Source organism: Phyllobacterium myrsinacearum (assembly GCF_002980555.1).
GTDB classification, from domain to species: domain Bacteria; phylum Pseudomonadota; class Alphaproteobacteria; order Rhizobiales; family Rhizobiaceae; genus Phyllobacterium; species Phyllobacterium myrsinacearum.
Window position 1 is genome coordinate 56898 of record NZ_PVBT01000008.1, and the last position, 56063, is coordinate 112960.

Here is a 56063-nt window from a genome sequence, read left to right on the forward strand (position 1 = left end):
GTTCCGGGCCTTCGCTGATGGTCGGCAGCGCGAACTGATAGAGCCCGGCCGCATGGACCGGCAGTGCCGGACCCTTGGAAACGCTGCTGGCGTCAAAGGCATACCCCAAGTCTTTCAATGCCGACAGCAGGGCGGGGCTGGCCGAGAGATATGGTGCACGGAAACCGCGCACCTCCGTATCGACAAAGGCTTTCCAGCCCTCCGGCTCCGGATCGCTGCCATATTTTGCCCAGGCCGTGCGCAGCACCTGCTTGTAGGTGGTGAATTCCCTGATCCAGTCCGCCTTGGTCCATGTGCGTCCGTCAAAATGGCCGCAGGCGTGGCTGGCAATTTCATTGCCTTCGTTGCGCGCCCGCCAGATATTATCGAGCCGTTTGGCAATATCGGCCTTCGATGCCGCATAACCAATGTTGGAGCGGCCATTGGATTCGCCCGGAGCCTGATAGGATTTGCGGTCGGCCCGGTCGATCAGAAAGACGCAGGAGAGAAAATAGGTGAATTTGGCATTGGAGCGCTCGGCGAGCGCCCGGCTGCGTTCCCACAGGGCATTGCTGCCCGAATTGTCGAAGGAAATCAGCACGTACTGCGGCTTGCTGCCAATGGAACCGCGCAGCTCCGGGCTTTCGCTGGCAAAGGCTGGCATGCATGCCGTGAAGGCAAGGGACGCGGCAAGGGCACAAGAAATCAGACGCATAATGCAGGTACGACGCTGTCAATGGGATGAACGATTCTCGCTACAGGGGAATTGTGGCGATGATCGGACGCGTCGATCCACCGCAAGCCCCTGTCTTGGAACTGTTCTAAAGCCGCTGTACTCTCCCGGCAAAACGGGGGAACCGGTCATGCTGGTACTGATTCTGGGTATTGTCGTCTTTCTGGGGATTCATTCGGTTCGCATCGTGGCACCGCAATGGCGCCTGGACAAGATCGCCGCTTGGGGGGAAACCAAGTGGAAGGGTTTTTACTCCCTCATTTCGTTCCTCGGTCTGGCGCTCATCATCTGGGGTTATGTGCTCGCACGGCCCTATTCGCTGTTCATTTATGAGCCGCCGGTCTGGCTCAAGCACATCACCCTGCTTCTGATGCTGTTTTCGTTCATCTCGTTGATGATCTCGAATTTCAGACCGGGAAAACTGAAGCCCATTCTCAAGCATCCCATGCTGATCGCCATCAAAATCTGGGCGCTGGCGCACCTCATGGCCAATGGCGATCTGGCATCGCTCGTCCTGTTTCTGTCATTTCTGGCCTGGGCTGTGGTTGACCGCATTTCCATCAAGCGGCAGGAGCGGGCCGGTCTGATGCGCACGGTGATTGTGCCCGGACCGGTCTCCAACGATATCATGGCCATTGTCGCCGGGGTGGTGCTCTATGCCCTGTTTGTCTGGAAACTGCATGCCTGGCTGATCGGGGTATCGCCACTTTAAACAGCCGGCTGAGGGCTATTTTTCACTTGGCCCTTACATCCCGAGGATTTTCCGACTAAAAGCGCTCTAACTGTGTGCGCGGAGCGGCGAGGGCTGCTTCGCGCATCTGCAATTCATTTCATCGCAGGCCCTCAAGGGCACCAATGAGGCACTATGACTGACGACGGCTTTTTCCGTGAGGTAAATGAGGAACTCCGCTCCGACAAGATGCGGGCGTTTTGGAAGCGCTTTGGCGGCCTGCTGATCGGCGCTGCCGTGGCCCTGGTCGTCGGCACGGGTGTTTTCGCCTTCTATGAATATTGGACGGAAAAGCAGGCGTCGAAATCCGGTGACCAGTTTCTGGCCGCGCTCAATCTTGTCCGTGACGGCAAGAACGATGAAGCGCTGAAGACGCTGGATGCGCTGGAAAAGACCGGTTATGGCGCCTATCCCGTGCTGGCACGCATGCGCGCTGCCGGTGTGCAGGCGCAAAAAGGCGACCCGGCAGCCGCTGTCGCTGCGTTTGACGAGGTTGCGGCGGATGCTTCCGTTCCCCAATCGCTCCGGGATCTGGCAAAACTGCGCGCTGCCCTGCTGCTTCTCGACACGGGCTCCTATGATGACGTTGCCAAACGTGTCGAATCTCTTTCGTCCGACGGCAATCCGATGCGTCATTCCGCCCGCGAGGCACTTGGCCTTGCCGCGTGGAAAGCTGGACGTGGCGGCGATGCGGAAAAACTGTTCAAGCAGATCTCCGACGATCAGGCCGCTCCCGCCAATATCCGCCAGTTTGCCGACACCATGCTCGACATGCTTCGCAGCACTGGCGCAGCACCCGCTGCTGCAGCCGGTTAACACAGGAATTTGAGTCTTTGAGTTTCACCCTCGCCATTATCGGCCGTCCGAACGTCGGTAAGTCCACCCTCTTCAACCGGCTTGTCGGCCGCAAGATCGCCCTGGTGGACGACTTGCCGGGCGTTACGCGCGACCGTCGTGTCCACGCCGCCAAACTGTACGACCTGAAGTTCGATGTCATCGATACCGCAGGTCTTGAGGAAGTCCCCAGCGATTCCCTGGAGGGCCGCATGCGCGCCCAGACGGAACTCGCGATTGGCGAGGCCGATCTCATCCTGTTTCTTGTCGACGCCAAGGCCGGAATTACGCCCGCCGACGTAACATTTGCCGATCTCGTGCGCCGTTCCGGCAAACCGGTCATTCTGGTTGCCAACAAGGCCGAGGCGCGTGGCGCTGAATCCGGCATGTATGATTCCTATCAGCTGGGACTTGGCGAGCCTTGCCCGATTTCCGCCGAGCACGGTCAGGGTTTTCCCGATCTGCGCGATGCGATCGTCGATATGCTGGGCGAAGAGCGCGTTTTCCCGGATGAGTACGAAACGAAAGCTCCCGAGAGCGACGCGGTTGCGGTGACCATTCCCGCCGTTGCCGGGCCGAAGGACGATCTGATCGGCGACGATATCGATGATCCGGATGCCGAAGACATTCCGGAATATGATTCGAACAAGCCGCTCCGCATCGCCATCGTCGGGCGCCCGAATGCGGGTAAATCGACACTGGTTAACACGATGCTCGGCGAGGACCGGCTGCTGACGGGGCCGGAAGCCGGCATCACGCGCGATTCCATTTCCGTCGACTGGGAGTGGAACGGCCGCAAGATCAAGCTGTTCGATACCGCCGGACTGCGCCGTAAATCCCGCGTCCAGGGTAAACTGGAAAAATTGTCGGTGGGCGATGCGCTGCGGGCCATTCGCTTTGCCGAAGTGGTCATCATCGTGCTTGATGCGACGATCCCCTTCGAAAAGCAGGATTTGCAGATCGCCGACCTGATCATCCGCGAGGGCCGCGCTCCGATCATCGCTTTCAACAAATGGGATCTGGTTGAAAACCGCCAGATGGTGCTGGCGGACCTGCGCGAAAAGACCGAACGCCTGCTGCCGCAGATTCGCGGTATCCGCGCCGTTCCGATCTCGGGCGAACGCAACCAGGGCATCGACAAGCTGATGGCTGCCGTTGCCACCACGGACGAGGTTTGGAACCGCCGTATTTCCACCGGCCGCCTGAACCGCTGGATGGAAGGTGTGACGACGCATCATCCGCCGCCCGCCGTTGCCGGCCGGCGCCTTAAAATCAAATACATCACGCAGGTCAAAACCCGCCCGCCGGGCTTTGTCATCTCCTGCTCGCGGCCGGAAGCGTTCCCGACCTCCTATGTGCGCTATCTGACAAACGGGCTGCGCGAGACGTTCGATATGCCGGGCGTTCCCCTGCGATTGGTTCTGCGCACCTCGGACAATCCGTTTGCCGGACGGGCAAAGAAGAAGCGTTAACCTGTTTTTCGATAACAAATCCTGCCGCCCCCGTGCCTTGCACGGGGGCGGCTTGCTTTTGCGCAGGTCCGTGAAACACAACCGGCTAGGTTCTTTTGCGAGGGCCGTTAACTCTCCATCAAGGTTAATGCTTCATTTTTGCAACCAGTATTGTGCGGTTGTGAGTGGGGTATCGGCGTGCGTTTCTTTGAGTTTTCTAGGGCATTGAAGCCCCGGCGAAAGAATCGGACAAACAGGAATTTTATCGGTCCGGTGATTATCGGCACGGCCATCTATCTGTTCTCGCCCACGATTGTCGCTTATCAGGACATGGCCAGCATGCTGTCGGGTGCCGAATCCGGCAAGGGCCGCTGGACTGCCTATCTTGAAAAGTCACCCGCCGGCTCCATCCAGAAAGCCAATATGTCCCTTGTCGATGACAAGGCCATCACATCGAGCATTCCCGCCAGCGGCATCGACGCTCCCGGTATCGGTCCGATCGTCGTCAACGGCACCCGGAAATCCCCCGATGCGACACCCGATGAAGACCGCATCAACCGGGCGGAGAAGCAGGGGCGCATCGTTACCATCAGCAAGAAGGCGCCGCCCAAGGCCTTCAGCGCCGGTTCGATCCTGCAGCGTTCGAGCATGCTGATCCGCCCGACCCATGGTGTTGAAGTCGAAATGGCCTTTGCCAAGCCGAAGATCGCCGGCAAGGAAATCCAGATCGCTCTGGCGTTTCATAACCGCGCACCGGCCAAGGCCGATCCGCAAGTCTCGCCCATGCTCGCCAGCCTGATCACCAACAACACGCCTGACGTCCTGGCATTGGGTTACGCACCGGCTGAACCGGACTACGCGAAAACCTCGCCTTTCGACAACATCCTCAATGAACCAAAGCAGCCCGGGCGATTCGTTCCGCAGCTGGGGGCTGGCGATCATGCCTGGCTGGCATCGCCGCTGCCGCCGGTTGTTTTCACCAAGGAAGAACAGAAATGCCTGGCGACGGGCATTTATTTTGAGGCGAGAAGCGAAAGCCTGAAGGGCCAAGCCGCCGTTGCACAGGTCATCCTCAACCGCGTCCGCAACCCGGCCTATCCGAAAACCATCTGCGGTGTCGTCTACCAGAACGACGACTGGATTAACCGCTGCCAGTTCTCCTTCGCCTGTGAAGGACGCAAGCTGGTTGTGACAGAGCCGAAATACTGGAAAATGGCACAGGAGATCGCCATGGCTGTCACATCGGGGCGCATCTTCCTGCCCGAGGTCGGCTCGGCCACCCACTATCACGCAGTCTATGTCCGGCCAAACTGGGCCCACACCATGAAACGCGTCGACAAGATCGGCCAGCACGTTTTCTACCGCACCTATGGCGGTGGTTGGATTTGATGCCACTTGGAAGATGAGCGAAAACTGCTATATTGTTCTTGGAGTGAGGGACAGGCTCTCGCCCATCCCTCCTTCCTGATTATGTGAATTGAACCCGGATTGTCAGCGACCAACTGGTCCGGGTTCTTTTCAATATCAGGGTGATGCTAAGCGGTAGACGCCACATAGCTCACCTCCAAGTTTGAGAGCAAGGCCATTGCCCATGGTCGGGAGGCCCATCGTCCCGATACACCGGTTGGCTCGGTGTTTTCTGCTTCGCTCCCAAAACTTCATGTTTGTTCGCAGCATTATTTATTGTTTGGTTCGTTCTGCGCCGCAAGAAACGCAGGGTTGCGTCGCGGCGTATTTGGCCATGGAAAGCTGTGTTGCGATGATGCTGGAATGCGTCCGAACCTCGGCCTCATCCACAGGATTCGCGGAAGATTCTTGCCCCCAGAGGTGAGACATAAAGTCATATTTACCTAAGGTATTGAAATTTCCCGCGAAAATTACCCTTGAGACTCCTGCTTCTGCGCCTTGACTAGCGCGGATCGTAACAATATGTTGCGCGCGACTTCGAAGCGGGGGTGAAGCCTCGCATTTAGCGTGTAAAGGACATGCCATTGGCCACGGGGAACGAGCCCGATCAGTCAGGTTCTGTCGGTAATACGCCGGATGCCGGAAAGCCGCTGACTTCGGTCGAACTGGAAAATCGCCGCCGCGATCTGGAAGCAAAACTTGCTTCAAAGGGTGTTGGCCGGAAGACCGGTTCGAAAGACGAGGGGACGGGGACCGCCTCCGGTGTCGCGCAGGCCATGAAACTGTCGAGCGAGTTTATCGCCGGCGTTCTGGTTGGTGCGGGGTTGGGCTGGTTAGCTGACCGATTTTTAGGTACTTCACCCTGGGGGCTGATCATTCTGCTCCTCCTGGGGTTTTGTGCCGGAACGCTGAATATCCTGCGCTCTGCAGGACATGTGGCGGAGAACCGCGGATTTGAGCTCGACAAGAGCGATGACCGCGAGAAACCGGAATAAGCCTGCGGGCATGGAACGATATAGACGAGGTTAGCGTGGCCAACGATCCGATCCATCAATTCCAGATTGCACGATGGATTCCCATTGATGTCGGTGGAATTGACCTGTCCTTCACCAATTCGTCCTTCTTCATGGTGGCGACGGTTGCGGTTGCTTCGGCGTTTCTCTACCTCACTTCTTCCAATCGCGGCCTGATCCCGACCCGTCTGCAATCGGTTTCCGAGATGGCTTATGAGTTCGTGGCTTCGACGCTGCGCGATTCGGCTGGAACGGCTGGGATGAGGTTCTTCCCGTTCGTTTTCTCGCTCTTCATGTTCGTGCTGACAGCCAATGTGCTCGGTCTGTTTCCCTATTTCTACACGGTCACCAGCCAGATCATCGTGACGTTCGCGCTCGCGATCCTCGTTATCGGCACGGTCCTCGTCTATGGTTTCGCCAAGCACGGCTTCAAGTTCCTTGGTGTTTTCGTGCCGTCAGGCGTGCCGGCCGCGTTGCTTCTGCTCGTGGTGCCGATCGAAATCATCTCCTTCCTTTCACGCCCGATCAGCCTTTCAGTTCGTCTTTTCGCCAACATGCTTGCTGGCCACATCACGCTGAAAGTGTTTGCGGGCTTCGTGGTGTCGCTGGGTAGCCTGGGTGCACTCGGCATTGGCGGCGCAATCCTGCCGCTGATCATGACTGTCGCGATTACCGGTCTCGAATTTCTGGTGGCTTTCCTGCAGGCCTACGTCTTCACCGTGCTGGCATGCATGTACCTGAATGACGCAGTGCATCCTGGCGGTCACTAAGAAAAAACTTCGCCGGCGGGCCTCCGCCAAACGCAATCTATCAATAACCTATTCTATCCAAAGGAGTTTAACATGGATCCCGTAGCAGCAAAGTACATCGGTGCAGGTCTCGCTTGTTTTGGTATGGCCGGAACGGCCCTCGGCCTCGGCAACATTTTCGGCAGCTACCTCTCCGGTGCATTGCGCAACCCATCCGCAGCTGATGGCCAGTTCGGCCGTCTGGTATTCGGCTTCGCCGTTACTGAAGCTCTGGGCATCTTCTCGCTGCTCGTTGCTCTTCTGCTTCTGTTCGCTGTTTAATCAGCAGACCATCGATACTGGCTGCGCAGCGCGTGGCCAGTATAAGATTTATAGTCAGTAGATCGGGAAATGCCCGAACCAAGGGGACAGCATATGTTTGTGTCTTCGGCTCAAGCCGCATCCACAACCGCTCAGACCGAGACACCTGCGCATGCCGAAACGGCTGCACCGGGTGCCGCGCCTGATGCTCACGGTACCGCGACCCACTCCGAAACGGGTGTGGCGCACAAAGGTGTTTTCCCGCCCTTTGACTCCAGCCATTTTGCTTCGCAGCTGCTCTGGCTGGCGCTGACATTTGCATTTTTCTACCTGTTCCTGTCGCGCGTGGTTCTGCCCCGCATCGGCGGCATCATCGAGACCCGCCGCGATCGCATCGCGACCGATCTTGATCAGGCTGCCCGCATGAAGCAGGAATCGGACGAGGCGCTTGCTGCCTATGAGCAGGAGCTTGCCGAAGCCAAGCAAAAGGCCGGCGGCATTGCCCAGAAGGCCCGTGACGAATCCAAAGCCAAGGCTGATGCGGAAACCGCCGAAATCTCGGCGGCTCTGGAGAAGAAGCTGGCTGATGCCGAGGCAAGCATTGCCTCCATCAAGGACAAGGCAATGGCTGGCGTCGGTGCGATCGCCGAGGAAACGGCGACTGAAATCGTCAAGAAGATCATCGGTGGAACTGTCGACAAGGCAAGCGTTACCGCCGCGGTCAAAGCTGTTCGCGGCTAAGGAGAACCATGATGGACGCAACATTTTGGGCCCTGGTTGGTCTGGTCATTTTCCTGGCACTGCTGGTTTATCTGAAGGTTCCGGGCGTTGTGGGCAAGTCGCTCGACGGCCGTGCTGACCGTATCCGCGATGAGCTGGAGGAAGCCCGTCGCCTGCGTGAAGAAGCGCAGTCGCTGCTGGCCGAATATCAGCGCAAGCGCAAGGAAGCCGAAAAGGAAGCTGGCGAGATCGTTGCCGCAGCACAGCGCGAAGCCCATGCTATCATTGAGGAAACCAAGCAGAAGACGGAAGAATATGTTGCGCGCCGCAACAAGCTTGCCGAGCAGAAGATCGCTCAGGCCGAGACAGAGGCGGTCAACGACGTTCGCGCTTCCGCAGTCGACATCGCTGTTGCGGCTGCTGGCCGTATCCTCAAGGACAAGGTCGACGCCAAGACATCGGCTGACCTGTTCAAGTCTTCCTTGAGCGAAGTGAAGACCCGTCTGAACTGATTGAAGGCAAAATGAAATTTGAAAAAGCCGCCGCAAGGCGGTTTTTTCTTTGGGGTGCGTGGCCTGCGCTAAATGTCCCGGTTCTTCAGCGGTGCGAAACTGAAGCGGTGCAGGCCAACCACCGGTCCGTGGGTTTGCATCGCGCTGCGATGAAACGCTGTTCCATAGCCTGCATGGGTCTCAAGCCCATAGACCGGGTAGTGACGGCCGGCCTGTGCCATCATCCGGTCGCGGCTGACCTTGGCGAGAATGGAGGCTGCGGCAATGGAGACCGAACGCTGGTCGCCCTTGATCACAGCCGTACCGGGGCAGGGAAGGCCGCGTGGCACATCCCGCCCGTCAATGAGCGCATGGCCGGGCAGAATGGACAGGCCGCACGTGGCACGGCGCATGGCCTCCAGCGCGGCTTTCAGAATGTCTGTGGCATCGATCGACGGTGCGGCGACACTGGCAATACCCGACGCCAGCGCGGTCTTCAAAATAATATCGAACAATTCCTCGCGCTTCCTGGCGGTCAGGCGTTTTGAATCGTCAAGACCATCGGGAATCCGCTCGGGATCAAGGATAACCGCCGCAGCGACAACAGGGCCTGCCAGAGGACCACGGCCCGCTTCGTCGATCCCCACGATATGGGGTATGCCATCGCGCATGAGGCGGCGCTCCGCCGCAAAATCAGGTTTGCCGGTATCGAGAGGAAGAAGCAGAGAATCAGAACGCGATCGAGTCATGTTGCGGCGAGACTCGCATTCGTTCTGATTCTCTGCAAGGCCCCGATGCGGATGGGGTAGGGCATCGGGGCGTCCGTCAGCGGGATGGGGGCGCCCGACGGATTTTCAGAAACGGGTTATGGCCCGTTAAAACAGCGACAACTGTTCGCTGCCCGCGGTTGGTACGAATAGGTCCGTGCGCAAGCGGCGCCTGGCGAGGTTGATACCGAGTCGCTTGGCGGCGATTTCAAACCGGCGTCCGATCTGCCAGGCATAGGGGCCTTCACCGCGCATGCGCTTGCCCCATTCCGCGTCGTAATCCTTGCCGCCGCGCATGGAGCGCACGAGAGAAAGAACATGGCGGTAGCGATCCGGGTAGTTGCGCAGCAGCCATTCCTTGAAGATGGGGCTGACCTCAAGCGGCAGGCGCAGGAGTACGTAGCCAGCCTCGCGCGCGCCCATGGCATAGACGCTGTCGAGTACGCGCTCGATCTCGTGATCATTGAGACCGGGAATGATGGGGGCCACCAGGGTTCCCGTCGGAATGCCCGCGTCGGAAAGTGCACGCAGTGCTTGCAGCCGCCGTGTCGGGGTTGAGGCCCTTGGTTCCATCGTCCGGGCGAGCTTGCCGTCCAGCGTCGTGACGGAAAGGCAGACCTTGGCAAGACCTTTCTCGGCCATGCGGGCGAGTATATCGATGTCACGCATGATCAGCGCCGACTTGGTGACGATGCCGACCGGATGCTGGTGCTCTTCAAGCACCTGCAGGATATCGCGCATGATGCGCCATTTCCTCTCGATTGGCTGATAGGGGTCCGTATTGGTGCCGATGGCGATGGTCTTGGCGGTATAACCCGGTTTGGACAGTTCGCGGTCGAGCATCCTGGCCGCATCGGGTTTGGCAAACAGTTTCGATTCAAAATCGAGACCGGCGGACAGCCCCATATAGCTGTGGGTGGGGCGGGCGAAGCAATAGATGCAGCCATGCTCGCAACCGCGATAGGGGTTGATGGAGCGGTCGAATCCGACATCCGGCGAGTCATTGCGTGTAATGATCGTGCGCGGCTTCTCGATCTGCACCTCGGTTTTGAAGGCAGGCAAGTCCTCGATTGTCTCCCAGCCATCGTCAAAGACATGACGCGTTTCCGGCTCGAAGCGCCCGGATGGGTTCATGCCCGCGCCGCGCCCGCGGCGGCGCTCATGATCGATCCGCAGCCCGGCTTCCTCAACGAGCGCATTGGCATGCTGCGCCCGGCCTTGCCCGAAGGCGGCCCTGTCCGCCTGCACCATGATGTTCATTGGCATTCTCCTTGAGACCGGAGCGAGACTGAGTCGCTCATCACCGTCGCAACATGAATGTATTCCTAACAAATTATGAGAACAAAGCAAGAACAATCTGATGAAAAAGGATGATGGAAATTTCAATAATAATACTATAACTGAAATGAATGATTTCCGTCCTGATCGAAACCCGCAATGCCGATGAACCCTTGGCCAGAACGCTCGGCGGACTGGTGGGCGGAGCTGTCGAAGGTGTGTTGAGTGATGTCATTGTCATCGATCAGGGCTCAACCGACCAGACTCACCGTGTGGCCGACGCCGCCGGGTGCATTTTTCTGCAGGACCAGACATTGATCGATGGCCTGCGCCGTGCGCGCAGCGACTGGATTTTGTTTATCGAACCCGGTGCGCGGCTGATTGACGGCTGGATCGAGGCCGTGTCCATCCATGTGGAACGCATGCAGGGGCCAGCCTGCTTCACCCGCTCACATGCCCACCGGCGGCCATTTTTCAGCCGGGTTTTCTCGCCGGGCAATCCGCTGGCCGACGGGCTGCTGATTTCAAAGCGTCAGGCGATGGCTTTGTCGGCTCCGGGCAAGAGCGCCGTGGACCTGGCGCGCGGTCTGGCGATGAAACGCCTGCGGGCAGAGATTATTCCCGGCGCGGTGAAGTAGCTGTCAGCCCCGTTTCAGATGTTCGTCCAGCCGCGGCATGATCTCGATGAAATTGCAGGGCATATGGCGGTAGTCGAGCTGAAACTGGAGAATATTATCCCAGGCATCCCTGCAGGCGCCCGGTGAGCCCGGCAGCACGAAAACAAACGTGGCATTGACTACACCGCCGGTTGCCCTGGACTGAATGGTCGACGTGCCGATCTTGTCGTAGGAAATGCGGTGGAACACCTCGGAAAAGCCGTCCATGCGCTTTTCAAAGATTGGCTCGAGGGCTTCCGGCGTTACGTCACGGCCGGTAAAGCCCGTACCGCCTGTGGTGATGACCACATCCACATCGGGGCTGCTTGACCAGGCAAGCACCTTGTCGCGTATCGCTTGGCGGTCATCGGTCACGATAGCGCGGTCCGCCAGCCGGTGCCCCGCTGCCACGATGCGGTCAGCCAGCGTCGTGCCGGATTTATCGTCATCGAGCGTGCGCGTATCGGAAACGGTCAGCACGGCGATCCCGACGGGTACAAAGGGGCGTGTCTCGTCAATGCGGGCCAAGATCAGTTTCCTTCCATAGTGCTGCTGGTGGCGACGACAAACCATGCAGGCTGGCGTTGGCGTAACCGTCTTGCAGCTGCGTCAGCCGCCGCGTCGTCGCTGTAGAGTGCAAAGCAGGTGCCGCCCGAGCCGGACATGCGCGCGAGCAGCGGATTGGTGTCGATCAACGCCTGCATGCTGCCATTGATCGACGGCGCAAGCTTTTGCGTGGCTGCGAAAAGATGGTTGTCCGTCTGCCGGAGATAGGCGCAGACCTCCGCAAGGCTTGTCAGGGGAGGCAGGGCAGGCAGCGGAGGATTATCGCAGCGGGTCAGCGCGGAAAAGACCTGGGGCGTCGACACCGTGACGCCATTGTTGACGAGAACCATGGGCAGGCGCGGAAAGGCTGCGATGCGCTCGATCTTTTCGCCGATGCCGCGCGCGATCAGCGCCTCGCCATGCAGGCACATCGGCACATCGGCGCCCAGTAGCAGGCCGAGCGCGGCCAATTCCGTCAGGCTGGCATCGATATCCCACAGCGCACCCAGCGCGCGCAGGGCCGCAGCGGCATCGCTGGAACCGCCGCCGATGCCGGACGCGATGGGGAGATGTTTTTCCAGATGGATGGCGACGGGCGTTGCCCGTCCGCCATGCTGGCGGCGCAGGGCGTCCCGTGCCCGGAGCACCAGGTTTGTATCGTCGGCGGGAAGACCGGCACCATAGGGGCCGGACAGGGTAAAGGAATCGGCCGCCGCTTTCGTCACGCTCAGCCGGTCGCCGAAACGGGCAAACACGACGAGACTGTCAAGCAGATGGTAGCCGTCGTCACGCCTGCCCGTCACGTGCAATGCAAGATTGATCTTGGCCGGGGCGGTCAGGCTGACTGTGTGGTCGGGACTGGCAAGCATGGACACTCAGTCTTTGCGCAGGCGGTATTCACCGGTTTCGGGGTCCTGAACCAGTGTTCCCTGCGCCCGATTCTGTGCCTCTTTTTCGGCTTCGCGGACGCGCTGCGAGACGCGCTGTGCTTCCTTCTTGAATGAACGATAGCCATAATAGGCGGCGGCGCCGACAAGAGCAAAAAAGATCAATTGTGGCATCGTCTGTAACCCTCAACTACCGATATCATTCCTGTCCACATTCATAGCACGGAGTTCCGGCCTTGCCAAAAAATCCTGCGCCGGTTTACAGACCGAACCGCGACCAGAGCGCCCGTTCCTCGGCGGCGTCCACGAGCCCATTGGCCAGACCGTTGCCAAGCCCTTCGATCCGCACGCTGGCGGACGGAATCCTGCGCCCGAACAGTCCGCGCGGCTGCGAGATCAGTTTTAGCTTGGTTTTGGGGCCATATTGCGACTGCAGATAGGAGCGCATGTCGCCAAGACCGTCGACCAGACCGAGTTCGACACCGCGCGTTCCCGTCCAGAACTGGCCGGTGAAAAGATCGGTGCTGGCGCTCAACTTGTCGCCGCGCCGTTCCTTGACCAGATCGATGAAAATCTCGTGGATTTCGAGTTGCAGGGTCTTCAGGTGTTCGACATCAGCCTTGTTTTCCGGCTTGAAGGGATCGAGCGTCGCCTTGTTCTTTCCCGCCGTATAGACACGCCGTTCCACGCCAATCTTCTTGATCAGTTCCGTAAAGCCGAAACTTGCGGAGACAACACCGATCGAGCCGACGATCGATGAAGGGTCGGCAATGATTTCGTCACCGGCGACGGCGATCATGTAGCCGCCGGACGCCGCGACGTCCTCGACGAAGACATAGACCTTCTTGTTCTTTTCCGCTGCCAGGTCGCGGATGCGCCGGTAGATCAGGCGTGACTGTACCGGCGAGCCGCCCGGCGAATTGACCGAGATTGCCACCGCGGGTGAATCCTTGTCATCAAAAGCCTTCTCCAGAACCGACGCAGTGGAGGCAAGCGAAAGATTTTGCCGGAATTGACCGCCGCCAGACATGATGGCGCCATGCAGGCGAACCACCGGTATCTCCACAAAATCAGGGCGCCAGCGGCGCGGCAGCAATTTTCGGATCAATCGGGCCAATGCTTTCTCCTTTGATGCTTTCAAGTCATGCGCTCAAGTCATGCGCATGTAGGCGGTACGCATGAAATCACAATGGCGCCGTGCGGAAAATGCTACAAAAGTGATGTAAGGCCATTGTTTATGGCTGTTGCGCGCTCGGTGAACCCGTTGCCGGTCTCGTGGTGCATGATCAGGGCAGGGGCAAGCGTAAGGCCCGCACGGCTGCCGCGAATTCCCCGGATGATGATGCGGATGGCGGCATCCTGCGGTCTTGGCTGCACGGGCACGATGACCAGCCCGCCGAAGCGGCGCTGCAAGGCATCGAGCAGTTCGGCAATCGAAGCCGGGCGGGCAATGATGGCAAGCGCTCCACCGGGCTTGACGATGGCAGCGGCAGTGCGGATCCATTGCTCCATCATGCCGTCGGTCATGACATGGGCTTCCGCCTTCACCGGATCGGGCGTCGCGCGGTCGGTGGACCGGTTGAAGGGCGGGTTCATGATCACGAAGTCAAAACTGTTGTCGGCAAGCCCCGCCGCACCCCGCGCCTTGCCGGTCAGGGTGACATCGGCCTGCAGGAGTTCGGTGCGGGCGGCGATGGCGGCATTTTCCGGCAGCGCAAGCGATCTGCGGGCGAAGTCGGCCATGAAATCAGAACGTTCGATCAAGACCGCCTTGGCCTTGCTGCAGCGCGCAAGCACGGCAAGGCCCGCCGCGCCGGCACCGGCGCCAAGGTCTGCGACACGGCCGGAGAAATCATCGGGTACGGCGCTGGCAAGCACCATCGCATCCACCCCGGAACGGTGTCCCTTCAGCGCGGGCTGGAGCAGGTGAAACCGGCCGCGATGGAATGCATCCAGCGTATAGGGCGTATCGGTCGATGGCATGGATCAGCCGCGCAGTTCGCGCTCGAGGCAGGCGTCTTTGAGCAGGCGCCGCACTTCATCCTCCCGGCTGGCATCGACCAGCACCCGGCGTGCGAGAATACCGACGGAACCTTCGAGCACACTCATGTTGGAATCGGCGATAAAGTGCCGAATGCCGGCATCCTTGAGCAGTGATTCGACAAAGGAGATGAGAACAGGATCGTTCGTGCGCATGATTTCGATCATTGCCATTACCCATATGACTGGCCCGGAAGTGCCATAAGTCCTGTAGCACATGTGTGGGCTTTATCACGAATTTGTAACCCCTGCCATTTTTGCGCGCCAATTCGCCGCTTGCGGGTTATAGCCTGTCAAAATAAGGTGTCGCCGCATTATGCGAGAAGTTTAGGAGTTTCGTTTTGGGCGTTGTTGTCAGTCTGGACGATAAGAAAAGCAGCACGGGATCGGTGCAGCCGCTGATTGATCTTACCAAGGCCGACATGGCCCGTGTCAACGAACTGATCCTGTCCAAGGCAGGTTCGGACGTCGAGATGATTCCCGAAGTGGCGAACCATTTGATCTCGTCCGGCGGCAAACGCCTGCGCCCGATGATCACGCTCGCGGCTGCCCGCATGTTCGGGTATCAGGGCGATGGCCACGTCAAGCTGGCCACCAGCGTCGAGTTCATGCACACGGCAACCCTTTTGCACGACGATGTGGTTGACGAGAGCGACCTGCGCCGGGGCAAGAGCACGGCGCGCATGATCTGGGGTAATCAGGCCAGCGTTCTCGTTGGCGATTTCCTGCTCGGTCAGGCGTTCAAGATGATGGTGGACGTCGGTTCGCTCGAAGCGCTCGATGTGCTGGCAACCTCCGCTTCGGTCATTGCCGAAGGCGAAGTCATGCAGCTTGCGGCGGCAAAAAACCTTGAGACAACCGAAGATGAATATCTGGCGGTGATCAAGGCCAAGACGGCCGCGCTGTTTTCCGCAGCGGCCGAAGTGGGGCCGATCATTGCATCGTCCTCGCGCACGGATCGCCAGGCATTGCGCTCCTATGGCCTCAATCTCGGCCTTGCATTCCAGCTGGTGGACGATGCGCTGGATTACGGCGGCAACGCCAAGGATCTCGGCAAGAACACCGGTGATGATTTCCGCGAAGGCAAAATTACCCTTCCGGTGGTTCTGACCTATCGACGCGGCACGGCGGAAGAGCGGCTGTTCTGGAAGGACGCGCTGGAGAATGGCGCCAACGACGACAAGGCGCTTGAGAAGGCCAAGGGCTTGATGACCCGCTACGGCGCCCTCAGCGATACGATCCAGCGCGCCCGGCATTTTGGCGGCATTGCCCGCGATGCATTGGCCCCGCTCGATCAGTCGCCGCAGAAGGACGCCCTTCTGGAAGTCATCGACTTTTGCATCAGCCGCGTGAACTGATCCGTTGTGGACCGAACGCCTGCCATGGCCTCTGGCAGGCCGTTGCCTTTATTCTTTCGATGAAACTTGAGAGTGGACCGTAAAAAGGCCATGCTTTTCCTGAGGATTCGGGCGATCATTTCACAATGACGACAATGAAGAGGGATTTTGTATATGCAGCGCAGTAAATTGCTTGGCTCCGTGATGGGCGCAACACTCGCTGCCTTGACCATCAGTGTCATTTCCGCACCGGCGGCGACCGGCAAGGATCTGGCAACTGCTGCCGGTTCACTGTCCGGTGCCTTTCTCTCTGCCCGCACCGCCGAACGCAGCAATGATTTCGACAGCGCCATTTCCTTCTACCGGCAGGCTCTTGCCTATGATCCGAAAAACAAGGAATTGCGCCAGAGTCTCCTGCTGGTTCTTCTGACCGATGGCCAGTTCAAGGAGGCATTGCCGATTGCGCAGGAACTGAAATCGGTTCCGGAGATCGAACGTTTTTCGCGTCTGGCGCTCGGCATCGATGCGATGAACAAGAAGCAGTACCAGAAGGTGGACAACCTGATGCTGCTGTCGCTCCAGTCAGACCTCGACAGAATGATCACCGGTCTGATTTCCGCCTGGGCCAGGGCGGGGGCAGGCAAGCCCAATGAAGCGCTGGCCATGATCAGCAAGCTGAAGGGCCCGGACGGTTTTGCCCTGTTCAAGATTTACAATTCGGCGCTCATCGCCGACATGGCGGGACAGAAGGACAAGGCGGCGGCGTTCTATCAAAGCGCTCTCGACGACCGCCCAAGCCTGGCTGCCGCCCCCGATACCTATGAGCGGCTGATCGAGGCCTACGCGTCATTCAAGATGCGCAACGGTGACAAGGACGGCGCGGAAGCGCTGATCAAAGATGCATCGGAAGTGCTGTCGGGTCGCATGGTGCTGGTCGAATTCGGCAAGCAGCTTTCGGCCGCCAAGACGGTCAAGCCGCTGGTGCAGACACCGCAGCAGGGCGCGGCGGAAGTGCTGTACACATTGGCGACCGCCATCAACCGCAGCGGTGCCGAGGCCTTTTCCAAACTCTATCTGCAGATGTCGCTGCCGCTGCGCCCCGACCACGATGCAACCCTTTTCCAGATCGGCGACATCAGCGCCAAGCTGGAGCAGCCGGAGAAGGCCGTCGAGTATTTTACCCGCATTCCCCCCGACTCCGCCTATAACCGCGATGCGGAAATGCAGATTGCCATCAACCTGGCCATCTTGAAGCGTCATGACGAGGCGATCACGCATTTGAACGGTCTTTTGGCGGCCGACCCGAAGGATATCCGCACCTACCTTGCCATTGGCAGCATCTATGCGCAGGACAAGAACTACGCCAAGGCAGCCGAAACCTATGACAAGGCTGTTGCCGCCATCGAAAAGCCCGAACGCAACGACTGGATGATTTTCTACCAGCGCGGCATCGCCTATGAGCGGCTGAAGCAGTGGGACAAGGCAGAACCGAATTTCACCAAGGCGCTGGAACTCTATCCGGATCAGCCGCAGGTGCAGAATTATCTTGGTTATTCCTGGATCGATATGAATATCAAGCTGGAGCAGGGGCTGGACCTGATCAAGAAGGCCGTCGCCTCCCGCCCGCAGGATGGCTATATCGTCGACTCGCTCGGCTGGGCCTATTACCGGATGGGCAATTATGCCGATGCGGTTATCCAGCTGGAGCAGGCGGTGAAGCTGCGTCCCGAAGACGCAACCATCAACGACCATCTTGGTGATGCCTATTGGCGCGCCGGGCGCAAGCTGGAGGCGACTTTCCAGTGGGCCCATGCCCGCGATTCCAAGCCCGAGCCCGAAGATCTGGTCAAGATCGAGGAAAAGCTGAAGAACGGTCTTCCCGATGCGAAGGAGCCGGGCGTCGCCAAGAATGGCGGCGATTCACCCAAAGCGCCGGAACCTCCGGCGCCGCAACCGGCGGCTCCCGTTCCGGCTCCGGACAACAAGGGCTGATCATCATGTGAAACGGGGGTGCTTTCCCGGCACCCTTGCCATGATTTCCGCTGCGAGTGCCTGGGAAAGCCATTGCCGTGGCTTCCTTTCTCTTGACCGGCCAGACGGCACGCCTTAGGACGGGCACTCCATTTCCCGTCAAAAAGGCCTGACCGGTGACCGTCCCATTGCCCGATCATATGCACCCGACCCGTTCGTTCCAGGGTCTCATCCTGACGCTTCATAATTACTGGGCCCAGCATGGCTGCGTCATCCTGCAGCCCTATGACATGGAAGTCGGCGCGGGTACGTTCCACCCGGCGACGACGCTGCGTTCGCTCGGTCCCAAGCCCTGGAAGGCAGCCTATGTCCAGCCATCCCGCCGCCCCAAGGATGGCCGGTACGGTGAGAACCCCAACCGCTTGCAGCATTATTACCAGTATCAGGTGATCATGAAGCCTTCGCCTGCCAACCTGCAGGAGCTTTACCTCGGCTCGCTGGCCGCCATCGGCCTTGATCCGCTGCTGCATGATGTGCGTTTCGTCGAGGATGACTGGGAAAGCCCGACGCTCGGCGCCTGGGGGCTGGGCTGGGAATGCTGGTGCGACGGCATGGAAGTGTCGCAGTTCACCTATTTCCAGCAAGTCTGCGGCATTGAATGTGCGCCCGTTTCCGGTGAGCTGACCTATGGTCTGGAGCGGCTCGCCATGTATATCCAGGGCGTCGACAGCATCTACGACCTGAATTTCAATGGCCTTGAGGGTGACGACAAGGTCACCTATGGCGACGTGTTCCTGCAGGCGGAACAGGAATATTCGCGGCACAATTTCGAACATGCCAACACGTCGGTCCTGCTGCGGCATTTCGAGGATGCGGAAGCCGAGTGCGCAGCCCTTTTGCGCGCGGGCGCACCCAAGGACGGCGACAACAGCCCGATGCATCGCATGGTCCTTCCGGCCTATGATCAGTGTATCAAGGCTTCGCATGCGTTCAACCTTCTCGATGCGCGCGGTGTGATCTCGGTGACGGAGCGGCAGAGCTATATCCTGCGGGTCCGTAATCTCGCCCGGCAGTGCGGCGAGGCGTTCCTTTTGACCGAAGCCGGCGGCGTCAATTTCAAGAGTGAGTCCGTATAATGCCCGATCTTCTGCTCGAACTTCGCTCTGAAGAAATTCCCGCCCGCATGCAGCGCAAGGCGGCGGGTGACCTGAAGAAGCTCGTCACCGATGGCCTGGTCGAGGCTGGCCTGACCTATGAAGCGGCTGGCGACTACTGGACGCCGCGCCGCCTCACGCTCGACATCCGTGGCTTGACTGCACGGTCCAAGGACGTGCACGAGGACCGCAAAGGCCCAAGTGTCAGCGCGCCGGAGGCAGCCATTGCGGGCTTTCTGCGTTCCGCCGGTCTGACGGATATTGCGCAGGCCCACGTGCACACCGACCCGAAGAAGGGTGACTTCTACGTCGCCCATCTGACGAAGCCGGGCCGTCCGGCTGAAGAAATCATCGCCGAACTCCTGCCAAAAATCATTCGCGAGTTTCCATGGCCGAAATCCATGCGCTGGGGCGCTGCCTCGGCAAAGGCGGGCAGCCTGCGCTGGGTGCGTCCGCTCCAGTCGATCGTCTGCATGTTCGGCGGTGAGACCGAAGAGCCGGTTGTCGTCGATTTCGAGGTGAGTGGCCTGCGTTCCGGCAACATCACCTATGGGCACCGGTTCCTCAGCGATGGCCAGCCGATCACCGTGCGCCGCTTCGACGATTATGTCGCCAAGCTGGAAAAGGCCAAGGTCGTGCTCGATGCCGATCGCCGCAAGGAGATCATTCTGGCGGATGCGCAGAATATAGCCTTTGCGTCGGGCCTTGAGCTGGTCGAGGACGAAGGCCTGCTGGAAGAGGTATCGGGGCTTGTCGAATGGCCGGTCGTGCTGATGGGCGAGTTCGAGGAGAGTTTCCTCGCCATCCCGCCGGAGGTCATTCGCCTGACCATCAAGACGAACCAGAAGTGCTTTGTCACCCGCAAATCAGGCGAGACCGACAAGCTCTCCAACAAGTTCATCCTGGTTTCCAACATCGTGGCCAGCGATGGCGGCAAGGAGATCGCCTACGGCAATGGCAAGGTTGTCCGCGCCCGTCTTTCCGATGCGCTTTATTTCTGGACGACCGACCAGCATGATCTGCCCGATATGGAAAAGCTCGCGGCTGCTGCCATCCGCTTCGATCTCGATCTGAAGAAGCCGCTTGATCAGCGCATGGCGCGGCTTGATGCCCTCAATGTTACCTTCCATGCCAAGCTCGGCACCCAAGGCGAGCGCGTCACGCGGATCAAGGCGCTTGCCCGCGAAATCGCGCCGCTGGTTGGCGCGGACCAGGTTCTGGCCGCCCGTGCTGCCGCACTGGCCAAGGCTGATCTGACGACGGAAATCGTTGGCGAGTTCCCGGAACTGCAGGGCGGGATGGGCCGCAAATATGCGTTGCTGCAGAACGAGCATCCGTCGGTCGCAGCCGCGATTGAAGAACATTACAAGCCGCAGGGTCCATCCGATACGGTGCCGGATGACGCGGTTTCCGTGGCTGTCGCGCTTGCCGACAAGCTCGACACGCTGGTCGGATTCTGGGCCATTGACGAAAAGCCGACGGGCTCGAAAGATCCCTATGCGCTGCGCCGTGCGGCGCTTGGCGTTATCCGGCTGCTGCTTTCAAGCGACTGGCAGATCGCGCTGCTGCCGCTCTTCCAGACAGCCTTTGCGCAGCTGCGCGAAGACGCCATCGAAAAGCATGTCGAGCGCTACGAGGCGCAGCAGGCCGCCCAGAATTCCGGCGATGTCGATGGTGAGGAAGATGTCACCAACGCCATTTCCGGCTTTGAAAAGCGTCTGCGCGAAGAAGTGGCCGAAAGCGCACATCCGGTTCTGCTTGATCTCCTGGCGTTCTTCCATGATCGCCTGAAAGTGCATCTGCGCGATCTCGGTGCACGCCATGACCTGATCGATGCGGTGCTGACGGATGGCGCCGACAATCTGCTGCTGATCGCCCGCCGCGTCGAAGCGCTGGTGGTCTATCTCAACTCGGAAGAGGGCAGGAATCTTCTGGCCGGCACCAAGCGCGCGGCCAATATTCTGAGCGCCGAGGAGAAGAAGGGGACGGTTGTCACCGATAGGGTTGACCCGGCGCTGCTCGCGCTCGATGCGGAGAAGACGCTGTTTGCGGCGGTGAATCAGGCTGAGAAGGATGCGGCGCAAGCGATTCAAAAACAGGATTTTTCCGGCGCCATGATTGCACTGAGTGCTTTGCGTGAACCGGTTGATTCATTTTTTGAAGATGTGCTGGTTAATGACGGGAATCCCGACATCAGGGCCAATCGCCTGGCGCTGCTTGCCCGCATTCGCACGGCCACCAACACGGTCGCCGATTTCTCGAAAATCACTGGATAATCAAGGGACAGGCGCGAAAACCTCGCGTTTGTCCGTTTGCCTTGGTCCGGCTTATTGCATGCTGGCGCGCAGCGGGGTTGCTTCGACCGCAAGCAGTCCGCTGGCGGGGGAGGGTGCCGCAGGTTCCGGTGCTGCCGGTGTTTGGGCGACAGCTGCGGCATCCGTTGACGGCAATGTTGCGGCGTTGGCGGTGGCGACGAAAGAGTCCGGTTTGGGGCCATTGCCCTGGAGGCGCGCCATGTACTGTCGCGACCTTTCGCGGCGCTCCAGATAGGCCTGAAGCTTGGCAGCTTCCGCCGCCCGCTGTTCGATGCAGGGCGTGCAGACCGGATTGCCATCGGCATCGAAACTGTCATAACCAACATAGGTCACGGAATTTGGCCGGGCCGAAGGCCCCTTGAGCTTGATGGATTCTCCGGCATGCGCGATGGCCGGTGCGATCAGGGCAGCAGCAATGATGGCAAGCAGATGGCGGAACATGTGGCTCTATCCTCGTTGACCGTTCAGCTTTATCAGGCAAACCTTGCTAATTTTTACCACGGGTGGATTCAATTTTACGCATCACCTCATACGGTGAGTTCATCAGTGCAGGCTTGCGACAGGGCCTGCCCATCGTGTAGGCAATGCGCACGATCGGAGATGCGCCTTTGGCCGAGACAATAGCACCAGACGAACAGGCAATTCTGAAGGCGGCCCAAACGCTGGCTGCGGGCCAGCTTGTCGCCATTCCGACCGAGACAGTCTATGGCCTGGCCGCCGATGCCACCAATGGCGATGCCGTTGCCGGAATTTTCGAGGCGAAGGGCAGACCGCATTTCAATCCGCTGATCTGCCATGTTTCGGATGTCGCCATGGCGGAACGCTATGCGGTGATCGATCCGCTGTCGCGCCGGCTGATGGATGCGTTCTGGCCCGGCCCTTTGACACTGGTCCTGCCGCTGCGGCCCGGCACGCACATCCATCCCCTGGTGGCCGCCGGTCTCGATACGGTGGCACTGCGCATGCCGCGCGGTATTGCCGGAAAGATCATTGCTGCCCTCGGTCATCCCCTGGCCGCCCCCAGTGCCAACACATCCGGCAGGATCAGCGGCACCAGCGCCGCGGCGGTTGCCGATGACCTTGGCAGCAAGATCGCCCTGATCCTCGATGCCGGCCCGTCCGAGGTCGGTCTGGAATCGACCATCGTCAAGGTGGACGGCAATGCGGTCCTGCTGTTGCGGCCGGGCGGGCTTGCCGCCGAGGAGATCGAAGCTTTCACAGGTCAATCGCTGCGGCGCATGGACCAGCGTGCCGCGATCGAGGCACCCGGCATGATGGCCTCCCACTACGCGCCTTCAGCAGGTGTCCGCCTCAATGTGCACGCGGTCCGCGCTGGCGAGGCGCTCCTGGCCTTTGGCCCGACCCGTGCTGCGGATGCGCACCGGGCAAGCGCGCACCTCAATCTCAGCGAAACCGGCAATCTGCGCGAAGCCGCCACCAATCTTTTCGATTACATGAAGCGTCTCGACCGTCTCGGCGGTGCCGTCATCGCTGTCGAGCCGATCCCCTTCACCGGGCTGGGCGAAGCCATCAATGACCGCCTTGTCCGCGCCGCCGCGCCGCGGGTGCCTCCCATAGAAGAGTTGGAACAGATCAAATGACCCTGACGCCAGAGCTTGTTGCCCGTTTCATTGCCATAGTCGGCGAGAAGAATGCCCTGCTTAACGCGCACGACATCGAACCCTACCTCATCGAGCCGCGGGAAAAATTCGGCGGCAAGACTGGACTGGTCCTGCGGCCGTCCACCGTAGACGAGGTTTCGGCCATTCTGAAACTGGCGACCGAAACCGGTACGGCCATCGTACCGCAGGGCGGCAATACCGGCCTTGTCGGCGGCCAGATGCCTGATGATACGGGCCAGCAGGTTATCCTGTCCCTGTCGCGCCTCAACAGGATCCGCTCCGTCGAACCGGCCGGCAATCTCATTATCGTCGAAGCCGGTGTCGTCCTGCAGAAATTGCAGGAAGCGGCTGAACAGGCGGGGCGGCTGTTTCCGCTTTCGCTGGGCTCGGAAGGTTCCTGCCAGATCGGCGGCAATCTCTCCTCCAATGCGGGCGGCACGGCGGTGCTTGCCTATGGCAATACGCGCGAACTGTGCCTTGGCGTCGAGGTGGTGTTGCCGACGGGCGAGATTCTCAATGATCTGCGCTACGTCAAGAAGGACAATACCGGCTACGACCTGAAGGATCTGTTTGTCGGCGCGGAAGGCACGCTCGGCGTCATTACCGCTGCGGTGATGAAGCTCTTCCCGCTGCCCAAGGGCAAGGGCGTTGCCTATGCCGGGCTGAACAGCCCCGAAGACGCCTTGAAACTTCTGGGGCTGGCGCAGAGCCATGCGGGCGCGGCGCTCACCGGCTTCGAACTGATGCCGCGTATCGGCGTCGAGTTTTCGGTGGCGCATACGGAAGGTGTGCGCGATCCGCTGCAGGGCGTGCACAACTGGTATGTGCTGATCGATATTTCCTCGTCGCGCTCTGCCGAGGATGCGCGCGAGACCATCGAGGCTATTCTGACGGAGGCTTTTGAAGCGGGACTGGTCGAAGATGCCACCATCGCCGACAGCACCGCGCAGGAAAAATCCTTCTGGCATATGCGCGAGGCCATGTCGATGGCGCAAAAGCCCGAGGGCGGCTCGATCAAACACGACATATCGGTGCCCGTGGCCCGCATCCCGGAATTCATCGCCGAAGCCGATGCGGCTGTGCTCGATATGATACCCGGCGCGCGCATCGTGTCGTTCGGCCATATGGGTGACGGCAATCTGCATTATAACATCACCCAGCCCGCCGGTGCCGACAAGGAGGCGTTCCTTGCGCGCTGGGGCGAAGTCAATGCCCGCGTGCACGGGATCGTCCGCGCCTACAAGGGATCGATCTCTGCCGAGCACGGTATCGGCCAGCTGAAGCGCAAGGAATTGTCGCAAACCAAATCGCCGGTGGCGCTGGATCTGATGCGCCGGATCAAGGCATCCTTCGATCCGGCCGGCATCATGAATCCCGGCAAGGTGATCTGAACGCGCCGTTTCATGGTTTTATGCGTGGCGGGGACGTGTTTCGATGCAAGTCGAGCTTGCCCGTCAGTCTTTTGTTTATCTCTCTTTTTGAAATCTTACCGATGGTCGAATTTCGATAACCATTCCCCGCGATGAGAAACGGTTAACCGCGTTCGTTAAGCGGAAGCGGGGGGATTGGCGCCTATTGTTTCCCCATACGAGACCAGAAAAAATTGGTCCGCTTCTACAGGGAAATACAAAAGAGAAGACCGGAAAACCGGCTCTCAGGATCGACAGAAGGCGTCACATGAAAAAAGCCGGAGCAAAGCCGGTTTGGGCAGGCCAGGAATTCCGGCTCGACCCATTCCACCTGCCACAGACCGTCACCTACGCCACCCGCGATGACCGGGGCGACATTACCTTCTCGCTGCATGAGCGCGGTGCGGTGGTCAAGCGTGTGCTGCCGAACAGCAACCTGCCGGTCTCGCTGGCCCTGCCGGTCTGCGCCTTTCAGGGCGTGACGGCCCGTGCCGCCGAGGACGAGCTTGGCGACATCACCGTAACGCTCGAACTGATGCACAGCGATCCGCACCTTTCGGTGCCGCTGCTGGTCGCCCATGATCTCAATGACATCGCGGCGGACTGGCGGGCCTGGTCCAATCTGTTCAAGCTGCCGATGATGCTGGTCGAGGAAGACGGCGAAGCCCGCCAGCTCGAACAGAGCATCGGACCGGTTGCCGTGGGCGATCCTATGGAACGCCGCCAGGGCCGTGAACCGCGCCGCCGCCGTCCGCGTTTTCTCGCCCGCCGCAAGATGGGCAATCTCGGGCTGCGTCTCGTCGTCGGCGGCGAGGAAATCATCGCGTCCGGCAGCCGTTGAACAATCGGTTTCACCGTCAAGTCCTTCATGCTGTTGTGACATTGGAGCCCTAATCAGGAACCAGATGGAACACATGCGTGAAGGATCGGCCCGATGCCAGGTATAGAACGTCGTCATTTTTTGATGGGCAGCGCTGCAACCGCGCTCGCCGCAACAATCGTCAAGGCATCAGCCATGGAAACAGCGGTGCTTCCTGCCGCCAACGACACGGCGATTGCCACGGACCGCGCCTATTGGGCCGCTGTAAGCGATCTCTACGATGTCGAGCGCTCCATCGCCAATCTTGAGAACGGCTATTGGGGCATCATGGCCCGCCCTGTGCTGCAGGCCTATCTGGAAAACACCCAGCGCGTAAACCGGCAGAATACCGTCTATGCGCGCAATACCTTTGGCAAGGATGCCGAGGACGTGCGCAACCGTGTTGCCGGTGCCGTTGGTGCAGCGCCGGAGGAAGTCGCCCTGACGCGCGGCGCTACCGAAGCCCTGCAAAAACTGATCACCGGTTACAACAAGCTGCAACCGGGCGATGCGGTGATCTATTCCGACCTCGATTATGACTCCATGCAGTATGCCATGAATGCGCTGGCGAGCCGCAGGGGTGTCGAGGTCAAGACCTTCGCCATTCCGGAGCCGGCAACGCGGGAAGCCGTGCTCGACGCCTATCGCGCCGTGCTGGAGGCGACCCCCAAGGCGAAGCTGCTGCTTCTGACCCATCTGTCCCATCGCACCGGACTTGTCATGCCCATTCGCGAGATTGCCGACATGGCCCGTGCCCGCGGCGTGGATGTGGTGGTCGATGCGGCCCATTCCTGGGGCCAGATGGATTTCAAGGTAACGGACCTTGGCGCCGATTTCGTCGGCTTCAATCTGCATAAATGGATCGGCGCACCCGTCGGCATGGGCTTCCTGTACATTCGCAAGGAAAGGCTGGCCGATGTGGACCGTGATCTGGCCGATGAGGACTGGCCGAAGGACGATATTCGCTCGCGTGTGCATACCGGCACGACGAATTTCGCTGCGACCCTGACCGTGCCAGCCGCGCTCGATCTCCATGAAATGATCACCTCGAAGCGTAAACAGGCGCGCCTGACCTATCTGCGCAACTACTGGGTGAAAAAGGTGCGGGCGATCGAAACTGTTGAAATCCTCACGCCCGATGACGACGCCCTGCATGCCGGCATCACATCGTTCCGCATCAAGGGCAAGACCAGCAAGGACGATAACAATGCCCTGATGACGGCTCTGCGCGACAAGCACCGGGTGCTGACCGTCCGGCGCACCGGCGTGGCCAAGGGGCAGTGTCTGCGGGTTTCGCCCGCGCTTTACACAACCGAAGCCGAACTGGACCGGCTGGTGGAAGGTTTGAGTGCGATCAGTTCAAGCTAAAAGAACGGCTTGACCACCGTCCACAGCGCACCCAGCACCAGCCCGGCGAAGATCAGCCAGCCGACCACGGTGTTCGACTTGAACAGGCGCAGGCATTGCGCCGGATCGTCGATGTCGAGCACCATGATCTGGCGGTACATATGGGCTCCTGCCGCCAGAAGGCCGGCGACGGCGGGCATGGGCACCTCGGCCATGGCAAAGGCCCAGAGAAACAGCACGAGCGCGCCGCCATAGAGCACCATCAGCGCTTCGCGGGTGCGGCTGCCGAACAGCCGTGCCGTCGAACGCACGCCGACGAGCGCGTCATCTTCCTTGTCCTGATGGGCATAGATCGTGTCATAGCCGATCACCCAGAGGATCGAGCCCGCGTAAAGCAGCAGGGCGGGGAGAAAGTCCTTCAGTGTCGCGGGTGCGCCGAAATGCGCCGACCAGCCGACCAGCGCGCCCCAGGAGAAGGCAAGCCCGAGCACAAGCTGCGGCCAGTTGGTGATGCGCTTCATGAACGGGTAGATCGCGACGATCACCAGCGAGGCGATGGCCAGAAGAATGGTGAAGCCATTGAACTGGATGAGCACCAGCAATCCGGCGAGTGCCTGCAGCACAAGAAAGATTTTGGCCTGTTTGCGCGTCACCTGACCCGAGGGCAGCGGACGTGAACGGGTGCGTGCCACCTGATTGTCGATGTCCTCGTCGGCCAGATCATTATAGGTGCAGCCCGCGCCGCGCATGGCGATTGCACCGATCAGGAACAGGATGAGGTGCCAGGGCGAGGGAACGATCGACCAGACGGAATCGCCGACTTTGGCACCGGCACTGGACGCCAGCGCGACGGACCACCAGCAGGGCCAAAGCAAGAGCCACCAGCCAATGGGACGGTCCCAGCGCGCCAGCTGCGCATAGGGCCAGAGCCAGGCTGGCAGTGCGCGGTAAACCCAATGGCCCGATGGCGCGTCGAAAACGCGGCCACGGCCTTCGCTCGACTGTATGATGTCTTTTTCCGGTGTCATGGCGTGACCTTGCAGCGGGCGCTTTGCCAGTCAAGTAAATTACGCCTGAATTCGGGGCAAATCTGTGATTGCGCGCTTGACCCTTCGCGCCCGAGGCCATACCGACACCATAACCCCTTCATGCACGGAGCAGAAAACGATGAACGTCTTGCTTATTGGTTCCGGTGGCCGCGAACACGCTCTCGCCTGGAAGATCGCGGCGTCCCCCGTGCTGACAAAGCTTTATTGCGCACCGGGCAATCCCGGCATCGCGGATGAGGCTGAATGTGTGGCGCTTGATCCGGCCGATCATGCCGCCATTGTTGCATTCTGCAAGGAAAAAGCGGTTGATTTCGTCGTTGTCGGTCCGGAAGCGCCGCTGGTGGCCGGTATCGCAGACGATCTGCGGATCGCTGGTATTTCGGTGTTCGGCCCGTCCAGGGCTGCGGCGCAGCTGGAGGGCTCAAAGGGTTTCACCAAGGATCTCTGCGCCCGCTTCAATATCCCGACTGGCGCCTATGGGCGCTTTGCCGATGCCGCCGCCGCCCGCGCCTATGTGGAGAAGCAGGGCGCGCCCATCGTGGTCAAGGCGGATGGCCTGGCGGCGGGCAAGGGCGTCGTGGTGGCCATGACCGTACAGGAGGCCCTCGACGCGGTGGATGCCTGTTTTGACGGCGCATTCGGCGGCGCCGGCGCCGAAGTGGTGGTGGAAGAGTTTCTCGATGGCGAGGAAGCCAGTTTCTTCTGCCTCTGCGACGGCAGGACGGCAGTGCCGTTCGGCACGGCACAGGATCACAAGCGCGTCGGCGACGGCGACACCGGCGCCAACACCGGCGGCATGGGCGCCTATTCGCCCGCGCCTGTGATGACGCAGGCGATCATTGACCGCACCATGCGCGAGCTGATCGAGCCGACCATGCGCGGCATGGCGGAAATCGGTGCGCCGTTCAGTGGCGTGCTGTTTGCCGGCCTGATGATCACCGGGGACGGTCCGAAGCTGATCGAATACAACACCCGTTTCGGCGACCCGGAGACACAGGTGCTGATGCTGCGGCTGAAGGATGACGTGCTTCTCCTGTTGAAGGCTGCCGCCGATGGCGCGCTGGACCAGATGTCGGTGCGCTGGAATGATGATCCGGCGCTGACGGTCGTCATGGCGGCGAAGGGCTATCCCGCATCTCCGCAGAAAGGCAGCGTCATCCGCGGCGTGGATGTGGCGCAGTCGGACACCGTGAGAATATTCCATGCCGGCACCGCGGAGAAGGACGGCGCGCTTGTCGCCAATGGCGGGCGTGTGCTTAATGTCACAGCGAGCGGCAAAACGGTGCAGCAGGCGCAGGATGCCGCCTATGCGGCGATTGCCCGGATCGACTGGCCGGAAGGCTTTTACCGGCGGGATATTGGCTGGCGCGCTATCGCCCGCGAGAAGGGTGAGCTATAGTAAAAAGCGCCGTTCATCCGGTTTTCAACATTGACATCGGCGGTTCGTAGCGCAATGTCTCTTTCAAATCGGAACGAGCGGTTCGCTGAGCCGAGTCTTCTGTTCAAACTGTCGGAGAAATTCACCGTGTCCATAACAGCCAAGCGAAGCCTCACTGCGATCCTGCTGATGACTTCGGTTCTGACGGCAACGCCTTCCATGGCCGAAACGATTTTCGGTGCGATGTCGAAGGCCTATCAGAACAATTCGACGCTGAATGCGAACCGCGCCGGCGTGCGGGTGACGGACGAGAACGTGGCGATTGCCAAGTCCGGTTACCGCCCGCGCGTGACCGGTCAGGTGTCGGTCAACACACAGCGCAGCAAACTTGACGGGCAAAGGGCCGGAACGAAAAGCTCATCCACCGAGGGGGTCGAGGTCGACCAGATGCTGTTCGACGGATTCCAGACCAGGAACAATGTCGCGGCGGCAGAGACCGGCGTTCTCGCAGCCCGCGAAGACCTGCGCGGCAGTGAACAGACAACGCTGGCCGCGGCGGTGCAGGCCTATATGGATGTGTACCTCAACCGTCAGATCGTCGCCCTGCGCGAAAAGAACCTGGCATTCCTCAATGAGCAGGTCCGTTCCAACCGGGCACGCTTCGATGTGGGCGAGGGCACCCGCACCGACGTTGCCCAGGCCGAGGCATCGCAGGCGACAGCGGTCAACGACCGCAACACCGCCCGCGCCAATGTGAAGATCGCCGAGGCCACCTATATCCAGACTGTCGGAGCGACTCCAGGCTCGCTGAGCGCGGCTGCTCCGGCAAAATCATTGCCGAAATCGCTCAATCAGGCCTATTCCATTGCCGATGCCAATCATCCCTCGATTGGTTCGGCGAAACTCAACACCGATGTTGCCGGGTATCAGGTCAAGGTGAATGAGGGTGTGCTGCTGCCGCAGGCCGGCCTCACGGGAACGCTCAGCCGGACCGACGTTTTCCAGGGCGGATCGGCGACCTCACCCAACAACTCCTCCGCGTCGGCCAAGCTGAACGTGACGATTCCGATCTATGGCGCCGGCCAAACCGCGGCGAAAGTGCGCCAGTCGAAGGAAAATCTCGGCCAGCGGCGCATCGAGGTGGATGTGTCGAAAGACAGCGTTCGTCAGGCTGTTGCCGCCGCCTGGTCCAAGCTGGATGCGGCGAGAGCTTCCATTGTCGCACAGAAGAGCGTCGTGGCCGCTGCACAGCTCGCACTCAATGGTGTTATCGAGGAGCGCAAGGTCGGCCAGCGCACGACCCTCGATGTTCTGAATGCCCAGGCGGATGTCATCACCGGCCAGCTCGCGCTGGTGCAGGCTGAACATGACAGCGTCGTCAGCAGCTATCAGGTTCTTTCTGCCATGGGCCGCTTGACGGCCAGGCAGGTTGGCCTGCAGGTCGCCGAATACAAGCCGGAAGAGCATTTTGACGCCGTGAAGGACAAGTGGGGCGGCACAAAAACCCCCGACGGACGCTGAACAGGCCTTCGGGCATCATTGAACTCCTGCGTCTTGAAGCAAACACCGTCAAGCGGGACGATTCCCTTTAAGCGGGAAAGGCTCTAAATCAGCTCTTCTGCAGGGCCAGGTGGACGCCGAGGCCGACCAGGATCGTTCCGCCGGCGCGCTGCATCAGCCGCTGGGCATGGCTTGAGCGCTTGAGGCGCGTGACCACGGCGCCCGCCAGGATCACACAGGCGAGATCGGCGGAAGAGAACATCAGGTTCACCATCGTTCCGAGCAGCACGAACTGCAGCCAGACCGGAAACGCCGCAGAAACGTCGATGAACTGCGGCAGGAATGCCATGAAGAAAATCGCCGTCTTCGGATTGAGGACTTCGACGCTGATGCTTTCAAGAAAGGCGCGGCGGGCGGATTTCTGCTCTACGCCAGGCATGGTGACGTCGCCATTGACCTTGGCTCGAAACAGGGAAATGCCGAGCCAGACCAGATAGGCCGCGCCGCAGAACTTGACCGCGAGATACAGCACCGGCACGGCGTGGAACAGCACAGACAATCCGGCCGCCGCAGCGAACACGTGCACGTAGCCGCCGAGGTGGATGCCGAATGCTGCCATCAGCCCGGACCAGCGGCCGCGCGCAATGGTTTGCGCCGCCGCGTAAAGCATGGCGGGACCGGGTATATAGGCGAAGATCGCCGTGGTGATGAAAAAGGCGATCAAAAGCTCGGTGGATGGCATGTGCGGCTCCGGACACGGGTCCCAAGGGGATTGAACTGGAAGTATAGACAAAAAGTGCTCTAGCGGAAGCGGCATTCGGTGCTGGTCCGGGTGTCCTATCGCGCATCCGCCTCTCCGATCATTCTGGTTGATTGAAAACCGCTTCGACGTGGTGTCCATCGGGATCGACGGCGAAGGCGGCGTAATAATGCGCGCCGTAATGGGGCCGCAGTCCAGGTTTGCCATTGTCGCTGCCGCCATGGCTGAGGGCAGCCGCATGAAACCGGTCGACCGCCTGCCGGTCCGGTGCCGCAAAGGCAAGGTGAAAGCCGGGGCCGGGCACGTGCCTGCCTTCCGGCTGATGCTTGATCGCCAGCTTGTCGCCGCCGCCCGGCGCGCCATAACCGACCGCCTGATCCGCTTCGCCGGGTCGCAAATCTTCCCAGACCCTGACATATCCAAGCGGGGCGAGCGCCGCATCGTAAAAGGACGCCGCGCGCCCGATATCGGCAACGCCGAGGGAGAGGTGATGGAGCATGTGCATGGCGGGGGACTCCGGCGCAGTTTGATAGGGTGCGATGAAATGCTAAGCGCCCATCCGTTAGGACACAAGCGGCGCCAGCATCTGGAATATCGCCAAGACACGCGGTTGACTTATTTCCACTATAGAGATAATTTCTCATATATGGAAAATATCTCGATTGATACCGGTTCTATGGATCAACGCATCGCCAGGCGCCTGAAAGGATTGCGGGTGGAGCGCGAGTGGTCGCTGGATGAGCTTGCCCGCCGTAGCATGGTGAGCCGCGCGACGCTGTCCCGGCTCGAAAATGCCGAGGTCAGCCCGACCGCCCAGGTGCTTGGCAAGCTGTGCTCCGCCTATGGCCTCACGATGTCGCGGCTGATGCACATGGTCGAGGATGAATTCGCACCGCTCATTCGCCGCGATGCACAGGCCGTGTGGATTGATCCGAGTGTCGGTTTTCGGCGCCGTTCCGTATCGCCGCCCGCGCAGACTCTGGCGGGAGAGATGCTGGAATGCGAACTCGATCCTGGCGCCCGCATTTCCTATGACAATCCTCCGCGTCCGGGTCTTGAACATTATTTGCTGCTGATCGATGGCCAGCTTGAGGTGAGTGTCGATGGTCAGGCCCACGCTCTCAATCCCGGTGACTGTCTGCGCTATCAGCTGTTCGGGCCCAGCACTTTCGCCACATCCGAACATTCCGGTGCACGTTACGTGCTTTTTATGCTGTGAGGCTCCATTGACCACCACCATTGCCGTTTTTGATGCCGATGACGCCGAGGGCCATGTGCAGGCACTCGGTGCACTCCTGCATGCCTGTGTGCATGATGGTGCCAGTATCGGCTTCGTCTTGCCGTTCTCGCAAGCGGACGCGGAGGCCTTCTGGACATTGAATGTGCTTCCGGCGGTCCGGAAGGGCAGGCGGCTGTTGCTTGTGGCCTGCAAGGACGGCAGGATCGCGGGAACCGGCCAGCTTGATTACGACACGCCGCCCAATCAGCCGCACCGGGCCGAAATCCGCAAGGTGATGGTGCATCCGGACTTCCGCCGCCAGGGGATCGCCAAGGCGTTGATGGCCGGGCTGGAAAGCGCGGCGCACCGGTTGGGGCGGGGACTGATTACCCTGGACACGCGTACCGGCGACAAGGCGGAACCGCTTTATCTGGCCCTGGGTTATCGGGTTGCCGGGGTCATTCCGGATTACTGCCGTGATCCGTTCAAGGACCATCTCGATGCCACGACCATCATGTACAAAGCCATTACAGCTTAGTCGGCTGCCGTTTCGAACACCGGGAGAACACCGAGAATATTGGCCGAACGCCGGATGATTTCTGCGGCCATCGGCGCTGCGTTGAGGCCGGCACCGGCTGCGACCTGACCGTCGACGGGCTTGGGTTCGTCGATGATGGTCAGCACGACATAGCGTGGATTCTCGATCGGGTAAGCGGCGATGAACGTATTGAAGCGGACCTCTTTGGAGTAGCGTCCGTTGATGACTTTTTCGGCAGTTCCGGTTTTGCCGCCAACGCGATATCCGGGAACCTGCGTCCGGCTGGCGGAACCGCCCGTGCCCTTCTGCGCATTGAGCCGGTAGAGATAGCGCAGATCATCGCTGGTCTTCTTGCTCACCACACGTTTGGCCATCGTCCGCGCTTCCTCAATGCCGCGCGGCAGGAATGTCGGGGCGATCAGCATGCCGCCATTGAGCAGGGCTGCGGCACCCACCGCCGTCTGCAGCGGCGTGGTGGCCATGCCATGGCCGAAGGAAATCGTGATCGAGTGGACTTTCTTCCATACTTTCGGCTCTGTCGGGCGCGCCACCTCGGGCAATTCCGTCTGCATCCGGTCGAGCAGGCCGAGCCGCACCAGGAATTCACGGTGCCCTTCGATACCGACCACGTCCGCTTCCTTGGCCGAGCCGATATTGGAGGAAAACAGGAAGACTTCCGGTAAAGTCAGCACGCGGCGTTTGCCGTGGAAATCGTGGATGGTCTGGCGGCCGATGGTGATGGGGCGGGTGGCGTCAAAGGTGCTGTTGAGATCCACCTTGCCGGAATCGAGCGCCATGGCCGTGGTGAAGGTCTTGATGGTCGAGCCCATCTCGTAGACACCGGCCGACATGCGGTTGAGCCGGTCCTTCTCCAGCGCATTGAACGGGTTGTTCGGATCAAAATCCGGCACCGAGCCCATCGCCAGGACTTCGCCGGTATTGGCATCGAGCACCACGGCACCCGCGGCAATGGCACGGTAACGCTCGACCGCATTGACCAGCACATCACGCACCACATGCTGGACCCTGAGGTCAATGGAAAGCTTCACCGGTGCAAGCTTGCGCCCATGGGCAAGGCCGACGTCACGCAGGTCCGACAGCCCCTGCGAGTCGATATATTTTTCCATGCCGGCAATGCCCTGGTTGTCGATGTTGACGAGGCCGAGAATATGCGCCGCCGTCGGGCCGCCGGGATAGAAGCGCGACTTCTCCGTGCGGAACCCGATACCGGGTATGCCCAGCGCCATGATCTGGCTCTTGTGTTTGGGCGTCAGGCCGCGTTTGAGCCAGGCAAAACCGGCATTGCCCTTCAGGCGGGCGTAGGTCTGCTCGAAATTGAGATCCGGCAGGACGGTGGCAAGCAGCTCGAACGCCTCGTCAGGGTCGATGATCTTGCGCGGTTCGGCATAGAGCGAGACCGTATTGATATCGGTCGCCAGCACCGCGCCATTGCGGTCGAGAATGTCGGGGCGGGCGGCCAGAACGGAACCCGTCGGCCCGTTGAAATCCACCGGATCGTCCTTCATGCCGTAAAAGACCAGCCGCCCGCTGATAATGCAGAAAATCCCGATGAAACAGGCCATGACGATCAGGATACGGTTTTGGGCGCGGGCGCTGCGTGGGGTCATCATCTCATTGTGAAACTGTGGATTGGGGCTGATTGCAGCAAGGTAGCATCGTTTGATCAGCTGCAATTCTCACGATTTCCGGAATGTCTTGTTAACCTGAACAGATGCTTAACATCGGTTTTTAGCGTGGATAACTTCGGGAAAACGCTGGCGGCCTCTGGTCAAAATCCGCTTGCAGGCGTTCCGCGAAAATGGTCCGTGCGAAGCTGCCCCGCAAAAGCGGCAGGAGATTGGGATGAGGGAAATTCATCCCTGCCTTCGGCCTGAATGCGCATGAAAATTTACTTATAAATTTGAAATATTTTACAAGTAAAACAAGTATACATAATGTTTTTTGTTTTCATAAAACGACACTTGCTTGTCATGAGTCCTTACATATACTCCGCCATCACAAGCTTTTGGGGAGATCATTTTGATGGCAAAGATAGTAGGTGGTGGCGCAAGCGATGTTCTGCATGGGACGGACGAGAACGACAATCTCTGGGGTCTCGGCGGCAATGACATTCTCGACGGCGGCGCGGGCGATGACTTTCTCTATGGCGGGGCCGGGAATGACATCCTGACCAGCTCAAGCGGCTTTGACCAGCTTGAAGGTGGCGATGGAGACGACCGGCTGGTGTTCAACGGTGTTGGCGGAGCCGCGCGCGGCGGCACGGGGATCGACACCCTTGCGGTCGATCTTTCCCGCTCTGCCGAACCGGTCACGTTCAACGGTTCCAGCGGTCACCTCTTTTTCGGTGATGCGACCGTTCCGGCCAATCACCTCTATTTCGTCGACCTGGAGCGGCTCGAGCTGACGACCGGTGCGGGCAATGACAAGATCATTGCCACGAACTTTTCCCAAATCGACGTCAACGCTGGCGCAGGCGATGACCGCGTCGAGGGTGGCGAGGGCAATGACCGCATATTTGGCGGCGATGGCAATGACACGCTGTTCGGTGGCGGCGGCAATGATGAGCTGCATGGTGATGGCGGCAACGACTACATCGACGGCGGCAATGGTGATGACAGCATCTGGGGCGGCGATGGCAAAGATGCACTCTTCGGCGGTCGCGGCAATGATTACCTTGATGGCGGTGCCGGCAATGACACCCTGAACGGCGGCGATGGCAATGACACGCTGCTGGGCGGTGCGGGTGATGACGTCCTCAAGGGCGGGACGGGCAATGATTTCCTGGATGGGGGTACCGGCACGGATCATCTCTTCGGCGGCGCGGGCGCCGATACATTTATCTTCGATGCGAAAACCCTTGGTGGCGTCGACCACATTGCGGATTTCAATGTGGCGGAGGGTGATGTGATCAATCTTCGCGATTTCACCGCGGGCAGCACCGGCATTCACGACTTCGACAGTTTTCTCGCGGCCTCGCACGACACGGCTGACGGCGTCTATGTCAGCTTTGACGGCGATTCCAGCGGCATCCTGATCGAGCACGTGTCCCTTGCCGATCTCTCATCGAGCGATGTCGTCTTTTCCTGAGATTGCGCAGGCAGGCGGATGAGCTTTGAAGCGGCGTTTGTGTTCAAGCGCCTCTGTCTCCCTGAAGGTCAATGCTGCAGGACGTAGGCCGGCAGAGGGCGCATGCCCGCGCTGGTTTCATCAAAGCAGAAGCTGACCATCCCGGCGATCATGCGGCTGTCCGGGTGGTCGTCGGGCGGTGCCACCGGTTCTCGCAGGCTGGTCCCGATCGTTTCCAGTGTCGGTTTTTCACTTGGGTGTGATTTGGCCATGCGGCTGACGGACGCCGTTGCCATGGCATCGACCGCTGGCGGTGTCTCGCCGAGGCTATCGATATAGGCGTGCACGGTGGCAGCCAGTGCTTCGGCAGCGGCGATCAGCTGACCCGGCATGTGCCGGAAGCCGCTATAGTCGACAAGCGGGGGTTCCATCGACGCCATGAGGATATCGTTTGGCAGGGCAGGCCGCTCGCCGGGTTTCGGCATGTCATCGGGCGGGATAGCCGGGACGAGCGTGTCGAACGGCCAGGCCCGTTTCAGCTCTGCAACGGTCATATCGGCGATGTTCACATCGATGTCGCGGTTCGTGCCATTGGGCCGGTAGGGGCAACGCGTCTTGCTGCAATTGTTCTGCGAGGCAAACTGCCAGAGCGCGTAGTCCTGCCAGTTGCCTTTCGGAAAATGCGGGGCGATGTCGGTCTCGTACCGTGCATACCAGAGCGGCAGGCGCGAAAGGACCGGCAGTGCCAGCCGGTGATCGGCAATGTATTTGGCCGTGGTGCCATTGGTGTAGAGCACGGGATAGCGGCCAGTGCGCAGTTTGATCTGCGCGACGAATATCTCACCGTCCGCCAGCGACATAAACCGGGCGGGGTCATTGTCCTCGATATCGATGGCCATCAACTCGTCGCTGGTCGGCTCGGCATAATCGATGAAATGGTTTGCCTGTTCTATGGGATTGCCGGGGCGGGCCAGATGATAGGAGCCCCATTTCAGGCCGAGCGCTTTGGCCAGAACGCGCCGCGTCTGGTAAAGCTCGCGCGACACGGCGTAGTTGCGCCAGATGCGGCGGCATATTTCCTGGTCCTTCGCATCGGCAATCCGCCCGCAATGGTACGTGGCGGGCATGCCGTCGGATGCCTTGTGAATGAAGGCGGCAATGCGGGGATCCCTCACGATTTCCGGGAGATTGAATGAATTGTGCTCATAGCCATCGAGGACAATGGCGCGCTGCTGGTTGGACCATGGGGTCTGGAACTGGGAGTCCGCACGGGAGGGGGCGCTGGAAAGCAACGCGGTGACAAGGGCAGCAAGGGCGAAAACCTGCGCTCGGATTGTCAAATGCCTGTCCCTTCACACCTCGTGGTCTGCTGCTTCGGATACAAGCGCCTATGGTCGCTGGTTCATGGTTAAAATGCCGTAAATACGGCCGCGACATTGCCCGGGCCTTTGTCTGGACAAGTGGCGGACAGGTTTTGCGCCGCGCATTTCATGTTCCAGGCACCGCCTCAATGCAGGTTTTCTTACGTTTACGTAAAAATCCACTTGCCTTGGCCGGCCGGGGGCGGCAATGTCTATCCGCAACGACGCAGCATCACTGGATGAGGAGACATGTGATCAATGTACCGGGCGCCCGTCGAGGAAATCGCACATACTTTGAAGAAGATTGCCGGTCTGGATGAGGCCATCGCCGCGGGGCGTTTTGCTGACCTCTCCGATGATCTGGTCGATGCCATCCTGGAAGAGGCCGGAAAGTTCGCGTCTACGCGCGTTGCGCCGCTTCTCGAGGTCGGCGACAAGCACGGAACACCGCTGAAAGATGCCGAGGTCACCATGCCGCCCGGCTGGAAAGACGTCTACAACGAATGGATCGGCGGCGGCTGGAATGCCCTGACCGGCAAGGAAGAGTTCGGCGGCCAGGGCTTGCCGATGATGCTTGCGGTGGCGGCGCTGGAAATGTGGAATTCCGGCTCCATGGCCTTCGGTATCGGCCCGACCTTGACGCTCGGCGCCATCGAGGCGCTTGAAGCCCATGCGACGGACGATCTGAAACACACCTATCTGCCAAAGCTGGTTTCGGGCGAGTGGATGGGGACCATGAACCTTACCGAACCGCAGGCAGGTTCCGATGTGGGAGCATTGCGCTCGCGGGCCGAGCGGGCCGACGACGGCACATACCGCATTTTTGGCCAGAAGATTTTCATCACCTATGGCGAGCATGATCTGACCGACAACATCATCCATCTGGTTCTGGCGCGCCTGCCCGATGCGCCGCAGGGAACCAAGGGGATATCGCTGTTTCTGGTGCCGAAATTCCTGGTGAATGCCGATGGTTCGCTCGGTGCCCGCAATGACGTGTTCTGCAGCGGCGTCGAGCATAAGATGGGCATTCACGGATCGCCCACCTGCACGATGATCTATGGCGATGGTTTTGCCAAGGATGCCAAGCCGGGGGCCATCGGCTGGCTTATCGGCGAGGAAAACCGCGGTCTGGCCTGCATGTTCACCATGATGAACAATGCAAGGCTTGCCGTGGGCATTCAGGGGGTTGCGGTGGCGGAAGCGGCCTATCAGAAATCCCTGGCCTATGCACAGGAGCGCCGCCAGATGCGCGCGCCAGGCTGGACCGGCGAGGGCATGAGCCCGATCATCGAGCACCCCGACGTGCAGCGCAACCTCCTGACCATGAAGGGTCTGACGGGTGCGGCACGCTCCATCGCCTATGCCTGCGCCCACGCGCTCGATATGGCCCGGACCGGCGCGGGCGATGACAAAAAGCATTGGGCGGATCGCGCCAATCTGCTGACGCCGGTCGCCAAGGCGTTTTCCACCGATGTGGGTGTGGACGTTGCCTCGATCGGCATCCAGATTCATGGCGGCATGGGTTTTATCGAGGAGACCGGCGCGGCGCAGTTTTTGCGCGATGCCCGCATTGCTCCAATCTATGAAGGAACCAACGGCATTCAGGCCATCGACCTTGTCCAGCGCAAGCTGCCGCTCGATGGCGGCAACCACGTCAAGGACTATATCGCCGAGCTGCGCACAATTGGGGAAGCCGTTTCGCTGAGCAACAGCGCCGGCTTCGGCCAGACGGCGGCGCGCCTGCAGGCCGGTTTTGACGATCTGGAGGCCGCGACATTGTGGCTGCAGAAGACCCTCGCCGATGGTGATGTAAGCAATGTGCTTGCCGGTGCGACGCCCTATCTGCGCCTCTTTGGCCTTGCCGCCGGGGCGAGCTATCTCGCCAAGGGTGCCCTGGGCGCAGACAATGCGGGGCGGACAACGCTCGCGCGGTTTTTTGCCGAAAATCTTCTCAACGAAACATCGGCGCTGAAGGATCGCGTCGTCAACGGTGCCCCGAGCCTGCTCGGTGCCCGCGCCGCATTGCAATAGGAAAACGCCATGTCAGATCACATCGTCATCGAGCGCCATGGCGCCGTCCAGACCATCCGGATGGACCGCCCGGACAAGAAGAACGCCCTGACCCGCGCCATGTATACCGCCATGACCGAAGCATTGGTGGAGGGCGATGCGAACCCGGATATTCGTGCACATGTTTTCTTCGGCGTGCCGGGCGCATTTTCATCGGGCAACGATCTGCAGGATTTCATGGCCTTTGCCACGTCAGGCACGATGGGCACGGAAGTTATTGATTTCCTCATCACATTGACCAACGGCAGGAAGCCTGTTGTTGCGGGTGTGGATGGGCTTGCCATCGGCATCGGCACGACGCTCAATTTCCATTGCGATCTGACGTTCGCCACGCCGCAATCCCTGTTCAAGACGCCCTTTGTCGATCTGGGCCTCGTGCCGGAAGCGGGCTCAAGCCTGCTCGGACCCGCCCTGATGGGCCGCCAGCAGGCCTTTGCCTTCCTGGCCATGGGGAGCGGGCTGAACGCCGCCGAGGCGAAGGATGCCGGCCTTGTCTACCGGATCGTCGAAGCGGACCAGCTGGAAAGCACTGTTCTGGCCGTGGCGACGGAAATCGCCGCCAAGCCGCCGGAAGCCATGCGGATCGCGCGCGATCTCCTGCGCATGCCGCGCGCTGAAACAGTCGAGCGCATCAAGCTGGAAGCCGGGCATTTTGCCGACCGGCTCCAGTCGGAAGAGGCGCGGGGCGCCCTGATGGCCTTCCTGACGCGCAAGAAGGGCTAGCGCGCTTATGGGTACAGACGGGTTTTGCCCCAGTTGCCATCTGGCGTCTCGCGGCTGAAAACCACGCGGTCATGCAGGCGGAACGGCCGGTCATGCCAGAATTCAATGGATGTCGGGCGGATGCGGAAGCCCGACCAATGGGCTGGCCGGGGAATCTCGCCAATGGCGTGGCGGGCGGTGTATTCCGCCACGGCTTTTTCCAGGGCAAAACGGCTTTCCAGCGGCCGCGATTGCTTGGATGCCCAGGCGCCGATGCGGCTGCCGCGCGGGCGGGTGGCGTAGTAGGCATCGGCTTCCGCATCGCTGACAATTTCCACAGGACCGCGCACCCGCACTTGACGGCGCAGCGTTTTCCAATGAAAACACATGGCGGCCTTCATTGAGCCCAGTATTTCCTGACCTTTCTGACTTTCAAAATTTGTATAAAAAACAAAGCCTTGCTCGTCAAAACCTTTAAGAAGAACCATGCGGACATCCGGTAGACCATCATTATCCACCGTTGCGAGAGCGACAGCATTGGGGTCGTTCGGCTCCGATTTGGCCGCATCTTTAAGCCATTCGTCGAAGAGCGCGAAGGGCTCGGTTTTTTCTGTGAAGTCACCGGTTGTTAACTTCATTTCACCCATAGTCATAGCTGGTTGACCTTGTTAAAGAGAGATATGCGTTTGGCATTGGCAATACCAGATATCAAGAACCTTGGGGCGAAAATTCCGGTGCGGACAGCGCCGTTCGCCGCTGTTTTTGCGCTTTGTCTTCTCTCCGGCTGCGCCATGAAAAGCTTCAGCATCGAGAATGCGGTCCCGGACAAGGCGACGGTAACGGGCTCGGTTGCTCCGGCACCGCAGGTGGATGCCAAGGGTGCAGCCGATCAGTCGACGGTCCGCAATATCGTGTCGGCCCTCAATTTCACCCAATGGGGCAACAAGCCGCTGCCATGGTCCAATCCGGAGACCGGCAGTCAGGGTACGATCACGGCAATCGCCGAGAAGAAGACCGAGACAGGGCTTTGCCGCGAGTTTCAGACATCCCGCGAATCCTTTGACGGCGTCATGCTCTACAAGGGTGAGACCTGCATGCAGGACGGCGGGCAATGGACCCTGAAATCCTTCGCGCCGATTTGATTCTCTGAAACTGAATGATATTTTCGATGAAACCGGGCAGCGATTGCAGATTTCTTGACAGGAAGTCTGGAATTTCTTCCTATTAATGCGCATATAACGGGCAATTATCCCCAACGCACCCCGTTTATGCCAGTGGAACGAATTTGACATTCGCATCCCATTGTACATGACGAGGAATATGCGAATGTCAAATTCGTTCCTCCAGGAAAGGCACACACATGCGCGATCCTTATACCGTGCTGGGCGTCGCCAAGACGGCGAAGCCTGAAGAAATCAAGTCGGCGTTTCGCAAGCTCGCCAAGAAATACCATCCTGACCAGAATCAGGATGATCCGAAGGCACAGGCAAATTTCTCCGAAATCAACCAGGCCTATGAGATTATTGGTGACAAGGAGCGCCGCGGCCAGTTTGACCGGGGCGAGATCGACGCCGAGGGCAAGCAGCGCGCGCCGCAGGGGTTTGAGGGTTTTGCCGGCGGCGGCGATCCCTTCGCCGGTTTCGGCGGCGCACGCGGTGCGCGGTCGGGTGGATTCGACTACCGTAGCGGTACGGCCGGTTTCGGCGCTGAAGATATTCTAAGCAGCCTCTTCGGTGAGGGCGCTGGTGCTTTCGGCGGCGGGCCGCGCCGCGCCGGACCGCGCAAGGGCACGGACCTGCAGGCCACCATCGATGTGACGCTGGAGCAGGCTGTCGGTGCCGAGAAGGTTGAAGCGGTTTTCCCCAATGGCAAAAGGCTGGCGATCAAGCTGCCCGCGCAGGTTGAAAACGGCCAAACGATTCGCTTGAAGGGGCAGGGCGAGGCTATTCCCGGCGGAACGCCAGGTGATGCGCTGGTCACGATCCGTTTCAAGCCCCATCCAAAATTCAAGGTGGAGGGGCATGACCTGCATCTCGACCTGCCGGTGTCCTTGCGCGATGCGGCGCTCGGTTCTAGGCAGGAAGTGGAGACCCTGAACGGCCGTGTGGCGGTGAAAATAGCGCCATGGACCAGTTCCGACCGGGTTTTGCGCCTGAAAGGCAAGGGTTTGCCGAAAAAGCCGGATGGTCACGGCGATCTTTTTGTTCATGTTCGCGTCATGTTGCCCGAGCATGGTGATGCGGCATTGGAAGCATTTCTGCGCGATTCGAGTCTCTGAAAATCAACGGTTCCCGAAAATCCTTGACGAAACTGACACGATGCTTGAAGCCCGGCGCGGGCTGTGCGATACCGCAAATCAATCATATGTCTTTCGTGAAGGGTTGGTAAATGACCGCCAAAACTGGTTTGATGCAAGGTAAACGCGGACTTATTATGGGCGTTGCCAATAATCGGTCGATCGCCTGGGGCATTGCCAAGGCGGCCCATGATGCCGGTGCCGAGCTTGCTTTCACCTATCAGGGCGATGCGCTGAAGAAGCGCGTCGAGCCGCTGGCGCAGGAACTCGGGGCTTTTCTCTGCGGCCATTGCGATGTTTCCGATGCCTCGACCATCGATGCATGCTTTGCCGCGCTGGAAGAAAAATGGGGCAAGATCGACTTTCTCGTGCATGCCATCGGCTTCTCCGACAAGGATGAGCTGACCGGCCGTTATGTCGATACGTCGGAAGCGAATTTCACCAAGACCATGCTGATTTCCGTATTCTCGCTGACGGCGGTTGCCAAGCGTGCGGAAAAGCTGATGACCGATGGCGGATCGATCCTGACGCTGACCTATTACGGCGCGGAAAAGGTCATGCCCAACTACAACGTCATGGGTGTTGCCAAGGCGGCACTGGAAGCCAGCGTGAAATATCTGGCTGTGGATCTCGGCCCGGACAATATCCGCGTCAATGCGATCTCCGCCGGTCCGATCAAGACACTGGCCGCATCCGGCATCGGCGATTTCCGCTACATCCTCAAATGGAACGAATACAATGCGCCGTTGCGCCGTACCGTTACCATCGAGGAAGTCGGCGACGCCGGCCTGTATTTCCTCTCCGACCTGTCCCGTTCGGTCACGGGCGAAATTCACCATGCCGACAGCGGCTATCATGTCGTTGGCATGAAGGCTGTGGACGCGCCGGATATCTCTGTCGTCAAGGACTGACCTTAAAGTGAACCTGCCGGACTCGATTGTTTATTTCTCGCGTCACGGCGAGACGGACTGGAACGTGTCCGAGCGAATCCAGGGGCAGGAAGACGTCGATATCAATGCGCGCGGCGAACAGCAGGCTGCGCGCAACGGCGATATGCTTAAATCGCTGATCGGGGAGGGCGCGGGTTTCGACTTTGTTGCCAGCCCTTTGCGCCGGACCCGCGATACGATGGAGCGGATCAGGACCCGCATGGGGATCGATCCCTGGGCCTACCGGACCGACGCCCGCCTCATGGAGGTGAATTTCGGCGATTGGCAGGGCTATATGCTGGAAGATATCGAGGCCCGTTCTCCGGAGCTTGTTGCGGCGCGTGCCCGTGACAAATGGAATTTTGTTCCGCCCGGACCCACGGCCGAAAGCTATGCCATCCTGGCAAAACGCATAGGCAGCTGGTTGTCGGAGGTCCGCGAGCCGACCGTATGCGTGACGCATGGCGGCTGCATGCGGACCATCTTCCAGATGGTGGAAGACCTTGACGGCCATGATGCGGCGAATCTTGCCATCACCCAGGATAAAATTCTGCGTCTTGAAAAAGGCAGTCTGACCTGGATGTAATCATCCAGGTCCTAGCTTGTGACAAACAGGTGCCTATTGCACCGATTCTTCAATATCGGTTATGAAGCGCTCTTTGTTGACGAGGTCGAACATCAACGTGACCTTCATGCCTTTTTCAATGGCGCTGAAATCAAACTCACCTGGAAGCTTGTAAACCTTGCCATCGTCGAGCGTAATGGTCGAGTTGTCTTCGTCGATTTTGGTGATGGTGCCCTGTGCATCGTCAGCGAGCGCGCCGACCGGAAGCAGGGAAGCGACGAACATGAAGGTTGCGACGATGAAACGCATTTTGATATCCTCTTTAATCAAAATCTGGTGGCCGATTTGTCCGTCACCTTAAAGCGCGCATTTGTGGCAAAACAATTGCTTTTTTCGCGGTGGATGAAGGAATTTCAGCGACGGGTTTGACCACGGGCGTAAACGCTCATAAAACCCCCTGACATAACGCCGGGTAACCTCATGTCGCATAATACTTTCGGTCATCTTTTTCGTGTCACCACCTGGGGAGAAAGCCATGGAATCGCGCTTGGTTGCGTGGTTGACGGCTGTCCCCCCGGCATCCATTTCACCGAAGCCGAAATTCAGGCCTATCTCGACAAGCGCAAGCCCGGCCAGTCGAAATACACCACGCAGCGGCGCGAGCCGGACCAGGTGAAAGTCCTGTCCGGTTTCATGCTGCAGGACGACGGCGTGACCATGATCTCCACCGGCACGCCGATCTCGATGATGATCGAGAACACTGACCAGCGCTCCAAGGATTATGGCGACATTGCCCGCCAGTACCGTCCCGGCCACGCCGATTACACCTATGATGTCAAATACGGCATCCGCGACTATCGCGGCGGCGGGCGATCGTCGGCGCGCGAAACCGCGGCACGGGTTGCCGCCGGTGCCATCGCCCGCAAGGTTGTGCCTGGCCTGATCGTGCGCGGCGCGCTGGTCGGCATGGGCATCCATACGATCGACCGTGATCGCTGGGACTGGGACGAGGTGGACAACAACCCGTTCTTCACGCCGGACCCCGGCTCGGTCGACCTTTTCGCCGGATATCTCGATGGTATCCGCAAGGCTGGTTCCTCCATCGGCGCTGTCGTTGAAATCGTCGCCGAAAACGTGCCTGCCGGGCTCGGTGCACCCGTCTATGGCAAGCTCGATCAGGATATCGCCAGCTATCTCATGTCCATCAATGCGGTGAAGGGCGTTGAAATCGGCGACGGTTTCGCAGCGGCCACGCTCAGCGGCGAGGAAAATGCCGATCAGATGCGCATGGACAATCACGGCAAGCCGATTTTCCTGTCCAATCATGCCGGCGGCATTCTTGGCGGCATTTCCAGCGGCGCGCCTGTCGTCGCGCGCTTTGCCGTCAAGCCCACGTCCTCCATCCTCACCCCGCGCCAGAGCATCGATGCTGATGGCAGGCAGGTGGATGTGATGACCAAGGGCCGCCACGATCCCTGCGTCGGCATCCGGGCTGTTCCCATCGGCGAAGCCATGGTTGCCTGTGCGATTGCCGATCATTATCTCAGACATCGCGGCCAGACCGGCCGCATTTAATCAAGAGGCGCATACATGGCTTACAATCAGAAACGGGTCGTCGATGCGCTGCGCGCGTTCGAACGCGGTGAAATCGTCGTTGTCATGGATGATGACGGGCGCGAGAACGAGGGTGATCTCATCGTCGCGGCGGTGCATTGCACCCCGGAAAAGATGGCGTTCATCGTGCGCCACACCTCCGGCATCGTCTGCACGCCCATGCCGCGCGACCACGCCAAGCGTCTCAACCTTGCGCCGATGGTGGCCGAGAACGACGCGCCGCATTCGACGGCCTTCACGGTGACCGTGGACTACAAGCACGGAACCACCACGGGTATTTCCGCCGATGACCGCACCTTGACCGTGCGCAACCTCGCCAATCCCAATGCCGGGGCGACGGATTTCGTGCGTCCGGGGCACATTTTCCCGCTGATCGCGCGCGAGGGCGGTGTGCTCATGCGCTCCGGCCATACCGAAGCCGCCGTCGACCTGTGCAAGCTGGCCGGTCTGCCGCCGGTCGGCGTGATCTGCGAGCTTGTCAACGACGACGGTTCGGTGATGCGCGGCCCGCAGGTGGCAAGCTTTGCCGAGACGCACACGCTGCAGCAGGTGACGGTGGCCGATCTCATCGCCTACCGCCAGCGCAAGGAAACCCTGATCGAACGCATCGGCGAATATGAGATCGATACCTGCGCCGGACAGGCAAAGGCCATCACCTATGCGCTGCCATGGGAGCCGATGCATCACGCCGCCATTGTGTTCGGCGATATCCGCGACGGCGAGGACGTGCCCGTCCGCCTGCAGCGTGAGGACATCCTCAGCGATGTCTTTGGCGCGCGCAACACGCTCGACAGCATCATGAAGCGCATTGCCGAGGAAAAGCGCGGCGTCATTGTCTATCTGCGCGAAGGCTCTGTCGGCGTCGGCCGCGATGACGACCGCAACCGCGCCACGCTGCAGGACCGCGAGGCCCATGCGGAAGCCAAGGTGCGCGAAGAGGAATGGCGCCAGATCGGCCTTGGCGCGCAGATCCTGAAAGATCTCGGCATCACTTCGATCCGCCTTCTGTCATCGCGCGAACGGCACTATGTCGGTCTTGAAGGCTTTGGCATCCAGATCACCCGGACGGATATTATCTGAGCCTGGTAGGTATCGGGCGCCGGTATTCGCGGCGTCCCATCACCTCGTTTGCACTGCATTTTGTGTTTCGAGCGCATCGCCGGGTTGATCGAGCAGGAGCAGCGCCGGGCTTTCTTTAGCGTCAGGACTATGCCTGATGATGTGAACACGGTTGTTCACATCATGATGAACGGAGTAGACCAGTTCTCCATCAAACCCCCTTTCTGCTCTTCTGCTCTCGATGCGAAACCACATGGTCAGCGCGACCAGCACCAACACAAAGGTGGGCGGAACGATCAGCCATAGAATCTTAAGCCAGTCCGACAGTGACTGGTACGTATCGAAAAAATCCTGCCAGAAATTGTAGTCGTTCAAAGCACATGCCTCGCTAATACGTCAAAGCCTTCATAGCTCGAATAAATATGTATTAAAATACATGGAAGAAACTGCCGTCAAGCGGCTTCGTGCCTCTTATGGATATCAAGAAGCGATTTGGTCTGGCTGTGAAGGAAAGACGAGGAGCCCTCGGCATCTCGCAGGAAGAATTGGCGATGCGTATTGGCGCAGATCAGGCCTATGTCAGCCGCATGGAAGCGGGGCGGATGAACGTTACCCTGGAAACCGCCGAACAGGTTGCAGCGGCAATGCTTTGCGACGTTGCAGAGCTGCTTGGTAGAGCCGGATAGCGTGTTGATGAGGTTTCCGGGGAAAGACTGACCGGGGCGGTCAGGCCCTTCTTTGAACCTTTTTCTCATCATGCACGAGATGATAGGGCTGTACGAGAAGTTCGGCAGGAATATGCCATTCGCGATTAAGCTTGAACACCATATCCATCGTCAGGGCGCGCTTTCTCGCCATGACTTCAGAGGCTCTTGGTGCAGAGCCAAGAACCTCTGCCAGAGCCCGGCGATTCAGCCCGGCCATTTCCATGTGCGCGGCGATGGTGGAAATTGGGTCCAATGCCGGAATGGGATAATGCTCGTCTTCATAGGCTTCGATTAAAATTGCAAGAACGTCGAACCGGTCACCCTCAGGTGTTCCCGGCTCGGGTTGATTGTCGAAATAGTGCGTGATTTCACCAATCGCCCAGTCATAGTCTTCTTCAGTTTTGATCGGCCGAATGTTTTTCATCACACAGTTTCCGGGTCGATAGCATCGTACTCTTTATGCGTGCCGACAAATTTGATGAGCACACGTTCGAACGGGTAGGCGACATGCACGATAAGGCGGTACTTGTTGCCGGCAATGTCAAAGATCACCCTGTTGTCGCGGACAACGTCGACAGAGTTGCCGAATTGCATTTTTACGTCCGCCGGTGTTTTCCATTCAGCCCTGCTCACAGCCACATACCAAGCCGTCAAGGGTACTTCAGCCTGATTGTGCACCAGCCAAAATGCCCGCAGCGCTTTCTTGGCTATGATCTGCATCAGGCATGTATAGCAGCTTCCCATATTGGGAACAAGTGAAAATTCCCATTTTGGGAATGAATGGCCTAAACCCGCCGCTCCTTGATCGTGTTCATGACAAAGCTTGTCTCGATGGAAGCGACGCATTTCAGCCGCGCAATCTTCTCCTTGATGAAGCGTTCATACTGTTCCAGTCCGGCGCTCATGACTTTCAGCACATAATCGCGCGAGCCCGTGACAAGGTGGCATTCCAGCACTTCATCCCAGCCGCGGATCGCCTCCTCGAACATGACAATCTCATCCTCATGCTGGCGGCTAAGCCGGATCGTGGCAATGGCGGCCATGGTCCAGCCCTCGATGATGGGGTCGACAAGGGCGGTATAGCCGCGGATGATCCCGGCTTCCTCCATGCGCCGCAGGCGGCGCAGGCAGGGGGAAGGGGACAGTCCGACCCGCTCGGCCAGATCGTTGTTGGTGATGCGCGCATCCGCCTGCAGTTCCCTGAGAATGCGCCGGTCGGTCTCGTCAGCAATTTTCTGCGTCATAATCTCTCATTCGTGGCAATTGTTGGCGTCAATCAATGCAATTTGATCGCAAAAAGCAAGGATTGATCCCTGCATTTGATATAATTTGCTTGATAGCACCCCACCCCTCACGCGAGGAGATTCGCATGGCCGCTCCCCATCCGTCCAAAACCCATATCGGCAACCACAAATTGCATCCTGAAACATTGATGCTGAACTATGGCTACGATCCGGAACTGTCGGAAGGCGCGGTCAAGCCGCCGGTGTTCCTGACGTCGACCTTCGTGTTCAAATCCGCCGAGGAAGGCCGCGATTTCTTCGATTTCGTCTCCGGCCGCAAGGAGCCGCCGGCCGGTGTCGGTGCGGGTCTTGTCTATTCCCGCTTCAACCACCCCAACAGCGAGATCGTCGAAGACCGTCTGGCTGTCTATGAGCGCACGGAAAGCTGCGCGCTGTTTTCCTCCGGCATGTCGGCCATTGCCACGACCCTGCTGGCCTTCGTGCGTCCGGGCGACGCGGTGCTGCATTCGCAGCCGCTCTACGGCGGCACGGAAACCCTGCTGGCCAAAACGTTCCTCAACATGGGTGTGGCTGCCGTCGGTTTTGCCGATGGCGTCAACGAGGCTTCGGTGCAGGCGGCGGCCGACGAGGCGATGACCAAGGGCCGCGTCTCCATCATCCTCATCGAAACGCCTGCCAACCCGACCAACAGCCTGGTCGATGTGGCGATGATCCGCCGCATTGCCGACGCCATCGGCGAAAAGCAGGGGCACACGCCGGTGATCGCCTGCGACAACACCCTGCTCGGACCGGTTTTCCAGCGCCCGATCGAACATGGCGCCGACATTTCCTTGTACTCACTGACCAAATATGTCGGCGGCCATTCCGACCTGATCGCCGGTGCGGCGCTCGGCTCGAAAGCTGTGATGAAACAGGTCAAGGCCCTGCGCGGTGCCATTGGCACGCAGCTCGACCCGCACTCCTGCTGGATGCTCGGCCGCTCGCTGGAAACCCTGAGCATCCGCATGGAGAAGGCCAACAACAACGCGCTTGCCGTCGCGGATTTCCTGCGCGATCACCCGAAAGTGGAGAAAATCCACTATCTGCCCTACCATGACGCGAATTCACCGCTCGGCCGCACTTTTGCGGCGCAATGCACCGGCGCCGGTTCCACCTTCTCGTTCGATATACGCGGCGGCCAGCCCGCAGCCTTCAAATTCCTAAATGCACTGCAAATCCTCAAGCTGGCGGTCAGCCTCGGCGGCACCGAATCCCTCGCCAGCCATCCCGCCACCATGACCCATTCCGGTGTGCCTGTGGATGTGCGCCAAAGGATCGGCGTGCTTGATTCGACCATCCGGCTGTCCATCGGCATCGAACACCCCGACGACCTGATCGCCGATCTTACCCAGGCCCTGGCTGCGGCCTGATCGGCGGAGCGCCCTCCAGTTCCAGCGGGAAGGGCGTTGGCTCCCAGAATTTCTCCAGTTTGCATTTCTGGACAGCCAGCGCCTCCCATTCGTGCAGAATTCTGGCGATTTCGACGCGGTCTCGCGCCAGCAGGGCGGGGCAGAATGACGGTGCCAGTTGCGCGAGATAGTGTTGCATGCTTGGCAATGGCTCGACGATGGATTGAGCAAGGTCCAAATTGCCTGTCGCCGTCGCAATCAGCATCTCAAGGAAGCGATCCCAGTCATAGTAGTCACCCGAAGCCTCGTACTGTGCTGCCAGTGCTCGATAATGTTCAAATGTCGTTGTGGAACGAAGCTTTGGTAGAATCGTTTCCTCGAGCAGATCGAAAAGCCGCTGAACGGAGGCCGGATTTGTTGCGTCCCAATATCCTGTTTTGGGATCAGAAAGGAAATCGCCAAACCCCAATGTGATGACGTCACTTGGCGGGATCAGGAGATCAACGACGGTTATTGGATCAAACATCCACGGATTTCTGCAATAGTCGATGTAGATGCCGCGTCGAAAGTGGTGAATGGGTTTGACAACCATGAAACGTCCGACCATTGCCAGATCGTCGTGACGTTCGAGCAACGGTTTTACCATCTTGCGAATTTCAGCGCCGGTGGTCATGGTCACCGTCCCCCTTTAATGCACCTCGACCGGGCCTCATCTCAATGATTGTGAATCCAGATTTACCAAAGTTTTTGGCAACGGCATACGAAATCTCTTTGATGCGGCGTAGACTTAAGCGAGTGGGACCAGTTTTAATGTCGTAGACACAGATCAGATGCCGATGGGTTCTTTCAAGGACATCTATCCGAATAGAATCGCTCCTTCCGCGCGTAACCTTGCCGCGTTCATATGATCCATCTGGCATCTCGTCGTGATACTTCATGTACGATCTTTCAGCTCGCAAATCGGGATCTTCCATTGCTCTTATTTGGTGTTCGAGATGGGTATGGACCGCTGTGCCGTAGGTTGCAGGGCTTTTGTGTGTTGATCTTGGCCCGGCCGTAAATGCTGCAATATCGGTCTGTGTTTGGACGGTCGTGTATTTGGGGCAAAGTTTGCGGGCTTCGTCCCGCTCAAGTTCCTTCATGGTGGCAAACACGCGTTGCGGGCTGCTGCCGGTATCAAACGCGTGCGCGCGAAATGTAATCGACGGTACTGTATTGTTGTCCTTGACCGCGACCGCAGAATTGTACCGGTCAAGAGCCTCTTCCAGCGGGTAGGCAAATTCCGGATCATTCAGAAATTGGAATGCGGTGATAAGGCCGCCTAATAGTCCCGTTTTCGGGAATCTCAACAGGGGAAATTTCGCAGCATTCCCGTACGGCGTAGGCTCGGGAAGAACTGGATCATTGCCCTGCACAAAACGACCGGCTGCAGCACTTCCCCCAACGCTGATCCACTGTCCACCCTCCGGTGTTCCGGCAGGCTCGCGCGGCTGGTCGGGATCGTATTTGCGCAGAAGGTCGATTTCCTCCTGCAGCCTGAGTTCGGCCTCCAGCAAGGCGCGCTCATAGTCGAGCTGGCGGTACTGATCGCGGCGACAGCTGTTGGGCGGTGCGAGTTTCAGTGCCTTGAGCTGGAGCGCGTTGGCGGAAAGATGCCAGCGGAGCCGGAGATGTCTGGAAGAATGTTCATTGTGTAAATTCATGAATACTATCCTTTAAAGGGATAATATTCCTACATCAGGTGGGAGGCCGTCAATTAGACATTGGTCGAGGTTTTCGCTGAAATATGCAAAATTTCAATCGCGGCGGCACGGCTGATTCCGCCCGAAGTTCGGAAAATCGATGCAAGGTCCGCTGCTTTGGCTCTTGTGCGGAGCGCGGTGTCTGTGCACATTCTCCCGGCGCAACCCAAGCCCTGTGTCGATGTCCATTCCCAGTTGCAGAAAGCCGATATGGTCACCCGTCTTTATACGCACCCGATCTATCTTGAGCATTTGACGCCCGTCGGCCATCCCGAACGGCCGGACCGGCTGCGCGCGTTGAACAAGGTGCTGGAGGACAGTGCGTTCGATGCGCTGGACCGGACGCTGGCGCCGCCGGGTGACGCGGCAACCATCCTCTATGCGCACCCGGAGCATTATATCGGGCGGGTCCGCGAGGCCATTCCGGATGCGGGGCTTACCCGGGTCGATGCGGATACCTCCGTCAGCCCGAAGAGCTGGGAAGCCGCGCTTGCCGCCATCGGCGCGGCCAATGCGGCGGTCGATGATGTCTTTACCGGCCAGGCGGACAATGTCTTTGTCGCGTCGCGCCCGCCGGGCCACCATGCGGAGCGCAACCGGGCCATGGGCTTTTGCCTGTTCAACAATGCCGCCATTGCTGCCCGCCACGCCCAGAAGGCGCATGGGGCGGAGCGGATCGCCATCGTCGACTGGGATGTGCACCACGGCAATGGCACGCAGGACATTTTCTGGGACGATCCATCCGTGCTGTACTGCTCGACCCATCAGATGCCGCTCTATCCCGGCACCGGCGCCAGGGATGAAACGGGCGCAGGCAATATCGTCAATGCGCCGCTCGCGCCCCAGACTGGAAGCGCGGATTTCCGCGAGGCGTTCCTGACGCGAATCCTGCCGTCGCTCGACAGTTTCAAGCCGGACCTGATCATCATTTCGGCCGGTTTTGATGCGCATCATCGCGATCCCCTGGCCGAGATCAATCTGGACGAGGATGATTTCGACTGGGCCACCGGCGTTTTGCTGGAAAGAGCTGGGAAGTACGCGTCGAACCGGCTTGTCAGCCTGCTGGAAGGCGGCTACGACCTCAAGGGCATGTCGCAGTCTGCCGGTGCACATATCAAACGTTTGATGAAAGGTTGAAACCATGGCCGATGTACAACCCAATGCCGATATCGCCGCCATGAGCTTCGAGCAGGCGCTTGATCAACTGGAAAAGATTGTCGATGACCTCGAGCGCGGCGATGTGCCGCTTGAGCAGTCGATCCGCATTTATGAACGCGGCGAAGCCCTGAAAAAACATTGCGATACGCTGCTGCGCGCCGCCGAGGACAAGGTCGAAAAAATCCGGCTGGGCCGCGACGGCCAGCCCGCCGGCACCGAGCCGCTCGACCCGGAATAGTCCGCGGCTGTTCAGCCGGGCTGCGAGACGCTATGATGCGGCTCCGATGAGTTGGAGCAGCGTTGATGAGCTTTTTTCCCGGCAATGATCCACAACCCGGCGATTTCACCGCCGTTGATTCGATCGAAACGCTGATCATTCCGCGCACAAGCGATATTGGCGGGTTGGAAGTCCGCCGTGCGCTGCCCACCGCCAAGCGGCGGCTGGTTGGCCCCTTCATTTTCTTTGACCGCATGGGACCGGCCATTCTGCGTCCCACCGATGCGCTGGATGTGCGGCCGCATCCGCATATTGGCCTGTCGACGGTCACCTATCTCTTTGACGGCAATATCCGTCATCGTGACAGTCTCGGCACCGAAATGGTCATCCGTCCGGGCGACGTCAATCTGATGACGGCCGGGCGCGGCATTGTCCATTCCGAACGCTCACCGGAAGAGCTGCGCACCCAGCCACTGCCCATATCGGGCCTGCAGACATGGCTGGCGCTGCCCGACCATCTCGAGGAAATCGACCCCACCTTTGCCAATACGGCGGCGGGCGAACTGCCGGTGCTGCGCGAGGCGGGCATGGAGGCCCGCGTTGTCATGGGAACGTTCCATGGTGCGCAATCTCTGGTCAAGCAGCATGCCGAGACACTCTATGTCGACATCCGCCTGCAACCGGGCGCGCATATCCAGATAAAGGCGGATGCGGCGGAAGAACGGGCAATCTATACGCTGGACGGGCCGGTCGAGATTTCCGGGGAGCGTTTTCCGGCCGACCGCCTGCTGGCCTTCCGCGCCGGAGACGAGATTGTCATATCGGCACCGCAGGGCGCGCATTTCATGCTGTTCGGCGGCGCGACCATGCCATCCAAGCGTTATGTCTGGTGGAATTTCGTCTCGTCATCGAAAGAGCGGATTGAACAGGCGAAGGAGGAATGGCGCTCGGGCCGCTTCGATATCGTACCGGGTGATGAGGAAGAGTTCATACCCCTGCCTGAAAATTGACATGGGCTGGGCGTGACATGGGCTGAGGCAAGGCTGGGCTTCTTGCTGCTTTGGCTGAATTCATCTAGGAAGCGCCAGCCTTCCGGCAAGAATTGACTGTGCAACTGGAACCTGTGCTTTGGCGAAAAAACTGCAAACACCGCTGCTCGACCGCGTCGTCATCCCCACGGATTTGCGTGCCTTGCCGGAGAGCGACCTGCCGCAACTGGCACAGGAGCTGCGGGCGGAGCTGGTGGATGCCGTGTCGACCACGGGCGGCCATCTCGGTGCCGGTCTCGGCGTTGTCGAGCTGACGGTTGCCCTGCATCATGTTTTCGATACGCCGCATGACCGGATCATCTGGGATGTTGGCCATCAGGCCTACCCGCACAAGATACTGACCGGGCGCCGCGACCGGATCCGCACATTGCGGCAGGAGGGCGGGCTGTCCGGCTTCACCAGGCGCAGCGAAAGCGAATATGATCCGTTTGGCGCCGCCCATTCCTCGACCTCCATTTCCGCCGGTCTTGGCATGGCGGTTGCCAGCGATCTCTCCGGCGTCAAACGCAATGTGATCTCGGTCATCGGCGATGGCGCCATGTCGGCCGGTATGGCCTATGAGGCGATGAACAATGCCGGCGCGCTGGATGCGCGGCTGATCGTGATCCTCAATGACAATGACATGTCGATTGCGCCGCCGACGGGGGCCATGAGCGCCTATCTGGCGCGGCTTGTGTCCGGCCGGACCTATCGCTCCATTCGCGAGACCGCCAAGCAACTGGCGAAGAAACTGCCGAAATTCCTGCAGGAAAAAGCCCGGCTCTCGGAAGAATATGTGCGTGGTTTCTGGACCGGCGGTACAATGTTCGAGGAGCTCGGCTTTTACTATGTCGGCCCGATTGACGGGCACAACCTCGACCATCTCCTGCCGGTTCTGAAAAATGTCCGCGATACGATGGACGGCCCTGTGCTGGTTCATGTGGTCACGCAGAAGGGCAAGGGCTATGCCCCGGCGGAAGCCGCCGCCGACAAGTATCATGGCGTCAACAAATTCGACGTCATCACCGGCGCGCAGGCCAAGCCACCAGCCAATGCGCCGAGCTACACCAAGATTTTTGCAACGAGCCTGATCGAGGAAGCCCGCCACGACGACAGGATCGTCGCCGTCACCGCCGCCATGCCGGGCGGCACCGGACTCGATCTCTTCGGTGAAGTCTTTCCCGACCGGGTGTTCGATGTCGGCATTGCCGAACAGCACGCCGTCACGTTTGCCGCGGGCCTTGCGACGGAAGGTTTCAAGCCGTTTGCCGCGATCTATTCCACCTTCCTGCAGCGCGGCTACGACCAGGTCGTGCACGACGTTTCCCTGCAGAATCTCCCCGTGCGTTTCCCGATTGACCGCGCGGGTCTGGTCGGCGCTGACGGCGCCACACATGCGGGCTCGTTCGACACGGGCTTTCTCGCGGCCCTGCCGGGTTTCGTGGTGATGGCAGCCTCCGACGAGGCCGAACTGCGCCACATGGTGCGCACCGCCGCCGAATATGATGAGGGCCCGATTTCGTTCCGCTATCCGCGCGGCGACGGCGTTGGCATCGATCTGCCCGAACGCGGACAAATCCTGCAGATCGGCAAGGGTCGCATCATCCGCGAAGGCAGTAAGGTTGCGCTGCTCTCCTTCGGCACGCGCTTGCAGGAGTGCCTGGCGGCTGCCGATGAGCTGGATGCCGCCGGGCTTTCCACCACCGTTGCCGATGCCCGCTTCGCCAAGCCGCTGGATGAGGCCATGATCCGCCGTCTGGCGCGTGAGCATCAGGTGCTTGTGACGGTGGAAGAGGGGGCAATCGGCGGCTTTGCATCGCATGTCCTGCATTTCCTCAGCCGCGATGGTCTGCTTGA

Annotated in this window: 59 protein-coding genes and 1 pseudogene (2 of these 60 cut by a window edge); 37 read left to right on the forward strand and 23 right to left on the reverse strand. The window is 59.7% G+C overall.

What is annotated here, in order from left to right; genetic code table 11:
* Positions 1 to 694, reverse strand: partial view of a polysaccharide deacetylase family protein gene (locus C5750_RS22260; protein WP_105736896.1) — the 5' portion only. 347 nt of this gene lie to the left of the window's left edge; 694 of the gene's 1041 nt are visible here — the first part of the coding sequence; its start codon is at positions 692 to 694; its stop codon lies off the left edge, out of view.
* Between the two features lie 148 nt (positions 695 to 842).
* On the opposite strand from C5750_RS22260, the gene C5750_RS22265 reads away from it, so the two are divergent.
* The 9 genes from C5750_RS22265 to C5750_RS22305 all read left to right on the forward strand — a co-directional run bounded on the left by C5750_RS22265 (position 843) and on the right by C5750_RS22305 (position 8428).
* On the forward strand, positions 843 to 1424 hold the full coding sequence (locus tag C5750_RS22265; RefSeq protein ID WP_105736898.1) for an NnrU family protein: 582 nt from the start codon (positions 843 to 845) through the stop codon (positions 1422 to 1424).
* A gap of 153 nt (positions 1425 to 1577) precedes the next feature.
* Complete coding sequence (locus tag C5750_RS22270) at positions 1578 to 2258, forward strand: tetratricopeptide repeat protein (protein WP_105736900.1); 681 nt, start codon at positions 1578 to 1580, stop codon at positions 2256 to 2258.
* Positions 2259 to 2275: 17 nt separating this feature from the next.
* Positions 2276 to 3748: a ribosome biogenesis GTPase Der gene (gene der, locus C5750_RS22275; RefSeq protein WP_105736902.1), complete on the forward strand. Its 1473-nt coding sequence runs from the start codon at positions 2276 to 2278 to the stop codon at positions 3746 to 3748.
* Between the two features lie 252 nt (positions 3749 to 4000).
* On the forward strand, positions 4001 to 5116 hold the full coding sequence (locus C5750_RS22280; RefSeq protein ID WP_130268814.1) for a cell wall hydrolase: 1116 nt from the start codon (positions 4001 to 4003) through the stop codon (positions 5114 to 5116).
* Between the two features lie 602 nt (positions 5117 to 5718).
* Positions 5719 to 6129, forward strand: a complete 411-nt coding sequence (locus C5750_RS22285; RefSeq protein WP_245457701.1) for an AtpZ/AtpI family protein — start codon at positions 5719 to 5721, stop codon at positions 6127 to 6129.
* Positions 6130 to 6164: 35 nt separating this feature from the next.
* Entirely contained in the window at positions 6165 to 6917 is a 753-nt protein-coding gene (locus C5750_RS22290) for a F0F1 ATP synthase subunit A (protein ID WP_105736906.1), read from the forward strand.
* A 72-nt stretch (positions 6918 to 6989) separates the two neighbouring features.
* Positions 6990 to 7217 (forward strand): F0F1 ATP synthase subunit C, encoded by a 228-nt coding sequence (locus C5750_RS22295; RefSeq protein ID WP_105736909.1) that lies wholly within the window; start codon positions 6990 to 6992, stop codon positions 7215 to 7217.
* A gap of 93 nt (positions 7218 to 7310) precedes the next feature.
* Positions 7311 to 7937, forward strand: coding sequence for a F0F1 ATP synthase subunit B (locus C5750_RS22300; protein ID WP_105736911.1), 627 nt, complete (start codon positions 7311 to 7313; stop codon positions 7935 to 7937).
* 11 nt (positions 7938 to 7948) lie between these two features.
* Entirely contained in the window at positions 7949 to 8428 is a 480-nt protein-coding gene (locus C5750_RS22305; protein ID WP_105736913.1) for a F0F1 ATP synthase subunit B, read from the forward strand.
* Between the two features lie 68 nt (positions 8429 to 8496).
* Here C5750_RS22305 and C5750_RS22310 read toward each other — a convergent pair whose 3' ends face one another.
* Entirely contained in the window at positions 8497 to 9156 is a 660-nt protein-coding gene (locus C5750_RS22310; RefSeq protein ID WP_105736915.1) for a ribonuclease HII, read from the reverse strand.
* 126 nt (positions 9157 to 9282) lie between these two features.
* Positions 9283 to 10434 (reverse strand): PA0069 family radical SAM protein, encoded by a 1152-nt coding sequence (locus C5750_RS22315; protein ID WP_105736917.1) that lies wholly within the window; start codon positions 10432 to 10434, stop codon positions 9283 to 9285.
* 149 nt (positions 10435 to 10583) lie between these two features.
* On the opposite strand from C5750_RS22315, the gene C5750_RS22320 reads away from it, so the two are divergent.
* Complete coding sequence (locus C5750_RS22320; RefSeq protein WP_105736919.1) at positions 10584 to 11090, forward strand: glycosyltransferase family protein; 507 nt, start codon at positions 10584 to 10586, stop codon at positions 11088 to 11090.
* 3 nt (positions 11091 to 11093) lie between these two features.
* Here the strand turns inward: C5750_RS22320 and moaB are convergent, their stop codons facing one another.
* The 6 genes from moaB to C5750_RS22350 all read right to left on the reverse strand — a co-directional run bounded on the left by moaB (position 11094) and on the right by C5750_RS22350 (position 14749).
* Positions 11094 to 11636 (reverse strand): molybdenum cofactor biosynthesis protein B, encoded by a 543-nt coding sequence (moaB, locus tag C5750_RS22325; protein ID WP_105736921.1) that lies wholly within the window; start codon positions 11634 to 11636, stop codon positions 11094 to 11096.
* A 2-nt stretch (positions 11637 to 11638) separates the two neighbouring features.
* Entirely contained in the window at positions 11639 to 12529 is an 891-nt protein-coding gene (locus C5750_RS22330; protein ID WP_425350506.1) for a 4-(cytidine 5'-diphospho)-2-C-methyl-D-erythritol kinase, read from the reverse strand.
* The gene (locus C5750_RS22335; protein ID WP_091880998.1) at positions 12530 to 12715 is read right to left on the reverse strand and encodes a hypothetical protein; all 186 of its coding nucleotides are present in this window, start codon (positions 12713 to 12715) and stop codon (positions 12530 to 12532) included.
* 85 nt (positions 12716 to 12800) lie between these two features.
* Entirely contained in the window at positions 12801 to 13658 is an 858-nt protein-coding gene (locus tag C5750_RS22340) for a S49 family peptidase (protein ID WP_105736925.1), read from the reverse strand.
* A gap of 92 nt (positions 13659 to 13750) precedes the next feature.
* Positions 13751 to 14524 (reverse strand): methyltransferase, encoded by a 774-nt coding sequence (locus C5750_RS22345; protein WP_105736927.1) that lies wholly within the window; start codon positions 14522 to 14524, stop codon positions 13751 to 13753.
* 3 nt (positions 14525 to 14527) lie between these two features.
* Positions 14528 to 14749 (reverse strand): putative signal transducing protein, encoded by a 222-nt coding sequence (locus C5750_RS22350; RefSeq protein WP_105737327.1) that lies wholly within the window; start codon positions 14747 to 14749, stop codon positions 14528 to 14530.
* A 173-nt stretch (positions 14750 to 14922) separates the two neighbouring features.
* On the opposite strand from C5750_RS22350, the gene C5750_RS22355 reads away from it, so the two are divergent.
* The 4 genes from C5750_RS22355 to glyS all read left to right on the forward strand — a co-directional run bounded on the left by C5750_RS22355 (position 14923) and on the right by glyS (position 21319).
* Complete coding sequence (locus tag C5750_RS22355) at positions 14923 to 15939, forward strand: polyprenyl synthetase family protein (protein WP_105736929.1); 1017 nt, start codon at positions 14923 to 14925, stop codon at positions 15937 to 15939.
* 153 nt (positions 15940 to 16092) lie between these two features.
* Entirely contained in the window at positions 16093 to 17910 is a 1818-nt protein-coding gene (locus C5750_RS22360; RefSeq protein ID WP_105736931.1) for a tetratricopeptide repeat protein, read from the forward strand.
* Positions 17911 to 18089: 179 nt separating this feature from the next.
* Positions 18090 to 19025 (forward strand): glycine--tRNA ligase subunit alpha, encoded by a 936-nt coding sequence (locus C5750_RS22365; RefSeq protein WP_199538023.1) that lies wholly within the window; start codon positions 18090 to 18092, stop codon positions 19023 to 19025.
* On the forward strand, positions 19025 to 21319 hold the full coding sequence (gene glyS / locus C5750_RS22370; protein WP_105736935.1) for a glycine--tRNA ligase subunit beta: 2295 nt from the start codon (positions 19025 to 19027) through the stop codon (positions 21317 to 21319). Before C5750_RS22365 ends, glyS begins: the two co-directional genes overlap by 1 nt.
* Positions 21320 to 21370: 51 nt before the next feature.
* Here the strand turns inward: glyS and C5750_RS22375 are convergent, their stop codons facing one another.
* Entirely contained in the window at positions 21371 to 21799 is a 429-nt protein-coding gene (locus C5750_RS22375) for a hypothetical protein (protein WP_105736937.1), read from the reverse strand.
* Between the two features lie 167 nt (positions 21800 to 21966).
* On the opposite strand from C5750_RS22375, the gene C5750_RS22380 reads away from it, so the two are divergent.
* The 4 genes from C5750_RS22380 to C5750_RS22395 all read left to right on the forward strand — a co-directional run bounded on the left by C5750_RS22380 (position 21967) and on the right by C5750_RS22395 (position 26616).
* Positions 21967 to 22959, forward strand: coding sequence for an L-threonylcarbamoyladenylate synthase (locus tag C5750_RS22380; RefSeq protein ID WP_105736939.1), 993 nt, complete (start codon positions 21967 to 21969; stop codon positions 22957 to 22959).
* Positions 22956 to 24371, forward strand: coding sequence for an FAD-binding oxidoreductase (locus tag C5750_RS22385; protein WP_105736941.1), 1416 nt, complete (start codon positions 22956 to 22958; stop codon positions 24369 to 24371). Before C5750_RS22380 ends, C5750_RS22385 begins: the two co-directional genes overlap by 4 nt.
* A gap of 286 nt (positions 24372 to 24657) precedes the next feature.
* The gene (locus C5750_RS22390; protein ID WP_105736943.1) at positions 24658 to 25230 is read left to right on the forward strand and encodes a DUF6101 family protein; all 573 of its coding nucleotides are present in this window, start codon (positions 24658 to 24660) and stop codon (positions 25228 to 25230) included.
* Between the two features lie 93 nt (positions 25231 to 25323).
* Positions 25324 to 26616, forward strand: coding sequence for an aminotransferase class V-fold PLP-dependent enzyme (locus C5750_RS22395; RefSeq protein ID WP_105736946.1), 1293 nt, complete (start codon positions 25324 to 25326; stop codon positions 26614 to 26616).
* On the opposite strand, the gene ubiA is transcribed toward C5750_RS22395, so the two are convergent.
* Positions 26613 to 27623, reverse strand: a complete 1011-nt coding sequence (gene ubiA / locus C5750_RS22400) for a 4-hydroxybenzoate octaprenyltransferase (RefSeq protein ID WP_105736948.1) — start codon at positions 27621 to 27623, stop codon at positions 26613 to 26615. The two genes, C5750_RS22395 and ubiA, sit on opposite strands and share 4 nt — an antisense overlap.
* Before the next feature lie 139 nt (positions 27624 to 27762).
* Here ubiA and purD point away from each other — a divergent pair, with 139 nt between their 5' ends.
* The gene (purD, locus tag C5750_RS22405; RefSeq protein WP_105736950.1) at positions 27763 to 29043 is read left to right on the forward strand and encodes a phosphoribosylamine--glycine ligase; all 1281 of its coding nucleotides are present in this window, start codon (positions 27763 to 27765) and stop codon (positions 29041 to 29043) included.
* A gap of 168 nt (positions 29044 to 29211) precedes the next feature.
* Positions 29212 to 30543: a TolC family outer membrane protein gene (locus C5750_RS22410; RefSeq protein ID WP_245421222.1), complete on the forward strand. Its 1332-nt coding sequence runs from the start codon at positions 29212 to 29214 to the stop codon at positions 30541 to 30543.
* An 88-nt stretch (positions 30544 to 30631) separates the two neighbouring features.
* Here the strand turns inward: C5750_RS22410 and C5750_RS22415 are convergent, their stop codons facing one another.
* Both C5750_RS22415 and C5750_RS22420 read right to left on the reverse strand, forming a co-directional pair.
* Positions 30632 to 31264 (reverse strand): LysE family translocator, encoded by a 633-nt coding sequence (locus tag C5750_RS22415; RefSeq protein WP_105736953.1) that lies wholly within the window; start codon positions 31262 to 31264, stop codon positions 30632 to 30634.
* A gap of 118 nt (positions 31265 to 31382) precedes the next feature.
* Positions 31383 to 31781 (reverse strand): VOC family protein, encoded by a 399-nt coding sequence (locus C5750_RS22420; RefSeq protein WP_105737329.1) that lies wholly within the window; start codon positions 31779 to 31781, stop codon positions 31383 to 31385.
* A 177-nt stretch (positions 31782 to 31958) separates the two neighbouring features.
* Between C5750_RS22420 and C5750_RS22425 the strand changes: the two genes are divergently transcribed.
* Positions 31959 to 32501, forward strand: a complete 543-nt coding sequence (locus C5750_RS22425) for a helix-turn-helix domain-containing protein (protein WP_245421211.1) — start codon at positions 31959 to 31961, stop codon at positions 32499 to 32501.
* A 7-nt stretch (positions 32502 to 32508) separates the two neighbouring features.
* Complete coding sequence (locus C5750_RS22430) at positions 32509 to 33039, forward strand: GNAT family N-acetyltransferase (RefSeq protein WP_245421212.1); 531 nt, start codon at positions 32509 to 32511, stop codon at positions 33037 to 33039.
* On the opposite strand, the pseudogene C5750_RS22435 reads toward C5750_RS22430, so the two are convergent.
* Positions 33036 to 34649 (reverse strand): annotated as a pseudogene (locus C5750_RS22435) (peptidoglycan D,D-transpeptidase FtsI family protein); the annotation flags it as partial. The gene C5750_RS22430 and the pseudogene C5750_RS22435 sit on opposite strands and share 4 nt — an antisense overlap.
* Positions 34650 to 35082: 433 nt before the next feature.
* Between C5750_RS22435 and C5750_RS22440 the strand changes: the two are divergent.
* Positions 35083 to 36147 carry a calcium-binding protein gene (locus C5750_RS22440; RefSeq protein ID WP_105736959.1) on the forward strand — a complete coding sequence of 355 codons (1065 nt, stop codon included), beginning with the start codon at positions 35083 to 35085 and terminating at the stop codon, positions 36145 to 36147.
* Positions 36148 to 36215: 68 nt separating this feature from the next.
* Here C5750_RS22440 and C5750_RS22445 read toward each other — a convergent pair whose 3' ends face one another.
* On the reverse strand, positions 36216 to 37466 hold the full coding sequence (locus tag C5750_RS22445) for a glycoside hydrolase family 25 protein (protein ID WP_105736961.1): 1251 nt from the start codon (positions 37464 to 37466) through the stop codon (positions 36216 to 36218).
* Positions 37467 to 37745: 279 nt separating this feature from the next.
* Between C5750_RS22445 and C5750_RS22450 the strand changes: the two genes are divergently transcribed.
* Both C5750_RS22450 and C5750_RS22455 read left to right on the forward strand, forming a co-directional pair.
* Complete coding sequence (locus C5750_RS22450) at positions 37746 to 39518, forward strand: acyl-CoA dehydrogenase family protein (protein WP_105736962.1); 1773 nt, start codon at positions 37746 to 37748, stop codon at positions 39516 to 39518.
* Between the two features lie 9 nt (positions 39519 to 39527).
* Positions 39528 to 40280 (forward strand): crotonase/enoyl-CoA hydratase family protein, encoded by a 753-nt coding sequence (locus C5750_RS22455; protein WP_105736964.1) that lies wholly within the window; start codon positions 39528 to 39530, stop codon positions 40278 to 40280.
* Between the two features lie 5 nt (positions 40281 to 40285).
* Here the strand turns inward: C5750_RS22455 and pdxH are convergent, their stop codons facing one another.
* On the reverse strand, positions 40286 to 40906 hold the full coding sequence (pdxH, locus tag C5750_RS22460) for a pyridoxamine 5'-phosphate oxidase (protein WP_105736966.1): 621 nt from the start codon (positions 40904 to 40906) through the stop codon (positions 40286 to 40288).
* Between the two features lie 45 nt (positions 40907 to 40951).
* On the opposite strand from pdxH, the gene C5750_RS22465 reads away from it, so the two are divergent.
* From C5750_RS22465 to C5750_RS22480, 4 genes are all read left to right on the forward strand, one after another.
* Positions 40952 to 41401, forward strand: coding sequence for an RT0821/Lpp0805 family surface protein (locus tag C5750_RS22465; protein ID WP_245421213.1), 450 nt, complete (start codon positions 40952 to 40954; stop codon positions 41399 to 41401).
* 218 nt (positions 41402 to 41619) lie between these two features.
* Positions 41620 to 42537 (forward strand): DnaJ C-terminal domain-containing protein, encoded by a 918-nt coding sequence (locus C5750_RS22470; RefSeq protein ID WP_105736968.1) that lies wholly within the window; start codon positions 41620 to 41622, stop codon positions 42535 to 42537.
* Positions 42538 to 42647: 110 nt separating this feature from the next.
* Entirely contained in the window at positions 42648 to 43466 is an 819-nt protein-coding gene (gene fabI, locus C5750_RS22475) for an enoyl-ACP reductase FabI (protein WP_091880942.1), read from the forward strand.
* 13 nt (positions 43467 to 43479) lie between these two features.
* On the forward strand, positions 43480 to 44070 hold the full coding sequence (locus C5750_RS22480; protein WP_105737335.1) for a histidine phosphatase family protein: 591 nt from the start codon (positions 43480 to 43482) through the stop codon (positions 44068 to 44070).
* 33 nt (positions 44071 to 44103) lie between these two features.
* Here the strand turns inward: C5750_RS22480 and C5750_RS22485 are convergent, their stop codons facing one another.
* Complete coding sequence (locus C5750_RS22485; RefSeq protein WP_105736970.1) at positions 44104 to 44358, reverse strand: DUF1344 domain-containing protein; 255 nt, start codon at positions 44356 to 44358, stop codon at positions 44104 to 44106.
* 171 nt (positions 44359 to 44529) lie between these two features.
* On the opposite strand from C5750_RS22485, the gene aroC reads away from it, so the two are divergent.
* Entirely contained in the window at positions 44530 to 45624 is a 1095-nt protein-coding gene (gene aroC, locus C5750_RS22490) for a chorismate synthase (protein ID WP_105736972.1), read from the forward strand.
* Between the two features lie 15 nt (positions 45625 to 45639).
* Positions 45640 to 46743, forward strand: a complete 1104-nt coding sequence (ribB, locus tag C5750_RS22495) for a 3,4-dihydroxy-2-butanone-4-phosphate synthase (RefSeq protein ID WP_105736974.1) — start codon at positions 45640 to 45642, stop codon at positions 46741 to 46743.
* A 39-nt stretch (positions 46744 to 46782) separates the two neighbouring features.
* Here ribB and C5750_RS22500 read toward each other — a convergent pair whose 3' ends face one another.
* Entirely contained in the window at positions 46783 to 47097 is a 315-nt protein-coding gene (locus C5750_RS22500) for a hypothetical protein (RefSeq protein WP_105736976.1), read from the reverse strand.
* Between the two features lie 98 nt (positions 47098 to 47195).
* Here C5750_RS22500 and C5750_RS22505 point away from each other — a divergent pair, with 98 nt between their 5' ends.
* Complete coding sequence (locus C5750_RS22505; protein ID WP_105736977.1) at positions 47196 to 47408, forward strand: helix-turn-helix domain-containing protein; 213 nt, start codon at positions 47196 to 47198, stop codon at positions 47406 to 47408.
* A gap of 40 nt (positions 47409 to 47448) precedes the next feature.
* On the opposite strand, the gene C5750_RS22510 is transcribed toward C5750_RS22505, so the two are convergent.
* From C5750_RS22510 to C5750_RS22520, 3 genes are all read right to left on the reverse strand, one after another.
* Positions 47449 to 47853 (reverse strand): helix-turn-helix domain-containing protein, encoded by a 405-nt coding sequence (locus C5750_RS22510; RefSeq protein ID WP_105736979.1) that lies wholly within the window; start codon positions 47851 to 47853, stop codon positions 47449 to 47451.
* Positions 47853 to 48149 carry a type II toxin-antitoxin system HigB family toxin gene (locus C5750_RS22515; protein ID WP_105737337.1) on the reverse strand — a complete coding sequence of 99 codons (297 nt, stop codon included), beginning with the start codon at positions 48147 to 48149 and terminating at the stop codon, positions 47853 to 47855. Before C5750_RS22515 ends, C5750_RS22510 begins: the two co-directional genes overlap by 1 nt.
* Before the next feature lie 65 nt (positions 48150 to 48214).
* On the reverse strand, positions 48215 to 48673 hold the full coding sequence (locus tag C5750_RS22520) for an Lrp/AsnC family transcriptional regulator (RefSeq protein ID WP_105736981.1): 459 nt from the start codon (positions 48671 to 48673) through the stop codon (positions 48215 to 48217).
* 125 nt (positions 48674 to 48798) lie between these two features.
* Here C5750_RS22520 and C5750_RS22525 point away from each other — a divergent pair, with 125 nt between their 5' ends.
* A complete protein-coding gene (locus C5750_RS22525; protein ID WP_105736983.1) occupies positions 48799 to 50082 on the forward strand; it encodes a cystathionine gamma-synthase family protein in 1284 nt (427 codons plus the stop codon).
* Here the strand turns inward: C5750_RS22525 and C5750_RS22530 are convergent.
* Together C5750_RS22530 and C5750_RS22535 are read right to left on the reverse strand one after the other, a co-directional pair.
* Complete coding sequence (locus C5750_RS22530) at positions 50057 to 50734, reverse strand: hypothetical protein (RefSeq protein ID WP_105736985.1); 678 nt, start codon at positions 50732 to 50734, stop codon at positions 50057 to 50059. The two genes, C5750_RS22525 and C5750_RS22530, sit on opposite strands and share 26 nt — an antisense overlap.
* Positions 50718 to 51764 carry a hypothetical protein gene (locus C5750_RS22535; RefSeq protein WP_105736987.1) on the reverse strand — a complete coding sequence of 349 codons (1047 nt, stop codon included), beginning with the start codon at positions 51762 to 51764 and terminating at the stop codon, positions 50718 to 50720. The genes C5750_RS22530 and C5750_RS22535 overlap by 17 nt, the downstream gene beginning before the upstream one ends.
* Before the next feature lie 249 nt (positions 51765 to 52013).
* Here C5750_RS22535 and C5750_RS22540 point away from each other — a divergent pair, with 249 nt between their 5' ends.
* The 4 genes from C5750_RS22540 to dxs all read left to right on the forward strand — a co-directional run.
* Complete coding sequence (locus C5750_RS22540; RefSeq protein ID WP_105737339.1) at positions 52014 to 52940, forward strand: histone deacetylase family protein; 927 nt, start codon at positions 52014 to 52016, stop codon at positions 52938 to 52940.
* Positions 52941 to 52944: 4 nt separating this feature from the next.
* Entirely contained in the window at positions 52945 to 53199 is a 255-nt protein-coding gene (locus C5750_RS22545; RefSeq protein ID WP_105736989.1) for an exodeoxyribonuclease VII small subunit, read from the forward strand.
* A 65-nt stretch (positions 53200 to 53264) separates the two neighbouring features.
* A complete protein-coding gene (locus tag C5750_RS22550) occupies positions 53265 to 54188 on the forward strand; it encodes a pirin family protein (protein ID WP_105736991.1) in 924 nt (307 codons plus the stop codon).
* Between the two features lie 118 nt (positions 54189 to 54306).
* A protein-coding gene (gene dxs / locus C5750_RS22555) for a 1-deoxy-D-xylulose-5-phosphate synthase (protein WP_105736993.1) crosses the window boundary here: on the forward strand, positions 54307 to 56063 show its 5' portion. 163 nt of this gene lie beyond the right edge of the window; the window shows 1757 of its 1920 coding nt (coding positions 1-1757); it begins with the start codon at positions 54307 to 54309; the stop codon falls past the right edge of the window.

Bases quoted from the DNA above. Each gene is read 5' to 3' on its own strand.
- C5750_RS22265 (WP_105736898.1), top strand. From the start codon at position 843: ATGCTGGTACTGATTCTGGGTATTGTCGTCTTTCTGGGGATTCATTCG.
- C5750_RS22270 (WP_105736900.1), top strand. From the start codon at position 1,578: ATGACTGACGACGGCTTTTTCCGTGAGGTAAATGAGGAACTCCGCTCC.
- C5750_RS22295 (WP_105736909.1), top strand. From the start codon at position 6,990: ATGGATCCCGTAGCAGCAAAGTACATCGGTGCAGGTCTCGCTTGTTTT.
- C5750_RS22300 (WP_105736911.1), top strand. From the start codon at position 7,311: ATGTTTGTGTCTTCGGCTCAAGCCGCATCCACAACCGCTCAGACCGAG.
- C5750_RS22305 (WP_105736913.1), top strand. From the start codon at position 7,949: ATGGACGCAACATTTTGGGCCCTGGTTGGTCTGGTCATTTTCCTGGCA.
- C5750_RS22310 (WP_105736915.1), bottom strand. From the start codon at position 9,156: ATGACTCGATCGCGTTCTGATTCTCTGCTTCTTCCTCTCGATACCGGC.
- C5750_RS22315 (WP_105736917.1), bottom strand. From the start codon at position 10,434: ATGAACATCATGGTGCAGGCGGACAGGGCCGCCTTCGGGCAAGGCCGG.
- C5750_RS22320 (WP_105736919.1), top strand. From the start codon at position 10,584: ATGATTTCCGTCCTGATCGAAACCCGCAATGCCGATGAACCCTTGGCC.
- C5750_RS22335 (WP_091880998.1), bottom strand. From the start codon at position 12,715: ATGCCACAATTGATCTTTTTTGCTCTTGTCGGCGCCGCCGCCTATTAT.
- C5750_RS22345 (WP_105736927.1), bottom strand. From the start codon at position 14,524: ATGCCATCGACCGATACGCCCTATACGCTGGATGCATTCCATCGCGGC.
- C5750_RS22350 (WP_105737327.1), bottom strand. From the start codon at position 14,749: ATGATCGAAATCATGCGCACGAACGATCCTGTTCTCATCTCCTTTGTC.
- C5750_RS22360 (WP_105736931.1), top strand. From the start codon at position 16,093: ATGCAGCGCAGTAAATTGCTTGGCTCCGTGATGGGCGCAACACTCGCT.
- C5750_RS22365 (WP_199538023.1), top strand. From the start codon at position 18,090: ATGCACCCGACCCGTTCGTTCCAGGGTCTCATCCTGACGCTTCATAAT.
- glyS (WP_105736935.1), top strand. From the start codon at position 19,025: ATGCCCGATCTTCTGCTCGAACTTCGCTCTGAAGAAATTCCCGCCCGC.
- C5750_RS22375 (WP_105736937.1), bottom strand. From the start codon at position 21,799: ATGTTCCGCCATCTGCTTGCCATCATTGCTGCTGCCCTGATCGCACCG.
- C5750_RS22385 (WP_105736941.1), top strand. From the start codon at position 22,956: ATGACCCTGACGCCAGAGCTTGTTGCCCGTTTCATTGCCATAGTCGGC.
- C5750_RS22390 (WP_105736943.1), top strand. From the start codon at position 24,658: ATGAAAAAAGCCGGAGCAAAGCCGGTTTGGGCAGGCCAGGAATTCCGG.
- C5750_RS22395 (WP_105736946.1), top strand. From the start codon at position 25,324: ATGCCAGGTATAGAACGTCGTCATTTTTTGATGGGCAGCGCTGCAACC.
- ubiA (WP_105736948.1), bottom strand. From the start codon at position 27,623: ATGACACCGGAAAAAGACATCATACAGTCGAGCGAAGGCCGTGGCCGC.
- purD (WP_105736950.1), top strand. From the start codon at position 27,763: ATGAACGTCTTGCTTATTGGTTCCGGTGGCCGCGAACACGCTCTCGCC.
- C5750_RS22410 (WP_245421222.1), top strand. From the start codon at position 29,212: ATGACTTCGGTTCTGACGGCAACGCCTTCCATGGCCGAAACGATTTTC.
- C5750_RS22415 (WP_105736953.1), bottom strand. From the start codon at position 31,264: ATGCCATCCACCGAGCTTTTGATCGCCTTTTTCATCACCACGGCGATC.
- C5750_RS22420 (WP_105737329.1), bottom strand. From the start codon at position 31,781: ATGCTCCATCACCTCTCCCTCGGCGTTGCCGATATCGGGCGCGCGGCG.
- C5750_RS22425 (WP_245421211.1), top strand. From the start codon at position 31,959: ATGGATCAACGCATCGCCAGGCGCCTGAAAGGATTGCGGGTGGAGCGC.
- C5750_RS22440 (WP_105736959.1), top strand. From the start codon at position 35,083: ATGGCAAAGATAGTAGGTGGTGGCGCAAGCGATGTTCTGCATGGGACG.
- C5750_RS22450 (WP_105736962.1), top strand. From the start codon at position 37,746: ATGTACCGGGCGCCCGTCGAGGAAATCGCACATACTTTGAAGAAGATT.
- C5750_RS22455 (WP_105736964.1), top strand. From the start codon at position 39,528: ATGTCAGATCACATCGTCATCGAGCGCCATGGCGCCGTCCAGACCATC.
- pdxH (WP_105736966.1), bottom strand. From the start codon at position 40,906: ATGGGTGAAATGAAGTTAACAACCGGTGACTTCACAGAAAAAACCGAG.
- C5750_RS22470 (WP_105736968.1), top strand. From the start codon at position 41,620: ATGCGCGATCCTTATACCGTGCTGGGCGTCGCCAAGACGGCGAAGCCT.
- fabI (WP_091880942.1), top strand. From the start codon at position 42,648: ATGACCGCCAAAACTGGTTTGATGCAAGGTAAACGCGGACTTATTATG.
- C5750_RS22485 (WP_105736970.1), bottom strand. From the start codon at position 44,358: ATGCGTTTCATCGTCGCAACCTTCATGTTCGTCGCTTCCCTGCTTCCG.
- aroC (WP_105736972.1), top strand. From the start codon at position 44,530: ATGTCGCATAATACTTTCGGTCATCTTTTTCGTGTCACCACCTGGGGA.
- ribB (WP_105736974.1), top strand. From the start codon at position 45,640: ATGGCTTACAATCAGAAACGGGTCGTCGATGCGCTGCGCGCGTTCGAA.
- C5750_RS22505 (WP_105736977.1), top strand. From the start codon at position 47,196: ATGGATATCAAGAAGCGATTTGGTCTGGCTGTGAAGGAAAGACGAGGA.
- C5750_RS22510 (WP_105736979.1), bottom strand. From the start codon at position 47,853: ATGAAAAACATTCGGCCGATCAAAACTGAAGAAGACTATGACTGGGCG.
- C5750_RS22515 (WP_105737337.1), bottom strand. From the start codon at position 48,149: ATGCAGATCATAGCCAAGAAAGCGCTGCGGGCATTTTGGCTGGTGCAC.
- C5750_RS22520 (WP_105736981.1), bottom strand. From the start codon at position 48,673: ATGACGCAGAAAATTGCTGACGAGACCGACCGGCGCATTCTCAGGGAA.
- C5750_RS22525 (WP_105736983.1), top strand. From the start codon at position 48,799: ATGGCCGCTCCCCATCCGTCCAAAACCCATATCGGCAACCACAAATTG.
- C5750_RS22530 (WP_105736985.1), bottom strand. From the start codon at position 50,734: ATGACCACCGGCGCTGAAATTCGCAAGATGGTAAAACCGTTGCTCGAA.
- C5750_RS22535 (WP_105736987.1), bottom strand. From the start codon at position 51,764: ATGAATTTACACAATGAACATTCTTCCAGACATCTCCGGCTCCGCTGG.
- C5750_RS22540 (WP_105737339.1), top strand. From the start codon at position 52,014: ATGGTCACCCGTCTTTATACGCACCCGATCTATCTTGAGCATTTGACG.
- C5750_RS22545 (WP_105736989.1), top strand. From the start codon at position 52,945: ATGGCCGATGTACAACCCAATGCCGATATCGCCGCCATGAGCTTCGAG.
- C5750_RS22550 (WP_105736991.1), top strand. From the start codon at position 53,265: ATGAGCTTTTTTCCCGGCAATGATCCACAACCCGGCGATTTCACCGCC.